50 protein-coding genes (2 of these 50 only partly in view) are annotated in these 56,835 nt (G+C 65.5%); 23 read left to right on the top strand and 27 right to left on the bottom strand.

The features are described from left to right. On the bottom strand, window positions 1-604 hold the 5' end (the start) of the coding sequence (locus tag NLM25_RS09475; protein WP_254136740.1) for a lipopolysaccharide biosynthesis protein. Its footprint begins 833 nt before the window's first position; the window shows 604 of its 1,437 coding nt (coding positions 1-604); the start codon lies at window positions 602-604; its stop codon lies beyond the left edge, outside the window. Window positions 605-939: 335 nt separating this feature from the next. Here NLM25_RS09475 and NLM25_RS09470 point away from each other — a divergent pair, with 335 nt between their 5' ends. Continuing rightward, the gene (locus tag NLM25_RS09470; protein WP_254136739.1) at window positions 940-2,007 is read left to right on the top strand and encodes an endo-1,4-beta-xylanase; all 1,068 of its coding nucleotides are present in this window, start codon (window positions 940-942) and stop codon (window positions 2,005-2,007) included. A gap of 12 nt (window positions 2,008-2,019) precedes the next feature. Here NLM25_RS09470 and NLM25_RS09465 read toward each other — a convergent pair whose 3' ends face one another. From NLM25_RS09465 to NLM25_RS09455, 3 genes are all read right to left on the bottom strand, one after another. Next, window positions 2,020-2,970: a DUF6492 family protein gene (locus NLM25_RS09465; protein ID WP_254136738.1), complete on the bottom strand. Its 951-nt coding sequence runs from the start codon at window positions 2,968-2,970 to the stop codon at window positions 2,020-2,022. Between the two features lie 95 nt (window positions 2,971-3,065). After that, window positions 3,066-3,860 (bottom strand): protein-L-isoaspartate O-methyltransferase, encoded by a 795-nt coding sequence (locus NLM25_RS09460; RefSeq protein ID WP_254136737.1) that lies wholly within the window; start codon window positions 3,858-3,860, stop codon window positions 3,066-3,068. Next, window positions 3,860-7,327: an AAA family ATPase gene (locus NLM25_RS09455; RefSeq protein ID WP_254136736.1), complete on the bottom strand. Its 3,468-nt coding sequence runs from the start codon at window positions 7,325-7,327 to the stop codon at window positions 3,860-3,862. Before NLM25_RS09455 ends, NLM25_RS09460 begins: the two co-directional genes overlap by 1 nt. A gap of 135 nt (window positions 7,328-7,462) precedes the next feature. Here NLM25_RS09455 and NLM25_RS09450 point away from each other — a divergent pair, with 135 nt between their 5' ends. The 4 genes from NLM25_RS09450 to NLM25_RS09435 all read left to right on the top strand — a co-directional run bounded on the left by NLM25_RS09450 (window position 7,463) and on the right by NLM25_RS09435 (window position 16,155). Beyond that, entirely contained in the window at window positions 7,463-13,906 is a 6,444-nt protein-coding gene (locus NLM25_RS09450; RefSeq protein WP_254136735.1) for a non-ribosomal peptide synthetase, read from the top strand. Window positions 13,907-14,048: 142 nt separating this feature from the next. After that, a complete protein-coding gene (locus NLM25_RS09445) occupies window positions 14,049-14,216 on the top strand; it encodes a hypothetical protein (protein WP_254116590.1) in 168 nt (55 codons plus the stop codon). Between the two features lie 230 nt (window positions 14,217-14,446). Continuing rightward, window positions 14,447-15,178: a 4'-phosphopantetheinyl transferase superfamily protein gene (locus NLM25_RS09440; protein ID WP_254136734.1), complete on the top strand. Its 732-nt coding sequence runs from the start codon at window positions 14,447-14,449 to the stop codon at window positions 15,176-15,178. Beyond that, window positions 15,175-16,155, top strand: coding sequence for an LLM class flavin-dependent oxidoreductase (locus tag NLM25_RS09435; protein ID WP_254136733.1), 981 nt, complete (start codon window positions 15,175-15,177; stop codon window positions 16,153-16,155). The genes NLM25_RS09440 and NLM25_RS09435 overlap by 4 nt, the downstream gene beginning before the upstream one ends. Here the strand turns inward: NLM25_RS09435 and NLM25_RS09430 are convergent. The 3 genes from NLM25_RS09430 to NLM25_RS09420 are packed head-to-tail and all read right to left on the bottom strand — an operon-like array spanning window position 16,152 to window position 19,174. Further along, window positions 16,152-16,991, bottom strand: a complete 840-nt coding sequence (locus NLM25_RS09430) for an ABC transporter ATP-binding protein (protein WP_254136732.1) — start codon at window positions 16,989-16,991, stop codon at window positions 16,152-16,154. The two genes, NLM25_RS09435 and NLM25_RS09430, sit on opposite strands and share 4 nt — an antisense overlap. 13 nt (window positions 16,992-17,004) lie before the next feature. Next, window positions 17,005-17,805 (bottom strand): ABC transporter permease, encoded by an 801-nt coding sequence (locus NLM25_RS09425; protein ID WP_254136731.1) that lies wholly within the window; start codon window positions 17,803-17,805, stop codon window positions 17,005-17,007. Window positions 17,806-17,809: 4 nt separating this feature from the next. Beyond that, the gene (locus NLM25_RS09420; protein ID WP_254141143.1) at window positions 17,810-19,174 is read right to left on the bottom strand and encodes an ABC transporter substrate-binding protein; all 1,365 of its coding nucleotides are present in this window, start codon (window positions 19,172-19,174) and stop codon (window positions 17,810-17,812) included. Window positions 19,175-19,522: 348 nt separating this feature from the next. On the opposite strand from NLM25_RS09420, the gene NLM25_RS09415 reads away from it, so the two are divergent. Next, window positions 19,523-20,362, top strand: coding sequence for a Crp/Fnr family transcriptional regulator (locus NLM25_RS09415; protein WP_375167824.1), 840 nt, complete (start codon window positions 19,523-19,525; stop codon window positions 20,360-20,362). Between the two features lie 188 nt (window positions 20,363-20,550). Here NLM25_RS09415 and NLM25_RS09410 read toward each other — a convergent pair whose 3' ends face one another. From NLM25_RS09410 to NLM25_RS09400, 3 genes are all read right to left on the bottom strand, one after another. After that, on the bottom strand, window positions 20,551-21,576 hold the full coding sequence (locus NLM25_RS09410; protein WP_254136730.1) for a histone deacetylase family protein: 1,026 nt from the start codon (window positions 21,574-21,576) through the stop codon (window positions 20,551-20,553). 131 nt (window positions 21,577-21,707) lie between these two features. Beyond that, complete coding sequence (locus NLM25_RS09405; RefSeq protein WP_254136729.1) at window positions 21,708-22,646, bottom strand: SMP-30/gluconolactonase/LRE family protein; 939 nt, start codon at window positions 22,644-22,646, stop codon at window positions 21,708-21,710. Further along, the gene (locus NLM25_RS09400; protein ID WP_254136728.1) at window positions 22,603-24,678 is read right to left on the bottom strand and encodes a PQQ-dependent sugar dehydrogenase; all 2,076 of its coding nucleotides are present in this window, start codon (window positions 24,676-24,678) and stop codon (window positions 22,603-22,605) included. Before NLM25_RS09400 ends, NLM25_RS09405 begins: the two co-directional genes overlap by 44 nt. A gap of 206 nt (window positions 24,679-24,884) precedes the next feature. Here NLM25_RS09400 and NLM25_RS09395 point away from each other — a divergent pair, with 206 nt between their 5' ends. Next, complete coding sequence (locus NLM25_RS09395; protein ID WP_254116582.1) at window positions 24,885-25,118, top strand: DUF6894 family protein; 234 nt, start codon at window positions 24,885-24,887, stop codon at window positions 25,116-25,118. Window positions 25,119-25,127: 9 nt separating this feature from the next. Next, entirely contained in the window at window positions 25,128-25,304 is a 177-nt protein-coding gene (locus tag NLM25_RS09390) for a hypothetical protein (protein ID WP_254116581.1), read from the top strand. A gap of 125 nt (window positions 25,305-25,429) precedes the next feature. On the opposite strand, the gene NLM25_RS09385 is transcribed toward NLM25_RS09390, so the two are convergent. Beyond that, complete coding sequence (locus NLM25_RS09385; RefSeq protein WP_254136727.1) at window positions 25,430-26,203, bottom strand: enoyl-CoA hydratase-related protein; 774 nt, start codon at window positions 26,201-26,203, stop codon at window positions 25,430-25,432. A 120-nt stretch (window positions 26,204-26,323) separates the two neighbouring features. Here NLM25_RS09385 and NLM25_RS09380 point away from each other — a divergent pair, with 120 nt between their 5' ends. Both NLM25_RS09380 and NLM25_RS09375 read left to right on the top strand, forming a co-directional pair. Next, on the top strand, window positions 26,324-27,913 hold the full coding sequence (locus NLM25_RS09380) for a gamma-glutamyltransferase family protein (protein WP_254136726.1): 1,590 nt from the start codon (window positions 26,324-26,326) through the stop codon (window positions 27,911-27,913). A gap of 91 nt (window positions 27,914-28,004) precedes the next feature. Beyond that, complete coding sequence (locus NLM25_RS09375) at window positions 28,005-28,235, top strand: hypothetical protein (protein WP_254136725.1); 231 nt, start codon at window positions 28,005-28,007, stop codon at window positions 28,233-28,235. Window positions 28,236-28,286: 51 nt separating this feature from the next. On the opposite strand, the gene NLM25_RS09370 is transcribed toward NLM25_RS09375, so the two are convergent. Genes NLM25_RS09370 through NLM25_RS09355 form a run of 4 tightly spaced genes read right to left on the bottom strand, consistent with a single transcriptional unit; the run spans window position 28,287 to window position 31,746 of the window. Further along, window positions 28,287-29,570: an FAD-binding oxidoreductase gene (locus tag NLM25_RS09370; protein ID WP_254136724.1), complete on the bottom strand. Its 1,284-nt coding sequence runs from the start codon at window positions 29,568-29,570 to the stop codon at window positions 28,287-28,289. A gap of 13 nt (window positions 29,571-29,583) precedes the next feature. Then, complete coding sequence (locus NLM25_RS09365) at window positions 29,584-30,315, bottom strand: amino acid ABC transporter ATP-binding protein (protein ID WP_254116576.1); 732 nt, start codon at window positions 30,313-30,315, stop codon at window positions 29,584-29,586. Continuing rightward, window positions 30,312-30,965: an amino acid ABC transporter permease gene (locus tag NLM25_RS09360; protein WP_254116575.1), complete on the bottom strand. Its 654-nt coding sequence runs from the start codon at window positions 30,963-30,965 to the stop codon at window positions 30,312-30,314. Before NLM25_RS09360 ends, NLM25_RS09365 begins: the two co-directional genes overlap by 4 nt. Before the next feature lie 22 nt (window positions 30,966-30,987). Continuing rightward, on the bottom strand, window positions 30,988-31,746 hold the full coding sequence (locus NLM25_RS09355) for an ABC transporter substrate-binding protein (protein ID WP_254116574.1): 759 nt from the start codon (window positions 31,744-31,746) through the stop codon (window positions 30,988-30,990). A 179-nt stretch (window positions 31,747-31,925) separates the two neighbouring features. Here NLM25_RS09355 and NLM25_RS09350 point away from each other — a divergent pair, with 179 nt between their 5' ends. Next, on the top strand, window positions 31,926-32,567 hold the full coding sequence (locus NLM25_RS09350) for a helix-turn-helix domain-containing protein (RefSeq protein ID WP_254136723.1): 642 nt from the start codon (window positions 31,926-31,928) through the stop codon (window positions 32,565-32,567). Between the two features lie 146 nt (window positions 32,568-32,713). On the opposite strand, the gene NLM25_RS09345 is transcribed toward NLM25_RS09350, so the two are convergent. Together NLM25_RS09345 and NLM25_RS09340 are read right to left on the bottom strand one after the other, a co-directional pair. Beyond that, entirely contained in the window at window positions 32,714-33,979 is a 1,266-nt protein-coding gene (locus NLM25_RS09345) for a D-amino acid dehydrogenase (RefSeq protein ID WP_254136722.1), read from the bottom strand. Window positions 33,980-34,048: 69 nt separating this feature from the next. Beyond that, window positions 34,049-35,377, bottom strand: a complete 1,329-nt coding sequence (locus NLM25_RS09340; RefSeq protein ID WP_254136721.1) for an aspartate aminotransferase family protein — start codon at window positions 35,375-35,377, stop codon at window positions 34,049-34,051. A 149-nt stretch (window positions 35,378-35,526) separates the two neighbouring features. Between NLM25_RS09340 and NLM25_RS09335 the strand changes: the two genes are divergently transcribed. Then, complete coding sequence (locus NLM25_RS09335) at window positions 35,527-36,075, top strand: cupin domain-containing protein (protein ID WP_038972074.1); 549 nt, start codon at window positions 35,527-35,529, stop codon at window positions 36,073-36,075. A gap of 151 nt (window positions 36,076-36,226) precedes the next feature. Continuing rightward, on the top strand, window positions 36,227-36,379 hold the full coding sequence (locus NLM25_RS09330; protein ID WP_254116570.1) for a hypothetical protein: 153 nt from the start codon (window positions 36,227-36,229) through the stop codon (window positions 36,377-36,379). A gap of 40 nt (window positions 36,380-36,419) precedes the next feature. On the opposite strand, the gene NLM25_RS09325 is transcribed toward NLM25_RS09330, so the two are convergent. The 3 genes from NLM25_RS09325 to NLM25_RS09315 are packed head-to-tail and all read right to left on the bottom strand — an operon-like array spanning window position 36,420 to window position 40,223. Further along, window positions 36,420-38,681, bottom strand: a complete 2,262-nt coding sequence (locus tag NLM25_RS09325; RefSeq protein WP_254136720.1) for a xanthine dehydrogenase family protein molybdopterin-binding subunit — start codon at window positions 38,679-38,681, stop codon at window positions 36,420-36,422. Continuing rightward, window positions 38,674-39,729, bottom strand: a complete 1,056-nt coding sequence (locus tag NLM25_RS09320; protein WP_254136719.1) for a xanthine dehydrogenase family protein subunit M — start codon at window positions 39,727-39,729, stop codon at window positions 38,674-38,676. The genes NLM25_RS09325 and NLM25_RS09320 overlap by 8 nt, the downstream gene beginning before the upstream one ends. Further along, window positions 39,726-40,223 carry a (2Fe-2S)-binding protein gene (locus NLM25_RS09315; protein ID WP_254136718.1) on the bottom strand — a complete coding sequence of 166 codons (498 nt, stop codon included), beginning with the start codon at window positions 40,221-40,223 and terminating at the stop codon, window positions 39,726-39,728. The genes NLM25_RS09320 and NLM25_RS09315 overlap by 4 nt, the downstream gene beginning before the upstream one ends. Before the next feature lie 253 nt (window positions 40,224-40,476). Between NLM25_RS09315 and NLM25_RS09310 the strand changes: the two genes are divergently transcribed. Both NLM25_RS09310 and NLM25_RS09305 read left to right on the top strand, forming a co-directional pair. After that, the gene (locus NLM25_RS09310; protein WP_254141141.1) at window positions 40,477-41,115 is read left to right on the top strand and encodes a TetR/AcrR family transcriptional regulator; all 639 of its coding nucleotides are present in this window, start codon (window positions 40,477-40,479) and stop codon (window positions 41,113-41,115) included. 69 nt (window positions 41,116-41,184) lie between these two features. Beyond that, a complete protein-coding gene (locus NLM25_RS09305; protein WP_254116566.1) occupies window positions 41,185-41,592 on the top strand; it encodes a DUF4864 domain-containing protein in 408 nt (135 codons plus the stop codon). On the opposite strand, the gene NLM25_RS09300 is transcribed toward NLM25_RS09305, so the two are convergent. Then, entirely contained in the window at window positions 41,589-42,854 is a 1,266-nt protein-coding gene (locus NLM25_RS09300; protein WP_254136717.1) for an MFS transporter, read from the bottom strand. The genes NLM25_RS09305 and NLM25_RS09300 overlap by 4 nt on opposite strands. A 173-nt stretch (window positions 42,855-43,027) precedes the next feature. Between NLM25_RS09300 and NLM25_RS09295 the strand changes: the two genes are divergently transcribed. The 8 genes from NLM25_RS09295 to NLM25_RS09260 all read left to right on the top strand — a co-directional run bounded on the left by NLM25_RS09295 (window position 43,028) and on the right by NLM25_RS09260 (window position 50,336). After that, window positions 43,028-43,447 carry a hypothetical protein gene (locus NLM25_RS09295; protein ID WP_254136716.1) on the top strand — a complete coding sequence of 140 codons (420 nt, stop codon included), beginning with the start codon at window positions 43,028-43,030 and terminating at the stop codon, window positions 43,445-43,447. 78 nt (window positions 43,448-43,525) lie between these two features. Then, entirely contained in the window at window positions 43,526-43,810 is a 285-nt protein-coding gene (locus tag NLM25_RS09290) for a hypothetical protein (RefSeq protein ID WP_254136715.1), read from the top strand. 9 nt (window positions 43,811-43,819) lie between these two features. Next, complete coding sequence (locus NLM25_RS09285; protein ID WP_254136714.1) at window positions 43,820-45,244, top strand: TolC family protein; 1,425 nt, start codon at window positions 43,820-43,822, stop codon at window positions 45,242-45,244. A gap of 13 nt (window positions 45,245-45,257) precedes the next feature. After that, window positions 45,258-46,595, top strand: coding sequence for a copper oxidase (locus tag NLM25_RS09280; protein WP_254136713.1), 1,338 nt, complete (start codon window positions 45,258-45,260; stop codon window positions 46,593-46,595). A gap of 32 nt (window positions 46,596-46,627) precedes the next feature. After that, a complete protein-coding gene (locus NLM25_RS09275; protein WP_254136712.1) occupies window positions 46,628-47,083 on the top strand; it encodes a cupredoxin domain-containing protein in 456 nt (151 codons plus the stop codon). A 19-nt stretch (window positions 47,084-47,102) separates the two neighbouring features. Next, on the top strand, window positions 47,103-47,405 hold the full coding sequence (locus NLM25_RS09270) for a copper-binding protein (protein ID WP_254136711.1): 303 nt from the start codon (window positions 47,103-47,105) through the stop codon (window positions 47,403-47,405). 292 nt (window positions 47,406-47,697) lie between these two features. After that, window positions 47,698-49,839, top strand: coding sequence for a flagellar biosynthesis protein FlhA (flhA, locus tag NLM25_RS09265; protein ID WP_254136710.1), 2,142 nt, complete (start codon window positions 47,698-47,700; stop codon window positions 49,837-49,839). A gap of 296 nt (window positions 49,840-50,135) precedes the next feature. Then, a complete protein-coding gene (locus tag NLM25_RS09260; protein ID WP_254116558.1) occupies window positions 50,136-50,336 on the top strand; it encodes a hypothetical protein in 201 nt (66 codons plus the stop codon). Window positions 50,337-50,657: 321 nt separating this feature from the next. Here NLM25_RS09260 and NLM25_RS09255 read toward each other — a convergent pair whose 3' ends face one another. The 6 genes from NLM25_RS09255 to fliI form a co-directional block, all read right to left on the bottom strand. Further along, window positions 50,658-51,878: an NAD(P)/FAD-dependent oxidoreductase gene (locus NLM25_RS09255; protein WP_254136709.1), complete on the bottom strand. Its 1,221-nt coding sequence runs from the start codon at window positions 51,876-51,878 to the stop codon at window positions 50,658-50,660. Window positions 51,879-51,993: 115 nt separating this feature from the next. After that, window positions 51,994-52,953, bottom strand: coding sequence for an AraC family transcriptional regulator (locus NLM25_RS09250; RefSeq protein ID WP_254116556.1), 960 nt, complete (start codon window positions 52,951-52,953; stop codon window positions 51,994-51,996). Between the two features lie 274 nt (window positions 52,954-53,227). After that, a complete protein-coding gene (locus tag NLM25_RS09245; protein ID WP_254136708.1) occupies window positions 53,228-54,283 on the bottom strand; it encodes an anti-sigma factor domain-containing protein in 1,056 nt (351 codons plus the stop codon). Between the two features lie 37 nt (window positions 54,284-54,320). Beyond that, window positions 54,321-54,866 carry a sigma-70 family RNA polymerase sigma factor gene (locus tag NLM25_RS09240; protein ID WP_254136707.1) on the bottom strand — a complete coding sequence of 182 codons (546 nt, stop codon included), beginning with the start codon at window positions 54,864-54,866 and terminating at the stop codon, window positions 54,321-54,323. Window positions 54,867-55,048: 182 nt separating this feature from the next. Further along, on the bottom strand, window positions 55,049-55,468 hold the full coding sequence (fliJ, locus tag NLM25_RS09235) for a flagellar export protein FliJ (protein WP_254116553.1): 420 nt from the start codon (window positions 55,466-55,468) through the stop codon (window positions 55,049-55,051). 121 nt (window positions 55,469-55,589) lie between these two features. Next, on the bottom strand, window positions 55,590-56,835 hold the 3' portion of the coding sequence (gene fliI, locus NLM25_RS09230; protein WP_254116552.1) for a flagellar protein export ATPase FliI. 80 nt of this gene lie beyond the right edge of the window; the window shows 1,246 of its 1,326 coding nt (coding positions 81-1,326); its start codon lies off the right edge, out of view — the gene reads right to left on this strand; it ends in the stop codon at window positions 55,590-55,592.

Raw genomic sequence — 56,835 nt, 5'->3', positions numbered from 1 at the left:
CGTAGCGCGCCAGTTGCATGAACTGGCTGCGCTGGAAGCGCGCGATCTTCGTGCGGTCGCCGACAAGATTGAGAATGATGCCGGTGAGCGAGCCCAGGCCGAACGCGGCCAGCAGCCCCAGCCCACCCCAGCCGAGCCAGATGCCGAGCAGGCCGAAGCCGACGCTCGACACGCTGCGCACGATCGAGATCGCCGCAAACCGGTAGGGGCGCAATTTGGCGCGCTCGAATTCCTGGCCGACGTCGACCGCATTGGCCATGATCGCGACGAACATGCTGGCGAGCAGCAGCTCGACACTGAGGTCGCTGCGGAACAGGAAGACCAGTGGCGTGGTGGCGCAGAGCACCGCGACCGTCAGCCCGAAGGCGACCATCGCCGTGCCGCGAAAATCCACCTCCGCCGACATCGCCTGATAGCGGGATACCGACAGCTTGATCCAGGCGAAGAAGATCGCGCCCAGGATTCCAGCAAGGCTGATGCCGACGACATAGACGCCGTACTCAGCCGGCGTCAGCAGCCGCGTGTAGGCCGTGACCGCGAAGAATCCCACCGCCGCGGGCAGGATGTAGGCGACGAGATAGATCGAGAAATGGCGGTTCAGCATACGGGACCGTTGCGATGGTGACGGCCGTTAATCAATGGGCCTTGGCGGGGCGAACTGCGCCGCAGCATCTCTCAAGAGTGTCACATAAGTCTGGAGATCGGGCGGCGAATGAGGGTCTGACGCCGCTTTCGCCCGTTAGCGTTAAATTTGCCCTTTCGTTGAAGCGGTTTCCGCGATCACGAACGAAACCGTGGTCCAGACTGGAACAGCGATACGGCGTCATGCGCGCTGGCCCGCAGACGCCCGGCAAAGGTTAACCCAACAACGGGAAACCCCGGCGTCGCGAGGCGCGGCTTGGTACGATGGCGCGTTGGTTCCAAAAGGAACGTTCCGACGTGACCAGGCTCGACAGACGCGAATTTCTCCTCGGCGGCGCCGCAACGCTCGCGGCCGGCGCAACGGCGTCCGCGGCGCCGGCATCGAAACTCGCGCAGCGCCGTCCGGGCTTTGGCGCAGCGGCGACGCTGTGGGACCTGCAAGCCGATCCCAGGCTCGGCGAAGCCATCAGCACCTATTGCACGCAAGTGGTGCCCGTGCTCGAGCTGAAATGGCCGATGCTGCGGCCGAACGCGCACACGTTCAATTTCGAGCGCGCCGATGCGATCCTGGATTTTGCCCGGGAGAACGATCTGACGATGCGCGGCCACACGCTCGCCTGGTATCACGACATTCCGGACTGGACCAAGCAGATCAAGGACACCAGGGGCGTCGAGCGCGCCTACGTCGATCACATCGGCACCGTCGTGTCCTACTACAAGGACAAGCTGACCTCCTGGGACGTCGTCAACGAACCGATCCCCGACAACCCGAAGAAGGTCACCGACCGGCGCGATACGTTCTGGACGCAGCATCTCGGTAACGGCTGGATTCCGCTGGCCTTCCGCACGGCGGCTGCGGCCGATCCCTTCGTCAAGCTCGCGATCAACGAATACGACATCGAGTCGGCGAAGGACACGTTCATTGCCAAGCGTGCGGCCTATCGCAATCTGATCATGGACCTGCTCGATCAGGGCGTGCCGCTGCATGCCGTGGGACTGCAATCGCACCTGCACGCCGAGCTCGAAATCGACACGCATGGCCTCGCCGAATTCGTCACCGAGCTGCGCTCGTGGGGGCTTGAGGTATATGTCACCGAGCTCGACGTCGACGATCAGAAGCTGACGGGCAATCCGGCGGAGCGCGACGCCATCGTCGCCAAGCGCGTTGGTGATCTGCTGACGGCGGTCTCGACCAGCGGGCCGGTGCGCTCGATCCTGACCTGGGGCCTTTCGGATCGCTACAGCTGGATCAACGGCACCTTCACCCGCGCGGACAGGCAGCCGAACCGCCCATTGCCACTCGACGGCGAGTTCAAGCCGAAGCCGTTCATGGACGTGATCAGCAAGTTTACCAAAGACGCGTGACGGCGCCGGATATCAGCGCGTCTTCGGCATCTCGAGCTGGACCTCGTCCCCGATGTCTTCGGGCGCGAGGCTCGGGCTGCGGCGATCGCGCGAGCTGAGGCGGAACACGTCGCGGATGTCCTCGACCGAGGTCGATGAATAGGACTGGATGCAGAGCGCCACCTGCTCGGGCGAAGCGGCGCGCATCATCGCCTCGATGGCCGGACGGTCGAGCGGCGTGTCGTCCCAGTGCGAGACCGCGATGCTGTCTTCCGTCACCCGATGCCCCGCCAGATGCTTCGGGGAATTGGCGACGAAGTGGCCATACATCAGGTATTCCGAGAACTTCTTCTTCCGGCACAGCGCCAGAACCCAGTTCAGTCCCGTCGCCGACTTGATGGCGTCGGTCATCGCGCGCGCGGTGTCCTTGTCCCAGACCAGCGCGTTGCCGACATAGTCGTCTGCCGGGAACGACCGGTCCTTGATGCCGAGAAGCTGATCGACGGTGCGCAGCCACAGCCCATGCAGCGGGTGGTCAGCGCCGATGTCCTTCGGGGTGACGAACAGCGGCGTCTTCTCGGCGCCGGCATATTGACCGACGTCGAATTCGCGGAAGAACAGATTGTCCGAATCCAGGATGCAGACCCGCTGCTCCGGCGCGTCGAGGACGCCGGCGATCTTGAGGATCTGCTGGATGTGCCAGCCGTGCACCGGCGACGACAGCAGCGACACCCACACGCGCCGCTTGCTGATGAACTGGAGGGCCGGCGGCAGCGCCCAGAGCCATTTCGGCAAATAGCGCGAGGCCGGAACGATGACGCGCTTGTCGGACGCGAACCGCGCGAACAGCGGCACGTCCTCATCGTTAACGAGAACATAATGCCGCGTGTAGCCGGTCAACCACGTGTCGATGCTCTCGCTGAGCAGCGAAAACCGCTCGATATCCTTGGCGTAGCTGGCGGTCAGCAGGGCAACGGAATGCATGGAACGTGCTCAAATGGCGATCAGACCGCACTCATAGCCACACTGCGAGATGCTGCAAACTCACAAACGGAATCAAGGTAAAACGAAACGAATCATTAGCCATCCGACGGCAGGCCCTGCTCGATGCCGCGAAAGCGCAGCGGCGCCAGGGCGGAGGCGCGCTGCCACCAGTCGGCGACGCGGTCGTCGAGCGCGGTCGTCCCGCGGCCGTGGCCGGGGAAGATCCGGATCTGCTGCACCGCCTTGGCCTCGAAGCCTTTGCCTTTGCGCGTGATCTTGAGGGCGGCGCCTTCGCGGTCGCGCTGAGTCAACGGCACCAGCAGGCGACCGCGCGGACGGAGCGACTGAAGCCAGAGCGGGTGCGGATGCGAGAAGCCGGCATGGACGATGATCACGTCGGCGGGTTCGCCGATGTCCTCACATCCATCGCCATCCACGACCTCGACATTGCGATAGGGCCGAAGGTAGGTCGCGGCACGCGCCGCAAGCCGGCCGTCGCATTCGATTGCATGCACCCTGCCCTTGGGGCCAACGATCTTCGACAACACCGCCGAAAAATAGCCGAGCCCGCAGCCGATCTGGACCACGCGATCCTTCTCCCCGACGTCGAGCAGGTCGATGAAATGCGCCCACAGGCTCGGCAGACCGGTATCGAGCCTGCGGCGCGCGTCGATCGCGACGAGGACATTGTCATAGAGATGAACCGGATCGGCGTCGGGTGTCAGCCGATAACTGCGCGCCGCCTCACCCTTGATGCGCCAGCGCCCCCTCGGCAGAAAGTCTTCGCGCGGGACGGCGGCGAGCGCTTCGAGCAGGCGCGGCGAGGAGATCCGCTCGCGCTTGGCTATCATCTCGACGTAACGCGCGCGCGCGGCGGCCAGATCGCTCATCACACGGGATCGGCCTGTTCACGGGTACGCACGTCCCCTCCGAGCTCGCTGACGAGCTGCATCGCCCGCTTCAGGTCCGGGGTATAAAAACCCTCGCTGAACTTGCCGACGATCGGCACCAGCAGAAGACTCGCATGCTCGCGCTTGCCGGTGTCGTGCGAGAGGCGCGCGAGGCTGACGGCGGTGCGAAGCTCCCATGACAGCGCGCCCTGCTTGCGCGCGGTCTCCAGCGACAGGGCGAACAGGTCCTCGGCCTCCTGCAGCGATGCTGGATCACCGTCCGACATCGTGATCTCGCCTTGCAGGCGATAGACCTCGGCGAGATAGGAGTGATCGCCGGTCCGCCTTGCGGTCGCGAGCGCACCGTCCAGCGCGCGCAAGGCGGCATCGCGCATCCCGACCTTGGCGTAGGCTTCCGCAAGCAGGCAGCGGAACCAGCAGCCTGCGAGCCAGGAATCCATCGCCTCGTATTCATCGAGGCCGAAGCGCATCTGGCTGAGACCTTCGTCGGCCTCACCGAGCTGCGACAGCGCCCAGCCGCGCAGGATCGTCGCCTGCTGCTTCCAGTGCAGGAAATTGTGCTCGGTGGCGATGATCATGGCGCGGTTGGCGTGGTCGCGCGTGCCCTCGACGTCGCGCAAATGCTGGCAGAGATAGGCGCCGAACACGAGCGCGAAGGCGAGCGTGAAGGGATGGCGGATCTTCTCGGCATTCGCGATCGCCTGCTCGCTGTGCTGGCGCGCCGCGTCGGGCCGGCCGAGGAACCAGAGGAGATAGCCGAGATAGGACAACGAGACGACGCCGGGATCGGTGCCGTGCCGCTCCATCAGATCGGAGTGCAGATCGGGGCTGTAGAGGTTGATGCAGCGATGCAGATGGTGCTGGGAGGCCGCAAAACGGCCACGATAGAGCATGGTCATCGCGATCGAGCGGTGCGCCTCGATCAGATAGCCGGTCTGCTGCGCCGGCTGCGTCCGCTCCTTCAGCCGTTCGCGCTTGGCGAACTTCAACAGCTCGACGCTGAGATCGTGCGCGCGGGTGAGATCGGCGCGGATGAAATGGCAGACCCAAAGCCCGCGCGTCGCGGCAAAGGTCTTCTCGTCGTCGTCGAGCTGCTGGCCGAGCTCGAGCGCGCGGATATAATTCTCCTCGACCTCCTGCACGGCATAGCCCTTGGCGGCAATCAACGCGTTGCCGAGCGCGATGCGCAGCTCGAGCTCCATCTCGTCGGCGCCCTGCATGCGTGCATTGGCCTGCACGACGCTCAAGCCCCGGCGCAGATGGCCGATCGCCTCGAGATTGGCGCCGCTCTTGGCCGCCTGCTTGCCGGCCTTGAGCCAGAAGCTCGCGGCGCCCTCGCTCTGCCCGGACTCGGTGAGATGACGGGCAAGCAGCTCCGGCTCGCGCTCGGTCTTCTCCGGATACATCTCGGCGAGCACCTGGGCGATCCGGGAATGCAGCTTGCGCCGCTCGCTGTGCAAGAGGCTCGCATGCGCGGCGTTCTGGATCATCACGTGCTTGAAGGAATAGAGCGCGTCCGGCGGATGGCCGCGGCGCGTGATCAGCCCCGCCTCCTCCAGATGATTGAGCGCGGCCTCGATCTGCTCCGCCGGCGTGTTGGCGACCGCATGCAGCGTCTCATAGGAGAACTCGCGGCCGATGGTGGCGCCGATCTGCGCGATTCGCTTGAACGGCCCCATCCGGTCCAGCCGCGCCATCAGCGAGTCGGTCAGGGTTGCCGGGATCGCGAGCTGCCGCCACGGGCCCGACAGCACGTAGCGCCCGTGCCGCTCGGTCAGGAGGTTGGATTCCAGAACGGTCTTGGTGAGCTCTTCCAGGAACAGCGGAACGCCATCGGTCTTGACGATGATCTCCTCGACGACCTCCTTGGGAAGCTCGCGGCCCGCAACGCGCTCGACCAGCGTTGCGCGCAGCTGCCGGCTCAGGCGGTTCAGCACCAGCGTCGTGATGTGCGAATGCGCCTCCCAGCTCGGCTGGAATTCGGAGCGCGCAGTGATGATGACCAGGATCGGCCGGTTCTGCGCCCGGTCGACCAGGAGGTCGATCACCTCGCGGGAGGTCGGATCAATCCAGTGCAAGTCCTCGAATGCGATCACCAACGGCATTTCGCGCGCAAGGCCGAGGAAGTGATTGACCAACGCCGCGACGGTCGCATCCTTCTGCTGCTGCGGCGACAGGTCGAGCGGCGGATAGCGATCTCCGGTCGGTATCGACAGCAGCGCCGCAAACAGCGGCGTGACCTGCTCGACGTCACCATGGGCGGTGGCGATCGCGTGCTCCAGGCTCGCCAGCGACAGCGCCGACGGATCCTCGCGGTCGAGGCCGAGCGAGAATTTGAGCTGCTCCGAAAATGGATAGAACGCCGTGGAGGTGTAATAGGGCGAGCACTGGAACGAGACCTGTCCGTGACGGTCGCCCGAGATCCGCTCGAAAATCTCCTGGATGATGCGCGACTTGCCAATGCCGGGCTCGCCGAACTTGACCACGACCTGGCCGTCGCCCTCCTTGGCCTGCTGCCAGCGCCCCATCAGCAGCGCGATCTCCTCCTCGCGGTTGACAAGCGGCGTCAGCCGCGTGCCCATCGCGGCGGCGAAGCGGGTCTCCACCCGCGAGGCGCGCACCACGTGCCAGGCTTGCGTCTTTTCCGAGATGCCCTTCAGCGCATGGACGCCGAGATTGCGGTAGTCGAACTTTCCCTTCAGCAGCGACTGGGTCGACGCCGAAATCACCACGCCGTTGGATGGCGCCAGGCCCTGCAAGCGCGCGGCGAGATTGACGGTCTCGCCGACCGCGGAATCGCGCTCCTCGGTGCCCTGGCCGACGAGGTCGCCGACCACGACGAGACCGGTCGCGATCCCGATGCGGACGGCGGGAGCGTGGCTCAGCGCACCGCGCGGCTCGATCGCGCGCGCGGTCGACAGCACCCGCACGATCTCGAGCCCGGCCCGCACCGCGCGCTCGGCATCGTCCTCATGCGCGGTCGGATAGCCGAAATAGACCAGAATGCCATCGCCGACGTAGCGCGCGGCAAAACCCTCGTAATGCTTCACCACGCGGACGCAGGTTTCGCGGAAGCTCGCGATCATGTCGCGCACGTCTTCCGGATCGAACTGCACCGAGAGCGAGGTGGAATCCACCATGTCGCAGAACATGGTGGTGAGCTGACGCCGCTCGGCACCGACCTCCGTTCGGGCCTGCGGACGGGCCGCCGCCTCGGGCTTCTCCGCGGTCTCGGCCTGGAATAGCGCCGACATCGCGCGCTGAAGCCGCTTGCGATCGCCGAGCGGCAATCCGAGCCCGATCAGGTCGGATTCGGTCAGGTCCCCCATGACATCGAGGTCGACGCGGTGCTGCGCGAAGAGATCGGTGTAATGACCAAGACCGACGCCTTCGAGCCAGCGCTTCAGCCCGTCTTCCGTCCCCGTGTCCGGCTCATTCTCCAGCATGGTGATTCTGCCCGACCATTACTCCGTCGAAGGGCTTTAGGCCCCTCAACCACAGATTTTGGGGCCCGAACTTCACCTCAGACTGGACGCGTTCCCTAAGTCTTGGGAAGAATAGCTCAATCGGATCAAAAGGGAATGGCATTGTCGCACACTGCATCCGGAGCGGGAGAGGGATCGGACAACGCAGGCGCCGAAACCAGGACCTTTGCCGACATCGGCGGCCTTCTCGACTTCTATGCGCGGAAGACGCCGGCTGCGCCGGCTCTCCTCGCCCCTGGCCGGCCGGCCCTCACCTACGGCAAGCTCGGTGACTTGATCCAGCAACTGGTCCGGACCCTGCGGGGACTCGGCATTGCCCCTGCCGACCGGATTGCTGTTGCGCTGCCGCGCGGCGCCGACAGCGCGCTCGCGCTGATCGCGGTCGCCTCCACCGGCGCATGCGTGCCCGTCAATCCCGATCTGACGGCCGATGAGCTGCAACGCTATTTCAGCGAATTGCAGCTGACCGCGCTCGTTACCCGGGCCGACATGAACTCACCAAGTCGTGACGTCGCCAAGGCGCTCGATATCGCGGTGATCGATTTCGTGCCGGGGCCGGACGACAATCTCGGCGGCTGCGCGTTCGTCGGCCCGGTTGTCGGCCCTGCGAGCGCCAGCGGCGCCTCGCGCGGCGACGACGATGCGTTCATCCTGTTGACGTCAGGCACGGCGGCGCGGCCGAAAATGGTGCCGCTGACACAGCGCAACGTATGCCTGTCCGCATACAATGCCGGCCGCGTGCTGTCGCTCCGGCCCCACGATCGGCTGCTCAACGCCCTGCCGCTGTTTCACGCCCACGGCCTGATCTCCGGCCTGCTGACGGCGCTCGCCGCGGGCTCCAGCGTGATCTGCACCAACGGTTTCGACGCATCGTCCTTCTTCGGCTCGCTGCGGGAGCTGCAACCGACCTGGTACACGGCGGTGCCGACCATCCATCGCGCGCTGCTGACGGCGGCGGAAACCGACCCGGACCGCGCCCGCTCTTCGTCGCTGCGGGTGATTCGCTCGGCCTCGTCGTCGCTCGCACCCGCGATTTTGAACGGGCTGGAGGCGATGTTCGGCGTTCCCGTGCTCGAGACCTACGGCATGACGGAAGCGGCCTCGCAGATCGCGGCCAATCCGTTCGAGCTGCGCAAGGTCGGATCGGTCGGCCGCGCCGCGGGCCCCGAGATCGCGATCATGGACGAGGCGGGCCGCATGCTTGCGAGTGGCGAGCATGGCGAGATCATGCTGCGCGGGCCGAACATGAGTCGCGGCTATTATAATGACGAGGCGGCGACACGAGCCGCATTCCGCAACGGCTGGTTCAGGACCGGCGACCTCGGCTATCTCGACGCCGACGGCTATCTCTTCATCGTCGGCCGCATCAAAGACGTCATCAACCGCGGCGGGCAGAAGATCTCACCGCTGGAGGTCGAGGAGATCCTGCTGAGCCATCCGGCGGTGCTGGAGGCCGGCGTGTTCGCCGTCCCGCACCAGAAGCTTGGCGAAAACGTCGCCGCCGTCGTGGTGCTGCGCCCGAATTCCGAAGCAACATCGGACCAGCTGCGGCAGTTCGCCCGCAAACGTCTTGCGGCCTACAAGGTGCCGAGCCTGATCCGCAGCGTGGCCGCACTGCCGAAGGGCGCGAGCGGCAAGGTCAAGCGCAACGCGCTGGCCGATCTGATCACAGCCGTGGAGCATGGCGACGAAGCGCAATTGCCGCGCAACGCGCTGGAGACCCAGCTCGCGGGGATCTGGGCCGGCCTGCTGGAGCTGCCGCAGGTGGGCATCGACCAGGACGTCTTTGCGCTCGGCGCGGACTCGCTTGCGGCGACGCAGATGCGCTCGCGCCTGCGCGAACGCTTCAACGTCGACTTCTCGTTCGAGGACATCTTCGATTGCGCCACGGTCTCAGCTCTTGCGGCCTGGGTCGAGACCGCCACGACCCATCGCGAGACGATGCTGCCCGCATGGCGCCCGGCGGTAGCGGCAGAGGCGCCGCTGTCGTTCCAGCAGCAGCGGATGTATGTGCTCTCGCGGCTCGATCCGACCCGCTACAATTATAATGTCGTCGAAGTCGCTTTGCTCAAGGGCCTGGTCGACGTCGCCGCGCTTTCTGCGAGCCTCGCCGCGATCTGCGCGCGCCACGAGGCGCTGCGCTCGGTCTTCGTCGAACGGCAGGGCGAGCCGGCGCAGCGCGTGCTGCAATCGCCGCCGCGGTTCGAGCGGATCAAGCTCAAGCCTTGTCCTGCGGACAAGCGGGCCACGATTGTCAGGCGCGAGGCGCTCAAGCTCGCGCAATATCCGTTCGATCTGGCGCATGAGCCGCCGCTGAAGGTCACGCTGCTGTCGTTCGACAAATCCAGCCACGCGCTGGTGGTCAACGTCCATCACCTCGTCACCGACGGCTGGTCGCAACGGCTGTTCTGGGAGGAGCTTGCCATCCATTATGCCGCCGCGCGCAAGACGAGCGCGGCGACGCAGCCCTCGCCCGCCTTCCAGTACCGCGACTTCGCGCTGTGGCAGCAGTCCTGGGCGCAGACGCCGGCGGCAAAGGAACAGCTCGATTATTGGCGGACGCAGCTCGACGGCCTCACCACGCTGCCGCTGCGGACCGACCGGCCAAGGCCGGAGATCTGGAGCGGCCACGGCGCCCGTCACTATCTCGAATTCTCCAAGACGCTGTCGGCCGATTTGCGCGCGCTGAGCCAGGATCAGGGCGTCACGCCTTTCATGACGCTGCTCGCAGCGTTCCAGTGCCTGCTGTTCCGGCACACCGGACACGAGGATGTCGCGACCGGATCGCTGATCGCCAACCGCAACCAGATCGAGAGCGAGCGGCTGATCGGGCTCTTCGCCAACACCCTGATCCTGCGCAACGATTTTGGCGGCGATCCGAGCTTTGGCGAATTCTTGCGGCGGGTGCGGCAGGTCACGCTGGACGCCTACCGCAATCAGGACCTCCCGATCGAGGAGGTGCTGCGTGCGCTCCAGGTCGCGCGAAGGACGGACGGCAATCCGCTGTTCCGTATCATGTTCATTCTCCAGAACGCCTCGATCGAGGCGGCACGTTTCCCCGGTCTGTCGACGCGGCGGCTGGAGGTCGACCCGAAGGTCGCGCGCTTCGACATCACGCTCGAACTGGTCGAGGCCGACGGCCGCTTCACCGGCTTCTTCGAATACGCCACCGATCTGTTAGATGCGGCGACGATCGAAGACATGGCCGCGCAGTTCAAGACTCTGCTCAAGGCCGTCATTGCCAATCCCGAGCAGCGCATCTCGCGCCTGCCGCTCCTGACCGAGGCCGAACGCCGCCAGTTGCTGGCGAAAGGCCATGGCATGGCGGCCAATTTCACCATGCGTGGCAATTTCAGCGAACGCTTCGATCGCCAGGCGAGGAAGACGCCGAATGCGGTTGCGGTGTCGGACGGACGTGCCAGCCTGACCTATCGCGAGCTGGCCCGCCGCAGCGAGGCTGCCGCGCGCTGGCTGGCGCGCGAAGGCATCGGTGCCGAGAGCGTGGTCGCCTTGCTTGCGGATCGCGGCCCCGACCTGCTCGCCGCGATGATCGCCGTGCAGCGCGCAGGCGCGGCCTTCCTCAATCTCGATCCCGACCAGCCGCCGGCGCGGCTCGCGACCATCCTCGGATCGAGCTGCGCCCGCATGCTGCTGACCGGGCGTGCCCAGTCGGCCATGGTCGAGGCGCTGCTCGAACCGCTGGTCGAGCGCATCCATGTCGCCGAGCTCGAGGACGCGATCACGCCAGGGGCGACCAGGCCGGCCCGCGCCGCGCGGCGCGCTGCCTCGAGCCTCGCCTATCTCATCTATACGTCCGGCTCGTCCGGCGCGCCGAAGGGGGTCATGATCGAGCAGCGCGGGCTGTCGAACCATCTGGCGTCGCTCATTTCCGAGCTTGGGCTGTCGGCGAGGGACGTGATCGCGCAGACCGCGCCGCAGAGCTTCGTCATCTCGGTGTGGCAGTTCCTCGCCGGGCCGATGGTCGGCGCGCGTGTCCATGTCTGTGCCAACGCGATCGTGCAGGACCCGATCCTGCTCGCGCGGGAAATCGAGCGCGAGGGCATCACGGTGCTCGAGATCGTGCCTTCGCTGCTGCGCGTGATCCTCGATCGCATGAATGAGCCGCCGATCCGGCGCGCCTTCGCAAGGCTGCGTCTCCTGATCTCGACCGGAGAACCGCTGCCCGTGGATCTCTGCAATGCCTGGTTCGCGCGCTGCCCTAAAGTGCCGCTGATCAACGCCTACGGCGCGTCGGAATGTTCCGACGACGTCTCGCTGCATCGCCTGACCAAAGCGCCGGCGGCGGCGACGAGCAGCGTTCCGGTCGGCGCGGCGCTGCCCAACACCCAGCTCTATGTGCTCGATCCGAACCTCCAGCCGCTGCCGGTCGGCGTGACCGGCGAGCTCTGCATCGGCGGCGCCGGTGTCGGCCGCGGCTACATCAACGATCCCGCGCAGAACCGGCGGCGCTTCCTGCCCGATCCGTTCTCGCGCCAGGCAGACAGGCGGCTGTACCGGACCGGCGACCTCGCCCGCCGCCGCGCTGATGGCACCATCGAATGCCTCGGCCGCGCCGACCATCAGGTCAAGGTCCGCGGCTACCGTATCGAGCTCAAGGAGGTCGAGAACGCGCTCGCCGACCATCCCGCCGTGAGCGCCGGCATCGTCGAGCCGCGCCGCGAGGCGAGCGGCGATGTCAGGTTGATCGCCCATATCGTCGCAAGGGCCAGCAGCCAGAGCAGCGCCAGCGAGCTGCGCGAGTTCCTGAAGAGCCGGCTGCCGGGCCATGCCATCCCGTCCGCATTCCTGTTCCTGGACCAGGTGCCGCTCAATGCCCATGGCAAGATCGACCGGTCGGCGCTGCTGGCGCCGGCGCAGCAGGAAGCGTCCGGTCCGGATGCCGCCGTGCCGGCGCGGCACTTCGCCGAAAAAGTGCTCTCGGACATCTGGATCGACCTGCTGAAGGTCGAGAGCCTCGGCGTGACGGATAATTTCTTCGATCTCGGCGGCCATTCGCTGCTGGCGGGCCAGGCGATGGCGCGCGTCGCCCGTGCGCTCGGCGTGTCGCTGCCGATCAAGACCATCTTCGAGGCGCCGACGATCGAAGAGCTCGCCCAGCGGGTCGACGCGGCCGTGGCGGCGAAGCCGCGCAAGTCGGCCGCAGGCAAGCCGCGGCTCGCTGAAAGCGGGCCTCCGACAGTCTCGATCGCACAGGACCAGATGATGCGGATCGAGCAGAACCTGCCGGGCTTGCCGGTATTCAACCTGCCCTTTGCCTTCCGCCTCCAGGGCCCGCTCGATCCGGCCACCCTCGCGCAAGCGTTCGGCGACATCGTGCGCCGCCACGAATCGCTGCGGACCGGATTCGGCTGGAGCGGCGAGGAGCCCGTCAGCCGCATCGCCACACCCAGCGAACTCGGACCCGTCCTCACCATCGAAATCATCGGCGACGGACGTCCGCACAACAATAAGCGGCGCAAAGCCCTCGAACTCAGGAAGATCGATCTCCTGATCGAGCAGGAGACCTACGCCCCGTTCGACACCGCGCGGCCGCCGCTGTTGCGGGCGCGGCTATTGCGGCTCCATGCCGACGATCATGTGCTGCTGCTGACGCTGCATCATGCCGTTGCCGACGGCTGGTCGATCGGCGTGCTGTTCGAGGAACTGTCCAACCGCTATGCGGCGCTGGCCGGTCGTCCGTCCGTGCCGCTGCCGAAACTGCCGCTCGCCTTTTCGGACGTCGCCCGCTGGCAGCGCTGGTGGTGCGGCACCGACGCCGCCCGCCGCCAGGCCACCGACTGGACGGAGAATCTGCGCGGCGCCGCTCCGGTCTTCGACGGTGAAGCAAGCCCGGGCGCGTCGACCGGGCATTACCCCGTCAGCCTCGAGCGAGAGCTGATCGGCCGGCTCACGGCGTTCGCCGGTCGGCATAACAGCACGCTGTTCATGTGCCTTCTCACCGGCCTCAAAGCCCTGCTGCTGGCGCAGACCGACCGTAACGACATTTCGGTCGCCACCGCGATGGCCAATCGCGCCCAGCCGGACACCGACCGGGTCGTCGGCCCGTTCGAGAACACGGTGATCATTCGCACCCGAATCACGCCGGAGCTGTCGTTCTCGCAAGCGCTGGCCCGGGTGCGGCAGAGCGTACTCGACGCGCATGCGCGCCAGGAGCTGCCGTTCAACATCCTGGCCGACCATCTGGAGCAGGAGGGGATCGATCCGGCCTCGCTGGTTCAGGTCTATTTCACTCTGCAAAATCCGCTGCGCCAGCCGCTCGATCTGCCTGACATCACGATGGAATCGATTGGCCACATCGCGCGCGAAGGCCAGCCGGTGCTGCCGATCGACCAGACCTGGCTATCGCTGATGCTCAAGGAGCGCCCGACCGGAATCACCGGCTCATGCAATTACAAGGGCGAGCTGCTCGATGGTCGCAGGGTCGGCGAGTGGATGGCGGATCTCGTCGCGCTGCTGGAGGCGGCCGTTGCCCAACCCAACACGCCGCTCGGCCGATTGCTCGCTCGCAGGGCGGCGTGACCGGCCGTACAGCACGGGCGAATACGGGTTCACTCGCCAAAGCTGTGAATGACAAAGTTGCAGCTTGATTATTTGGCGCCAGCGCGCAAGATTATTCTGCCGTTTTGATTTGGACGATTATTTTCAACCGGGGGAGTTTGTTATGGGTTTCATCAAATTTACCAAGGGCACTTCGTTGAGCGACAAGGACCGCAAGGCCCTGCAAAAGCTGCTGGGCGCCGAGAAGAAGAAGCTCCAGTCCGCGCTCAAGGATGTCGACGCCAGCCTTTCGATGCTCAGCGGCTCGAAGAAAGCCAAGAAGAAGAAGTAAGGCTCGTCGGCCGGGACGCCGCACGAACCTCGAGCTTCACTTTCGGATATGGGCCGCTCGCTCGTCGAGTTGGGGTCTCGCACAAGCTTGCGCCTGTAAACCGGCCTGCAAATCGACAAGAAATTGCCCGGGTGGACCGTTAGAAGCGGTCCGCTCAGTTGATTCTTGCTCAGTTGATTCTTCCGTCAGGTCGGAGATTTGGCCTCCGCCTGACGCCATGGGCCCAATTAATGGCAGACGACAGAATTGAACTGTTTGTCGGACTGATCGAGACCATTGACGCGCCGGGCGCGGTCGATGCGTGCCGCCGCCTGCTCTCGGTCGACGAACGGATCCGCGCCGACCGCTTCATGTTCGAGCGGCATCGGCGGCAATATATCTTCGCGCACGCGATGCTGCGCATGGCGCTGTCGCAGGTCGTCTCCAACGTCGCACCCTCCGACTGGTCGTTCGGGGCCGGCCGCTACGGGCGGCCGTTTGTTGCAGCGCCCGCGACCTCGACCGCGCTGCATTTCAGCCTGTCCCATGCCGACGGCTGCGTTGCCTGCGTCGTGTCGAGGCATGAGGCCGTCGGGGTCGACGTCGAAACCGTGTCGCGGCGTGTCGCGCCGCTGTCCACCGCGCTTCGCTTCTTTGCGCCGGAGGAGGTCGAAACCCTGCGCGGACTGCCGGAGCCCGCCGCGATCGAGCGCTTCTTCGACTACTGGACGCTCAAGGAGGCCTATTTGAAGGCGCGGGGGTTTGGGCTCAATCTGCCGCTCGACGCTTTCGCAATGCAAGTGTCGCGGGAGGCCATTGAGATCAGCTTCAAGCCCGACATCGCCGACGATCCGCACGCGTGGCGCTTCTCGCTGTGCTCGCCATCGCCCTCGCATCGTCTCGCGATCGCCGACGGCTCCCGTGCGACCGGCGGCCTTCCCATCGCGCGCAATGCCTGGCCGCTCCAGGAAGCGGCTGAATGACGCCGGCGCGGCTGCGCGTCTTTCCCGCGATCTCGCGCAACCGCGATCCCAAAAAATATGTCGGCGAGCTGATGCGGGTGGCTGGGTTCGCCGACCGCAACGGCTTCGAAGGCATTTTGCTGTTCGAAGGCAACGACGTATTCGTCGAGCCATGGGCGATGGCCCAGCACATCATGGCTGCGACGGCGCGATCTTCGCCGCTGATCGCGGTCAATCCCGTCTACATGCACCCGTTCACGGCTGCAAAATTCGTCTCATCCTTTGCGCAGCTCCACGGCCGCAAGGTCTATCTCAACATGATCACGGGGACCGCGGTCAGCGATCTGCAGGGGCTGGGCGACGACCAGTCGCACGCCGACCGCTATGTCAGGCTCGGCGAATTCGTCGCGCTGATGCGCCAATTGCTGGAAAGCCCACGCCCGGTGAATTTCGAGGGACGGTTCTACCGCGCGAGCAACCTGCAACTTCGCCCGCGCTTGCCGGCGGAGCTGATGCCGGAATTCCTGGTCGCGGGCCAGTCTGAAGCGGCGCAGCGCGTGGCGAAGGAGACCGGATGCATCAAGATGCAGATGCTGCCGCCCGATCTCGATCGCGGCCTCGAAGCGCCCGGAATGAACTTTGGCATTTTCGCCCGCGAGGGACGCGACGAGGCGCGGCGCGCGGCAAAGGCGCGCTTCCGCGACAATTCCGATGATCGCGAGCTGCTCGCGCTCACCGTGGAGAACAGCGACTCCGTGTGGAAGCGGCGCCTCTATGACGGCCAGAGCGGCGAGCTCGCCGACAACGGCTACTGGCTGCTGCCGTTCCTGACCTTCCAGGCCGACTGTCCCTATCTCGTCGGCAGCTATGCCGAGATCGGCGCGAAGCTGAAGGAGTTCGCGGCGAAGGGCCTGACCACTGTCATGCTCGACATGGTCGCGGACGAGGCCGAGATGCAGCACGTCTGCAAGGCCCTCGCGGCGAGCGGGATGTTCTAGGGTGTAACACCGAGCGGACTGAGCCGTGCCAGCGGCTCGCTGCCTTCCGGCTGTCGCAGAAGCTGCATGACATGCCGCTTCAGGCGCACGAACTCGGGTTCGGTGACGAGATCGTGGCTGCGTGGCCGCGCGAAAGGCAGCACCACATCCTCGATCACCCGGCCGGGTCTTGCGCTCATCACGACGATGCGATCGGCGAGGAACAATGCCTCGTCGATGTCGTGGGTGACGAAGACCGTGGTGGTCGGGATCTTGCTCCAGATGTCGAGCAGGACCTCCTGCATCATGCCGCGCGTCTGCGCGTCCAGCGCACTGAAAGGTTCGTCCATCAGCAGCACTCGCGGCTGGTTGATCAGGACCCGCGCGATCTCGACACGCTGCTGCATACCGCCTGACAGCTGCGCCGGATAAAACGCCTCGAACCCGGATAACCCGACCAGCCTCAGGATGGCGTCGGCGGCGCGGTCACGTTCCCTTCTCGCAAGTCCCCGCATCTTCGGGCCGAAGGCGACATTGTCGCGCACCCGTTTCCAGGGGAACAGCGTATGTTGCTGAAACACCATTCCCCGATCGGGGCTCGGCCCCTGGACCTTCTGCCCGTCGACCGTGAGCCGGCCGGCTGTAATTGGCAGATGTCCGGCCAGCGCGCCGAGCAGCGTGGACTTGCCGCAGCCGGAGGGACCGAGAATGCAGACGAGCTCGCCCGGCGCGATGGCAAAGTCGAGACCGCTCACCGCCTCGAACGCATCACTGCCTTCGCCAAGCGAGATCGAGACATCGGCGATGTCGATGCGACCGACGCTCTTCGCGTCGATATCCGCGACCCGAATGTTCATCACGCCACGCCTTTCATCGTGCAACTCGCGAGCTGCGCCAAGGCATCAGAAGCCGCCCGGCGGTCGTCAGCAGCCAGCTGGAGCCCATGCCGAGCAGGCCGATGATCAGCATGCCGACGATGATGTCGGCATAATTCTGCAACGTGTAGGCCTCCCAGGTGTAGTAGCCGATGCCGAACTGGCCTGAGATCATCTCCGCGGTGACGAGGCAGAACCACGACGTGCCCATGCCGATCGCGAGCCCGGTGACGATGCTGGCCGCAGCGTCCGGCAGGACCACTTCCCAGAGGATCGCCGGTCCGCGCGCGCCCAAGCTGCGGGCGGAGGCGACCAGCCGACGGTCGACATTCGCAACACCGTGCACGGTGTTCAGCACGATCGGAAACAGGGCTCCGATGAAGGTAATGTAGATCATCGACAGTTCGGACGACGGGAACATCAGGATCGACAGCGGTATCCACGCCACCGCCGGAATCGGCCGCAGCAATTCGAGCGGCGGCAGCAAGAGGTCGCTCGCCGCGCGCGACCGGCCGATCGCAAATCCCAGGATCACGCCGATGACGACCGCCGCCCCGTAGCCCGCGAACACGCGCCAGAGGCTGCTGGTGATATGCGCAGCCAGTTTCGGCGAACGAAACAGGGCGATAGCGGATTGGACGACCTCGACCGGCGGCGGCACATTGCGGAAGGTCACGATCCCCAGATTGAGATGCGTCGTCGAAGCGACCTGCCACAGGGTGATGCAGGCCAGGATCGAAAGGCCGCGGACCACCCATCGGATGCCAGCAGGCCGTGCCTGGATAGCGGCGGCCATCGCCTTACCGGCTCGCGACGAGGGACTCGCGCGCGGCCGCAAAGTCGAGCACCGCGCCGCCATGCTGCTTCGACCAGCGTTCCGCCGCGTCTTTGAGCAGGAACGCGCTCAGCTCGCCCCTCGACGATCGCACGAACCAGGCCTGGTTTGCGAACAGCTTGATGCCGGTCTCGCGATCCTGAGCGTAGACGACGCGGATGGTCTTGCCGTCCTTTTCAAGGCCGGCGAGCGCTTTCAAGGCGTTCTCGGGCGACGCGTAGTGGCGGACATGAGCCTCGTCCTTGATCCAGATCTGCGCAACACGGCTGAAGTCGCCGATCTCGGCGCCCGTCGCGGCGTCCTTGGCTCGAAGCGGAAGCTGCGCATAGTTCTTCAGCTCGGAGTCGTAGTTCCGCCCGGCCTGCGCGGCCGCCACGCGGATGAATTTGTCCGTGACGAACTGGTTGATATCGAGATCGCTATCCGCCCGCTTGAGCAACTTCAGCGTCTTGATCGAGGTTGCGACTGCCTGGCGGTATTCCGGCTTCCAGGTCACGTCACGGGTCTGAAGACCGAGCGGGCCATGGAAGAGATATTCGACCTCGGCCTCGATGCCGGTCACCTTTGCGATCAGCTCGCTGTACTTTTCCGGTTCCTCGGCAATCAGGCGGTCCGCCTCGATCGCGGCACGCAAATAGGCGACGACGATCTCGGGATATTTTTCGGCGTACTCGGCATCGACCAGCCCGCCGTGGAATGTCGGTGCGTTCGCCTGCGCGCCGTCAAAGATCTTGCGCGCAAAACCCCGCCACGGAAACAGTTCGGCGAACGGAACGAAGTCGGCATGCGCCTCGATCTTGTTGGCCTGCAAGGCCGGCCCAGCAACCTCGGGCGCCTGCGTAATGATGTTGACGTCGGTCTCGGGATTCCAGCCCTTGGCCTCGATGGCGCGGAGCAGCATGCCGTGCGAGGTCGATGCAAAGGGCACGGAGATGGTCTTGCCCTTGAGCTCGTCGAGGGACTGTACCGGCGAACCCGACGGCACCACGATGCCATTGCCACTGCCCTTGGTGCTGCCGGACAACACGCTGATGAAGAGGCTGCGGCGTCCCGCCTTCTGGAACGCCACGCCGTTCAACGAGCCCGGAAAATCCGCCATCGCACCGAAATCGAGCTTGCCCGCGACCATCTCATTGGTGAGCGGCGCGCCGCTGGTGAAGTTCTTCCACTGAATGTCGTAGGTGACATCCTTGTACTTGCCGTCATGGGGCAGGAACTTCTCCAGCAGCTTGAGCTCGCGAATGAGCAGCCCGCCGGTCGCGCAGTTGATGGTCGTATCCTGCGTTCCGACCGCCACACGTATCGTCTCCGCCTGCGATGGACCGAACATGGCGACTGTGATGGCCACGACGGCCGCACTCGTTCTGACAGAGCTGAAATCGATCATCGAATTGTCCTCGGAGGCCGGGCCATTCCGGCAGCGACGCGAACCGGCAGTATCGAAGGAGCGGCTCGCTGCTTGAAGCAATTACTTGCATCGCGCTCGCGTCATGATTCCGTCGCGCATCGGCGCAAAGGATTTTCTCGGGATGAAGCGATCAACAGAGGAATCGTTTCGCCGCCGGTCGGCGCGCGTATCAAGCTTTGCTAAGTGATTTGGAACGATCGCAAAGAGATGGACATCGCACCATCGTCGCTCTTACCTATTCGCAAGACATCTAAGAGCTGACGGATTGCGATGACCATACTCAAGGAAGCTGCCGCGACCGAGCCTGCCGCTTTCGCCAACCGGCATCACCCGGGCGTTCAGTTCGACTGGACCGACCGCGAGAAGACGCGGCGAGTGCGCAGCACGCGCACGAAGACCGCAAGCTCGGCGTTGTTCATGAGCGAGACGATCGACGGGCTGAACGCCGGGGCGCATTTCCTCGATCGGCTGTCGGTGCCCGAACAATCGCGCGTGCACGCGGCCGGCCGCACGATCACGGTGCCGCAGGGCGAGATGGTGTTCAGCCAGGGCGACGGCCACGACGGCATCTTCATCATCCGCCGCGGGCAGGTGCGGGTCTACTACACCGCGCCGTCGGGACGCGAGATCACGCTCGCCTATTGGACGCCCGGACATTTCATCGGAGGCCCGGAGATATCGGGCGGCGGCATTCACATGTGGTCCGGCATCGCCATCGAGGCCTGCGAGATCACGGCCCTCTCCGGCCCCGCGCTCGAGAAATTACTGACCGGCATGCCGAGCTTCGCGCTGGCGCTGATTGACGGTCTCATCGCCAAGGGCAAATGCTATTCTTCGATGGCGCAGATCCTCGGCACACGCTCGGTGATCGAACGGCTGGCCCAGTTCCTGCTCACTTTGTCGGAGCTTCATGGCGTTGCCGAAGGCGATACCGTCGTCATCAACCGCAAGATCACCCATGACCAGATCGCGGCCATGGTCGGGTCGACACGGCAATGGGTCACGATGATGCTGAAGCGTTTCCAGGACCGCCGCATCATCGTCATCGACGGCAGCAGCATCCGGATCAGCCGGATCGATCTGCTGGAGCAGATTTTGTTCAAGGATTAGGGCGGGGCGCGTCTAGTCCCTCTCCCCGTTCTTACGGGGCCGCGACGAGCTTCGCTCGCGCTGAGAGGGTTGGGGTGAGGGGCTGTCACCGCGAGAAAGGTGAAGATTGGACTCGCGGAGACTCCCCCTCACCCGGAATTTGCTATCGCAAATTCCGGCCTCTCCCCGCACGCGGGGAGAGGCGAAGATCAGCGCGCCTCTTCGAACCCTGCCAGCACCGAGGTCAGGTTCGCGCCCAGAATATCCGAGAGATAGCCGCCCTCCTGCACGAACACGGTCGGCAGGCCCATCCTGGCGATGGCCTGGCCGATGCGGCGGAAGCCGGGTGTGGTGACCGCGAGGCCGCGCAGCGGATCGTGCTCGGAGGCGTCGAGGCCGAGTGCGATGACGAGGGCGCCGGGCGCGAAGGATTCGATCGCCTTGCGCGCGACATCCATGGCCTGCATGTAGCCGTCATCACCGGTGCCGATGGCCAGGGGGATGTTGAGATTGGCGCCGAGGCCCGGACCTTCGCCGCGCTCGTGCGCATAGCCCCACACATAGGGATAATACGCGATGGGATCGGCGTGGATCGACACGGTGTACACGTCCGGCCGCGCGTAAAATATGCCTTGCGTGCCGTTGCCGTGATGGACGTCGACGTCAAGGATCACGACGCGCTCGTGCTTCAGCCGCAGATGCGCCGCCGCGATCGCGCTGTTGTTGAGGAAGCAGAAGCCGCCGGCCATGTCGCGATAGGCGTGATGCCCGGGTGGACGGCAGAGCGCATAGGTCGCGTCCTCGCCGTCCACCACCATCTGCGCTGCCGTGACCGCGACGTCCGTCGCGGCGCAAGCCGCGGCCCAGGTACCGGGGCCGATCGGCGCCGCGGTATCGGCGGTGTGCCAGCCGAGCTTGCCGACGATGTGGGTCGGATAGGTCGCGGCATGGCGCACGGGATGGATGTTGCCGATCATCTCCGGGCCGGAATCGCCAAGCGCGGTCCAGGCCTCCCAGGCCTCGCTCAGGAACGACAGATATTCCGGACTGTGGATGCGCGCGCGGGGCCCCTGCCCGAATGTCGTCGGCTCCACCAATTGATGCTTGCCATCCTTCAACCCGTTGAGCAGGCGGTCGGCGCGCTCGGGCTGTTCGGTGGTGCGCTTGACGACGCCGCGAACCAGGAAGAATTGCGGATCGTGGCTGCGATGCAGTTCGGTATGGACGGCTTTCACTCAAACACTCCGTGGTGTCTACGCTCTGACGATGCCACAGATGTCTTGGTCCCTGCGACGGCGAGATGCAAGCAAGAAGAATGCCGCGCATGCCGCACTGCCCCGCGCCGGAAGCAGATCGCCCCTGAAGATCAGCAGCGTCCGCGCTGGAGGCAGTGCTCGCGGCCCTGCTGGTCGGTGCGGAAGGACTCGACGAAACCGCCCTGACGCTGGGTGACGAAGACGGTCTTGCCATCGCTGCCGCCGAAGGCGAGGTTGGTCGGCTCCTTGCCCTTCAGCACGATCTCCCGCTCGACCGCGCCATTGGGCTTCATCAGCGCGACCGTGCCCTTGAGAATGCGCGCGACATAGAGGCGGCCGGCGACGTCGGTGCGCAGGCCGTCGACGGTGTCGGGCTGGAATGCCTTCACCATCTTTGCGCCGGTGAGCTCGTTGCCATTGATCGCATAGGACCAGATCTGGCCGCTGCTGGATTCCCCGACATAGAGGGTCTTGCCATCGGGGCTGAGATCGATGCCGTTGGTGGTGCCCATCGCGCGCGATGCCGACATCACCTGCCCCTGCACCGACCCGTCGGCGGCTTTCGCAATCCGCCAGATGTGGCCTTCCCTGCCCTTCCAGTTCGGATCGCTCGCGTAGATCGTGCCGTCGCGCGCGATCGTGATGTCGTTGGGCTGGCTCATCTCGTCGGAATGAAACCAGACGACGGGCTCGCTCGCGCCCTTCGCGATCGCGAAGATGTTGTGCTTCTTGTAATCGGCAATGAACATGGTGCCGTCACGCGCGAAGCGGATGGCGTTGCCGACGCTGCCCTCGGGCAGTGCCGTGAATGGCTCCGAAGCCGCGCCGCCCGCAGGCAGCTTACCGATCGCACCGGCCTTGCCAAGATTGACCACGAAGAGGTTGCCGTCGAGATCGGCAGCCGGCCCTTCGATGCCGAACGTGTATTCGCCTGACGGCGTCACCTGCACACTTTCGAACAGCTTCGTTTCCGCCTGGGCGGACGTCGCGATCACGAGAAGAACGCTACTGCACAGGCACCAGAAATTCCTGCCGGATGTAATAGCCATCGTCGTCGCTGCACTCGCCATTCAAATAGGGATCGGCCGGCCGGAAGAACCGGCTGATGCCGGGTTTGTCTACAGCGCTCCTTTGTGTCACGACAACGACCTTGGCGGCCGGTATTTCGCCGCATTCCTTGTTGGTCTTGCCAAAGAACTTGCGCTGCGGCGGGCCGGACTTGATCCGCATCCGCGTGCCCGGGACCATTTTCGCAACCAGCAGGTCCGCGGTGTCGAGCAGACGCGTGTAACCGGGCTCGGTCTTGGGCAGGCCTTCGCCGCCCGGCGGCATCAGCTTCTCGGCGCCGATACCGCGCAGCCGCGTGCGCAGCTTGCCGGACTCGGGATCGCCCGGATAGATCCAGCCGTCCTGCGACAGCATGAAGCGCAGCACCGTCGTGTCCTTTTCCGCGTCCGATTGCCCTGCCTTCAGGCCGAAATCCGAATGGCAACCGACGCAATGCTTCTCGACGAGGCCCTTGCGCAGCGTGGTGAGCCGGACGCTGTTCTGCGCATCCCCGGCGACGAAGGCCGCAAGCTGGTCGATCATCGCCTGGCTGCGCATGTCGCAGGGAAGCGGCGGAGGCGCCTCGCCCGCGGCGCGGTCGATGCGGATCACGGTCTTGTTCTTGTCCTCGACCAGCCAGATCGCGCCGTCTTCTGCGACAGTCATGCCGACTGGGGCGCCTTGCGGCCGCGCACCGTTGACGCGGTGCCAGCCGGCGATCAGCTCCTCGAACGGTGCAGCGGCGACGTCGCCGGCCTCGGTCTGAAAACTGTGAGTCGGATCGGCCGCGCAACTGACGTGATAGCGCACCGGCGCCGGAGCGGGCTTCGGGAAGCCATGGTCGTCGACGTCATAGGCGAGGAGGCGGCTGCCGGTCGGACGATAGCCGTGCAGGCCGACCAGCAGCTTGCCTTCCAGCTCCGGGAATTTCGCGCCGTGGTAATACAGCATCGCGAGCGGCGCGCCGTGCGGCGGCATCAGCGAGAACGGCGCCTTGTAGAGTGCGTTGGCCGTGCAGAGCGACTTGTAGACCCCGGATTGCAGCACGAGCTTGAATTCGGGGCTCGGCGTCGAGAGGTCATAGCAATAGGGCCAGCCATAATGCCTGCCCTGCTCGATCGCGTTGATCTCCTCGTTCGGTTTGAAGATGTCGGGCAGGTCACGGCCATTCTCGCCTTGCAGGAAGGCGTAGCCGGCATCGGGAAAATTCGGGTGCAGCGCCAGCGCCATCGAGTTGCGCAGGCCGCGCGCATAGACGGTGTGCGGCGGGTCCGGGTCTTTCGGCCCCAATGCCGGGAAGACGCCGCCTGACGGCGGCGTGAACAGCCAGATCGATGCCATCGCGGAAGCACCCTCGGCCGCCGCGCAGGGCTTTGTGATCGGCGCCGGCGTGATGCAATCGTCGCTGTGCGAGCCGATATTGACGAACAGCCGACCGTTCCTGTCAAAGGCAAACTGCTTGAGCGGATGCGCGCTCTCGTCGAGCCTTGTGCCGTCGGGCAATGTGATCCGCCGGCCCGGCATGTGCCGGATGATGGTCTCGACCGTGCTCCGCGGATTGTCGGCGAGCGGATCGAAGCGGAAGATCGTCTCCGCGGTCGAGGCATAGAGCTTCTTGTCCGGACCGATCACGAGGCCGAACGGATATTCGATTGCCGTCAGCAACTCCTTGAACCGCTGCCCCTGGGGCGCGCGCGGATCGAGCAGCAACAGCCGTCCGTCGGTGTGGCCCCAGCCGCCCATGTCGGCGACGACGAACAGATCACGGCCCGGCACCTGGATGATCGAACGCGGAAATTTGAGATGATCCTCTTCGCTGGCGACCAGGCCGGCGCAGAATCCCGCCTTCATGTCGATCTGGATCTTGGGAAAGGCGAGATCGCCGCTGCCGCAGGTTTCCGTGCCGATCGCGTAGCCGCTTTTCCTCACCGGCTCGGATGAGGCTTCCTGGGCGAGACCGAGCAACACTCCGGCGACGATCGCCGCAGACAGGCACAGGCGCCTTCGGCCCCGCGAAAATGTGAAGTGGTTCACGGCGCCCCCCGGACTTTCCGTCCAAAGTTGTTTCATGTCACGGGAACGCCGTCCAGTTGATCATCACCCCCCTGTGATCAAACCCGAATGAGCCTTGGTGCCGACCAATCTCCGTAGATTCCCTTACCGGGCTCGCCCCGAATGTTTCGCGAAGGCCTCGGGTGGTATCTGTTTGCCATCCCAATCGCTCCCAATAGGAGACGCATATGGTCCAGGTCTATTTTCACTGCTCCAACACCGACGGCACGCTGATCGATCGCAGCGGCATCGCAGTGGCGAGCCTGACCGAGGCGCGTGACCGTGCCGCCCAGATCATGCACTCGATGATCCAGACCCCGGGTGCCGAAGACTGGCGCGACTGGGTGATCCATGTCAGCGGGTCCGACGGCGAGGAGATTTTCGACCTCCCCTTCACCGCCATGCTTGGCAAGCCGCATTGAGGTGATGCCATGCTGTTCGCTTCATTGACCCTGCTCTGCCAGCCCATCACCTTCGTCGCCACCAAATGGCAGAAGCTGGTGCGGATCGCGGGCAACCCGTACCGCCCCGAGCTGCACTACATGCGCGGACCTGGCCCGAAATGGCACGCCAAGTATCGGGCCAGCCGGCTGGACCGCAGGCTCTGAGCGCTGCGGCTTCGCCGTTTTCCCACTGATCTCCCTCGTCATGGCCGGGCTTGTCCCGGCCATCCTCGTTCTTGGACCACCGCCGAAGACGTCGATGCCGGGGTCAAGCCCGGACATGGCGAGCCTCACCGTCCCGTAAACCTTGCCTTGCGCTTCTCGACGAAGGCGGTCCGGCCTTCGATGGCGTCGGCGCTCTTGCGGATCGTGGCCTGAACCTCGATCTCGCGGCGGAACTGCGCCTCGTAGGTCGTGTGCTCGCTGTCCTCAACCAGCGCTCGGGTTGCGACCAAAGCGCGCGTCGGGCCGTCGGCGAGGCGCCGCGCCAGGACCAGCGCCTCGTCCATCAGCTTGGCATCGTCGACGACCTCTCGCACCAGGCCGATCTCCCGGGCGCGTTCGGCCGTCAGCGGCTCGTTCAGCAGCATCAGCTCGAGCGCACGCTGACGACCGACCAGGCGTGGCAGCAGCCAGGTCGAACCGAGATCCGGCACCAGGGCGATGCGGCTGAACACCTGGATGAAGCTCGCCGACCGCGCCGCAACAATGATGTCGCCGGCCATCGCGAGACTGAAGCCGCCACCGGCCGCGACGCCGTTGACGGCTACGACAACAGGCACACGGCATTCGCGCAGCGCTTTGAACGCGGGCCAATAGAAGCGCATCACGCCGGCGGCGATGTCCTCGCCGAGCGCCTCCGACGCCTTCAAATTCTGTCCTGAGCAAAAACCGCGCCCTGCGCCGGTGAGAACCAGTGCGCGAACGTTCGCATCCCCAGTCATCTCGGCGACGGCGGCAGCGAGTGCGCCGAGCAGATCCGGCGTCATCGCGTTCAGGCTCGCCGGCTCGTCGAGGGTCAGAATCCCGACGGCGCCATCCCGCGCCTGTTTCACACCTGCCATGCCGCGCCTCCCTTTGGATGTTTTCGTTGGCCGCAATGTGCCATCCTCACCGTGCCCCGCCAATGCTGACCTTCCGCGTTAGCGCAAAAAGCCCAAAACAACAGAGATCAAGACGACATCATGCCTCACCAGTTCAGCCTCAACCAAACCGTCCGCAAACCCGCCGTCAAATCCAAGGGCGGCATCGTCGCCTCGCAATCGCGGCGGGCGGCCGAAGTCGGGGCACAGGTGCTGGCGGCGGGCGGCGACTGCGTGGACGCGATCGTCGCGACCACCTTCGCGCTGAACGTGCTGGAGCCCTGGAACAGCGGCATCGGCGGCGGCGGCGCCATGGTGCTCTACCGCGCCAAGGAAAATCGCACCGAGGTGATCGACTACGGCATGTGCGCGCCGCAGAGCCTGCGCGCTGCCGACTATCCGCTCAGCGGCGAAGGCGCAGCTTCCGATCTGTTTCCCTGGCCGCGCGTGAAGGACGATCGCAACATCCACGGCCCCGGCTCGATCGCCGTGCCCGGCGTCGTCGCCGGCATGGAGGAGGCGCATCGCCGCTACGCCAAAATGCCGTGGAAAGATCTGGTCGCGCCGGCCGCCGCGCTCGCCGGCGAAGGCCTGCTGGTCGATTGGTGGACCACGGTGACGATCTCGGGCTCGGCCGCCGATCTCAGGCGCTACCCCGCAAGCGCGGCAGCATTCCTGAAGGACGGCCTGCCGCCGAGCGCGCCGTGGGGCATCAAGTCCGAGACGCGGATGCCGCAGGACACGCTGAAGGCGACGCTGTCGCATCTCGCCGAAGCTGGCCCCCGCGATTTCTACCAGGGCGATCTCGCCAGGAGCATCGCCTCCGACATCAAGGCCGACGGCGGCTCGCTGTCGGTGGAAGATCTCGCCGCGTTCCGCGCGCATCTGCGCGAGCCGCTGGCAATCCCCTATCGCAACGGCAAGGTGTTTGCGACGCCGGAGCTCACGGCCGGACCGACCATGGCGCATGCGCTACGCCTGTTGCAGCAGAGTCTGAAGCCGGCGAGCGCGCCGGATGCGGCCGCCTACGCCGAATATGCGCTCGCCTTGCAAGCGGCTTTCCGCGAGCGGCTCAAGGACATGGGCGATGCCGCCGGCAAGCGCTCGCTCGGCGCCGAATATCTGGCGCCCGCCTGCACCACGCATTTCTCTGTGGTCGACCGCCACGGCAACATCGCAGCGGTGACGCAGACGCTGCTCTCGTCCTTCGGCTCGAAATATGTGACACCGCACAGCGGCATCGCCATGAACAACGGCATCATGTGGTTCGATCCGACGCCGGGTACCACCAACTCGCTCGCGCCCGGCAAGCGCTGCCTCTGCAACTACACCCCGGTCATCGCCGAGACCAAGGACGGCAAGCGTCTCGCGGTCGGCGCCTCCGGCGGCCGCCGCATCCTGCCGTCCGTGATGCAGCTCGTGTCCTTTGCGATGGATTTCGGCATGGATCTCGATAGCGCCATCCACCAGCCGCGCATCGACGCCAGCGAAGGCGAGGTCGTGATCGGCGACGCCAGACTTCCTGCGGAAGTCCGCAAGACCCTTGCCGCGCGCTTCGACTATGAGGAGAGCCGGGTGCAGTCCTTGCCGCAGAAGTTCGCCTGCCCGAGCGTGGTCATGCGCGACGGCGACACGAATTTTGGCGCGGTCGAGATCTTCCAGCCCTGGGCGGATGCTGTCGCGGAAAGCTGAGCGTCACGACTCCTCCATATTTGCACGCGACACCGCGATCGATGTTCGTTCGCCGAACGGACAGATGCGTGCCTTACAGGAGAGATTTCGGATGAAGAAACTTGCGCTCGCCGCAACATTGATCATCGCGGCCGGCTTCACCATGCCCGGCGCAGCGTTCGCCAAGGGCGGCCACGGTCATGGTCATGGCCACGGTCATGGCCACCACGGCGGATACCATGCACATCGCTACGCCGTAGCTCCCGGATGGCATCATGGGCGCAAGGTCGGCTGGCGCGGCAGAGGATGCCCGCCCGGCCTGTGGAAGCAGGGCCGCTGCTGACGCGGTTAGCAATTCACGCGAGGCGCCGTCCCTGACCGGGCGGCGCCTTCTTCAAATACCGAGCCTGTCCCGCACGCGGCCTGCGATCACAGCGGTCGTCACACCCACCGGCCAGAACGCATGCATCGGGATCGGATTGATGCCGGTGACGGGCATGTCGATCTCGGCCTTGGAGCCGCCGGTCAGGCGACGCGCAAGCTGCGCGCCCATCGCGGTCGAGAGTGCGACGCCGCGCCCGTTGCAGCCAAGCGAGATCAGGATGTTGTCCGCCGGCTCGTGCACATGCGGATAATGATCCTTGGTGATGGCGAGCCGGCTGTTCCAGCCATGGGTCCAGGCCACGCCCTTGAGCTGTGGCCAGAGCCGTTCTGCATAACGCATGAGATAGGCGACGTCGTTCGGCGAGTTGATCCAGCGCATCGGGCCGCGGCCCCCCATCAACAGGCGGTTCTGCTGGTCGATGCGGTAGTACACGGTGATGTGGCCGCTCTCGTAGAGCACGGGCCGCGTCGGCATGATCGAACTTGCGACCGCGTCGGAGAGCGGCGCGGTGGCGGCGATCGACGAAAACACCGGGACGATGGTACGGCGGAGCGCCGGCCAGAGATCGTCGGTGAAGCCGTTGGTGGCGAGCAATACCTTGTCCGCGTGCACCACCGCGCGCGGCGTCTCGATGCGCCAGCGCGTGCCCTCACGGCGGAGCGATAGCGCCGGCGTCTCTCCGTGGACTTTCGCGCCGGCCGAGATCGCGGCACGCGCCAGACCGCGGGCGTAGCTGAGGGGATGCAGATCGCCGCCGCGCGCGTCCAGCATGGCGCCAATGTAGCGGTCCGTGCCGGTCATCGCGCGCAACTGCTCGCGGTTCAGATATTTCACCGGCATGCCGCGGCGGATGCATTGCTGCGCCGTTTTCTCGATCGCGGCGGCGCTGGCCTCGTTATAGGCCGCGCGCAGCGTGCCGTTCTGCCGGGCCTCGCACGGGATCTGGTAACGGCGGATCAAATCGTGCGTGAAATTCGTGGTGCCGTAGGAGAACGCGATCATGCGGCGGCCGAGTTCGGTGCCGAAATCGGCCTCGATCTGATCGGGATCGTGCTTCAGGCCGGGATTGGTGTGCCCGCCATTGTTGCCCGACGCGCCCCAGCCCGGCTCCTGCGCCTCCAGCACCAATGCTTCAACACCCTGCTCCGCCAGATGCAGCGCGGTGGAAAGCCCTGTGTAGCCACCGCCGACGATCGCGACCGACACGTTCTTGTCCGCGTCGAGCGGCGGTGTGGCGACCCGCGCAACGGCGGTGTCGGCATAGAGCGAGGGCGGCAGAGGCAGGCGCGTCATTACAAAGGTCCGGTCAGAGCGGATGTAGCACGCGGCGCAAGAAGTCCTGCGTCCGCGGATGCTGGGGTTGATTGAGCAGCGCCTTGGCCGGCCCCTGCTCGACGATGACCCCGCCGTCGATGAACAGCACGCGGTCGGCGACGTCGCGGGCAAAACCCATCTCGTGGGTGACGACGACCATGGTCATGCCCTCATCGGCGAGCTTGCGCATCACGCCGAGGACGTCGCCGACGAGCTCGGGATCGAGCGCCGAGGTCGGCTCGTCGAACAGGATGGCCTTGGGCTGCATCGCCAGCGCCCGCGCGATCGCGACGCGCTGCTGCTGGCCGCCGGAGAGCTGCGGCGGATGCACGTCGGCTTTCTCGGCGAGCCCGACGCGGGCGAGCAGCGCGCGGCCCCGCTCGAACGCCTGCGCGCGCGGCTCCTTCTTCACGAACAGCGGCCCCTCGACGACGTTTTCGAGCACTGTCCGATGCGGGAACAGGTTGAAGCGCTGAAACACCATCGAGACCTGGGTGCGGATCGACACGATCGACGGCGCGTCGCGGTCCACCTTGAGGCCCTCGACGCTGATCTCGCCGCGGTCATAGCTTTCGAGACCGTTGATACAGCGCAGGATAGTGGACTTGCCGGAGCCCGAGGGGCCGATGATGCAGACCACCTCGCCCTTCTGGACGGAGGCCGTGATGCCCTTGAGCACCTCGACCTTGCCAAAGCTCTTGTGGACGTCGCTGAGCTCGATCATCGCTTGCCGGCCCGTTTCTCGAAATGACGGACCAGCAGGATCAGCGGGATGCTCATGGTGAGATACATCAGCGCCACCAGCGTGAACACGTTGGTGTTCTTGAAGGTCGAGGAGGCGATCAGCTTGCCTTGCAACGCGAGCTCGGCGACCGTGATGGTGGAGGCTTGCGAAGAGTCCTTCAGCATCATGATCATGACATTGCCGTAGGGCGGCAGCACGATGCGCACTGCCTGCGGCAGCACCACGCGGCGCATGGTGAGCCACCAGCCCATGCCGATCGATTGCGCGGCCTCGATCTGACCCTTGTCGATCGCCTCGATGCCGGCGCGGAAGTTTTCAGCCTGGTAGGCCGAATAGGCGATGCCGAGCCCGAGGATCGAGGCCTGCAGAGCCGACAGCGTGACGCCAAGATCCGGCATCACGAAGTAGAGGTAGAACAGCAGCACGATGATCGGGATGCCGCGGATTACGTTGATCAGGCTGGCGCTGAGCATCGACAGGACACGGATGCCCGAGACCCGCATCATCGCCCAGATCAGGCCCAGCACCGTCGAGAGCAACAGCGAGCCGATGGTGACGACGATCGTCAACGCGACGCCGTTCATCAGGATCGGGAAGAACTCGACAGCGTCGTGCCAGAAGCCTTTCATCGTAAAGCTCGATCAGCCTCTGTCAGCCCTGGGCCTTGAGGCCCCATTTGTCGAGGATCTTGTCGATGGTGCCGTTGGCCTTCAGCTTCGCGAGCGAGGCGTTGATCTTGCCGAGCAGCGCGGCCTCGCCCTTGCGGACGCCGATGCCGACCGAGCCGACGGTGACGGGCTTGTAGCCGTCGACGAGACGCACCTCGGGGAAACCGCCCTGCTTCAGATTGTAGGCGAGGATCGGATAATCGGCGTAGCCGGCCTTGAGGCGGCCCGTGTTCACGTCGCGCAGGATATCCGGGATGGTGTCGTAAGCCTTGACGTCGGCGAACAGGCCGGACTTCTTCAGCGCATCGACGAAGGCGGTGCCGACCTGGGCACCGACCGTCTCGCCCTTCAGATCATCCTGCGTGACATAGGCCTTGGTGTCGCTCTTCGGCACCACGAGGCCCTCGCCATAGGTATAGATCGGGTCGGAGAAGTCGACGACCTCTTTCCGCGGCGCGGTGATGAACATCGCCGCCGCGATGATGTCGATCTTGCTCGAGGTCAGCGACGGGATCAGCGCCGAGAACTGCATCGGCTCGATCTGCACGTTGAAGCCGGCATCCTTGCCCACTTCAGTCACGAGATCGACCATGATGCCCTGGATGGTGTTGGTCTTGGTATCGAGGAAGGTGAAGGGAATGCCGGTCGGCGTCGAGCCGACCTTCAGCACCTGCTGCGCCGAGGCCGGAGCCATCGCTGCCAGTGCGAGCGCCGCGACCGCGGCCAGACCAAAACGCTTCATCGCATCCCCCTTTGGGTCCGGCCGATGACGGCGCTCGCGCATGTCGTGATCAGACGTTGCGGGCCAAGCCGTTTCGGCCTATTTTCACCAATATGAAAATTTGGTCACACTTTCGCGGACGATGCAAGCGGTTTTCATGCACATGAAGGAAGCGGTTTGACGTGAGCGGTGGCAAAAGAATGCGCAAACCGGCCGCCGCAAAGCCGGTCAGGAAGGTCAAGAAGGCTGCCGCGAAGCCGACGGAGCCTGCAATGGACGTCGCGGTCGGCCGTCGCATCCGCGATCTCAGGCGTGTCAGGCAATTCTCGCTCGAGACCGTCGCAGCGCGCACGGATCTTTCGATCGGCTTTCTCAGCCAGATCGAGCGTGGCCTGTCGTCACCCTCCCTGCGCGTGCTGGCAACCCTGGCCGACGTGCTCGGCGTCGGCATCGCCGCGCTATTCGGCGCGAGCCCGAGTGCCGACGGCGCATCAGATCAGGTCGTCACGCGCGGGCTGCAACGGCCCGAGCTGAAGCTCTGGCGCACCGGCGTGTCCAAGCAATTGCTGAGCCCGGCCAGCGCCGACAACCGGCTCAATTTGTTCCTGGTGCATCTGGAGCCCGGCGGCTCCACCGGCGACGAGCTCTACACCCATGACGGCGAAGAGGCCGGACTCGTCCTCGAAGGCGAGATGATGCTGACGGTGGACAGCGAGACGTGGTCGCTGAAGACCGGCGACAGCTTTAGATTTGCAAGCCGAAGGCCGCACCGGTTTTCCAACCCGGCGCAGGATGCGAAGGCCGTGGTGCTTTGGGTGAATTGCGTGACGGGGGCCGGGTAGTTCTTCTCCCCTCGTTCTTACGAAAGAGAACGACGATGCTTCCACATCGTCATTGCGAGCGCAGCGAAGCAATCCAGACTGTCTCCGCGGAAAGAGTCTGGATTGCTTCGTCGCTTCGCTTCTCGCAATGACGAGCGGATAGAGTCTTAGCCAAACCGGTGATTATACCGGTCCACCGTCAGGGCGCTCACATCGACCTCCGGCTTCCTGCCCGACAGCATGTCCGCGAGCACGCGGCCGGAGCCGCAGGACATGGTCCAGCCGAGCGTGCCGTGGCCGGTGTTGAGGTGGAGATTGGCGTATTGCGTCGGACCGATCACGGGCGGACCGTCCGGCGTCATCGGCCGCAGACCGCTCCAGAACGTCGCCTTGGACAAATCGCCGCCGCGCGGGAACAGATCGGTCAAGGAGTGATCGAGCGTGGCGCGGCGCGCGTCGTAGAGCTTGGTCGAAAAGCCGGAGATTTCGGCGGTGCCGCCGACGCGGATGCGATTGCCGAGACGGGTGATCGCGACCTTGTAGCTCTCGTCCATCACGGTCGATTCCGGCGCACCGGAAGCGTCCTTGATCGGCACCGTGATCGAGTAGCCTTTCACCGGGTAGACCGGCAAGGAGATGCCGAGCGGCGCGACGAGCCGCGACGACCAGCTTCCGAGCGCGAGCACGTAGGCGTCCGCCTGCAACATCCCTGCGCTGGTCGCGACACCGCTGACGCGCGCGCCGTCGGTGACGATGCGGTCGATGCCGGTGTTGAACATGAAGCGCACGCCGAGCGCCTCGGCATGCTTGGCCAGCGCCTGCGTGAACATGTGGCAGTCGCCGGTCTCGTCCTGCGGCAGGCGAAGTCCGCCGGCGAACTTCTCCTTCACGCCGGCAAGCGCCGGCTCGGCCGCGATACAGCCCTCGCGGCTCAGCACTTCAAATGGCACGCCATATTGCTTGAGCACGGCGATATCCTCGGCCGTGCCGTCGAGCTGCTGTTGGTAGCGGAACAGCTGGAGCGTGCCCTGCGCGCGCTCGTCATATTGAATGCCGATGTCGCGGCGCAGATCGCGCAGACAATCGCGGCTGTACTCCGCGATCGGGATCATCCGGCTCTTGTTGACCGCGTAACGCGCGCTGGTGCAGTTGCGCAGCATCTTGAGCAGCCAGACCCACATCACGGGATCCAGATTGGGCCGGATCACCAGCGGGCCGTACTTCATCAGAAGCCACTTGACCGCCTTCACCGGCACACCGGGGCCCGCCCAGGGCGAGGAATAGCCGGGCGATACCTCGCCCGCATTGGCAAAGGAGGTTTCCAGCGCCGGCTCCGGTTGACGGTCGACAACCGTCACTTCGTGGCCGGCACGTGCGAGGTAGTAGGCAGAGGTGACACCGATGACACCGCTGCCGAGGATCAGAACTTTCACGCTTCGTCAAACTCCCGCGGCATCACGCTCGCCGCTGCAAAAGAAACTCCGCAACGGCGAGAGCAATTATCAGGCCACCTTCTTGATGGCGTCGCCGAGGATCGAGACCATCTGGTCGATGTCGCTCTTCTCGACGATGAGCGGAGGCGACATCGCGAAGCTATCGCCGCTCATGCGCAGATAGAGGCCGGTGTTGAAGCAGTCGACCATGACGTCATAGCCGCGCGCGCCGGCCACGCCGTCGCGCGGCGCCAATTCGACTGCGCCCATCAGGCCGCAATTGCGGATGTCGACGACGTTCGGCAGGCCCTTGAGCGAATGCAGCGCATCGCGCCAGTATTCGGCGATCGACGCACCGCGCGTGAGCAGGCCTTCATCCTTGTAGATGTCGAGCGTCGCGATGCCGGCGGCGCAGGCGGTCGGATGCGCCGAATAGGTGTAGCCGTGGAACAGCTCCATCTGGTTCTCGGGGCCGACCATCATCCCGTCATGCACCTTGCGGCTCGCGAACACCGCGCCGCAGGGAATGGTGCCGTTGGTGATGCCCTTGGCCGTCGTCATCATATCAGGCGTCACGCCGAAGAACTGGGCGGCGAACGGTGTGCCAAGGCGGCCGAAGCCGGTGATGACCTCGTCGAAGATCAGCAGGATACCGTGCTTGTCGCAGATCTCGCGCAGGCGCTTGAGATAGCCCTTCGGCGGCGGCAGCACCGCGGTCGAGCCCGGCACCGGCTCGACGATGACGGCGGCGATGGTCTCCGCACCGTGCAAGGCCACCAAACGCTCGAGATCGTCGGCGAGCTCGGCACCATGCTCGGGCTGATCCTTGGCGAAGGCGTTGCGGGTGAGATCATGGGTGTGGCGGATGTGGTCGACGCCCGGCAGCAGGGTCGCAAAGGCGCGGCGGTTGGCGACCATGCCGCCGACCGAGGTGCCGCCGAAGCCGACGCCGTGATAGCCGCGCTCGCGGCCGATCAGGCGGGTACGGCTCGCCTGTCCATTGGCGCGGTGATAGGCGAGTGCGATCTTCAGCGCGGTATCGACCGACTCGGAGCCGGAATTGGTGAAGAAGATGCGGTCGAGGCCCTTCGGCGCGATCTCGGCGAGGCGCTCGGCGAAGTCGAATGCCAGCGGATGGCCCATCTGGAACGACGGCGCGAAGTCCAGCGTCATGAGCTGGCGCTCCACCGCAGCGGCGATCTGCTTGCGGCCATGGCCGGCATTGACGCACCAGAGGCCGGCGGAGCCGTCGATCACCTTGCGGCCGTCGACGGTGGTGTAATGCATGCCCTCGGCCGAGGAGAACAGGCGCGGCGCCTTCTTGAACTGGCGGTTGGCCGTGAACGGCATCCAGAACGAGTCGGTCTTGATAGTGTTCGGAATCTGATGAACGGTCACGGGCCACGCTCCTTTGCTGACGGGATAGCAGAGCCACGGCTGCCGGAGGGCAACAAGTCCTTTTCTGGTGACCTGCAAGCCATTGATTTCACAGGGGCAGCCGGTCCATATTTGCGCGATCCGCAACACCTGCAACACAGGACAAGGGCATGAGCGTCGACATCGGTGGACGGCTGCGATTCATCCGGGCGCGCCACAAGCTGTCGCAGCGCGAGCTCGCCAAGCGCGCCGGCGTCACCAATTCGACGATTTCGCTGATCGAATCCAACCAGATGAACCCGTCGGTCGGCGCGCTCAAGCGCATCCTCGACGGCATCCCGATGGGACTCGCCGAGTTCTTCGCGCTGGAGCCGGAGTCACGGCGCAAGATCTTCTACCGTGCGGAGGAGCTGACCGAGGTCGGCAAGAAGCCGATCTCCTATCAGCAAGTCGGCGACAATCTGTTCGGCCGCAGCCTCCAGATCCTGAAAGAGCGTTACGAGCCCGGCAGCGACACAGGGCGCGTCCATCTCGTCCATGACGGCGAGGAAGGCGGCATCGTGATCTCAGGCAAGCTCGAAGTCACCGTCGAGGACGAGCGCCGCATTCTCAATCCCGGCGATGCCTATTATTTCGAGAGCCGCCGCCCGCATCGCTTCCGCTGTGTCGGCGGCAAGCCGTGCGAAGTGATCTCGGCCTGCACGCCGCCGACATTCTGAAACACAGCGGCGCTATCCGGGATCTTACGGAGCCACCGGTTTCTTACGGAGATTGAGCCATCTCAATTTTCGCGGGCCAAGCCGCTATATGTTGCGGGCCGTAGCCCCGGACTGCTCGCGTTCCGGGGACGCTTCGTAACAGGGTTCGCGGATGACGATCACGCTCGCCAATGCAGAAGCCGCGCTCGACGAAGTGCAGCGCGATGCCGACAAGCTCCGTTCGCGCGAGCTGCGCAAAGCCATCGCCGAATACATCGAGACGCAGCGCGAGGCGATCAAGGCCGTGCGCAGGAAGATGAACTGACGTCCCGGCGGAGCGAGAAGATCTCGCCCCGCCTGCTGCGTCAGATCTGCGTCAGCAGTTCCTCGATCCTGATCGGGAAACGGCGGACGCGCACGCCGGTCGCATGCCAGACGGCGTTGGCGACCGCACCGGCGCTGCCAGTGATGCCGATCTCGCCGACACCCTTGATGCCAAGCGCATTCACATGCGGATCGTGCTCCTCGACCGTGATCACGTCGAGCGGCGGCACGTCGGCATTCACGGGGATGTGGTACTCGCCGAGATTGGCATTCATGATCCGGCCGCTGCGACGATCGGTGATGGCTTCCTCGTGCAGCGCGAAGGACAGGCCCCAGATCATGCCGCCGAACAGCTGGCTCTTCACCAGATGCGGATTGACGATGCGCCCCGCCGCGAAGGCGCCGACCATCCGGCTGACGCGGATCTGTCCGAGCTCGGGATCGACCTTCACCTCCGCGAACACCGCACCGTGGGCGTGCATCGCATATTCCTCCATCGCGGCCGGGTTCGGCGCGCCGGTGCCGCGCGCCTCGATTTCGGCGACGCCGGCGCGCGCGAGGATCTCGGCATAGCTCTCGCCGCGGCTCTCGTCGTCACGCCGGATCAATCGGCCATCGCGCGCGATCACGCCGGCATTGCCGGCGCCGAACAACGGCGAGCGCTCGTCACCGGTCGCGAGATCGGCGAGTTTTGCAATCACGGCCGCGCCGGCGCTGTGGATCGCGGCGCCCGCGGTTGCCGTGTGCGCCGAGCCGCCGGCGATGCCTGCGTCGGGCAAGTCGGACGTACCGGCCTTGAACTCGACGCGGTCGATGTCGAGCCCGAGTTCGTCGGCCGCGATCTGGGCCAGCGCCGTCCAGGCACCCTGCCCCATATCGTGCGCGCCGATCTCCATCGCACCGGAGCCGTCACGGCGCAGCACCGCACGCGCCTCGGCCTGGAACATCAGCGCCGGGAAGGTCGCGGTGCCCATGCCCCAGCCGACCAGATGGCCGGCATCGTCGCGCATCTGCCGCGGCTGGAGCGGACGCTTCGACCAGCCGAAGCGCGCCGCGCCCTGCTCGTAGCAGGCCCGCAGCGCCTTGGACGAGAACGGCTTTCCCGTGATCGGCTCGACCTCGGCATAGTTCTTCAGACGGAAGGCAAGCGGATCGATGCCGCTCGCCCAGGCGATCTCGTCGATCGCACTTTCGAGCGCAATCGATCCGGTTGCCTCGCCGGGCGCGCGCATGAACAGCGGCGTGCCGGTGTTGACGCGTACGGCATCATGCGAGGTGCGGATGGCAGGCGCCGCGTAGAGCGTATGCGAGGCGTCGGCCGCGGGCTCGTAGAAGTCGTCGAACGTGCTCGATACGGTCCGGGCGTGATGATCGAGCGCGGTCAGGCGCCCGTCACCGTCCGCGCCGATGCGCAGCCGCTGACGGGTCGGCGCGCGATGGCCGACGGGGCCATACATCTGCTCACGGCGCAGCACGAGCTTGACCGGCTTGCCGACCAGCTTGGCTGCCATGATGCCGAGGGTCTGCGGCCCCGCCATCAGCCCCTTGGAGCCGAAGCCGCCGCCGAGGAACGGACTGCGGATGTGGATCTTGTCGTGCGCGATGCCGAACAGCTCCGCAATGCGCGCCAGCGACAGCATGAGACCCTGCGTCGGCATGTCGACCGACAGCCTGTCGCCGTCCCAGTGAGCCACGATCGCATGCGGCTCCATGGCGTTGTGATATTGCGGCGGCGTCTCGTAGATCGTATCGATCTGCTTCTCGGCCGAGGCAAGGCCAGCCTCGACATCGCCGCGGTGATTTTCCGTGGGATTGCCGACGCCGACCACCGGCGGCACGAAGCTTTCGCCGGCATCGAGGCCGACAAGCGCGGGCAGCGTCTCGTAACGCGGCGCCAGCAGCACCGCACCTTCCGTTGCCGCCTCCAGCGTTTCCGCTATCACGACGGCGATCGGCTGGTTGGCGTAGCGGACCTCGTTGCTTTGCAACACTTCCATCCGGAACACGAAGGGATTGGTCTTGATCTCGGGATCGACCGCGAGCTGCGGCTTGTGGTCCGGCGTCATGACGTCGACGACCCCAGGATGGCGCTTTGCAGCGGCGACATCGAGCGAGGCGACCCGGCCACGCGCGATGCTGGAGACCGCCATCACGGCAAACAGCATGCCGGGCGGATGATTGTCGGCGGCGTAGGTCGCCTGCCCCTTCACCTTGAGGACGCCGTCACGGCGGGTCAGCGGCTGGCCGATATTCGAGCCGTGGCGCAGATGGGCGGGCGCGCTGGTCAGGTTGAGCTCAGGCATGGATGGCTCCGGACGTCGAGGCAAAGGGAGAGGCCGGCAGCGCGGGGATACGCGCAGGCGTCCCGGCCGCGGCAAGGGTCAGCGCGCGCACGACGATGCGGCGCGCGAGTTCGATCTTGAAGGCGTTGTCGCCGGACGGTTTTGCATCGGCGAGCGCGCGCCAGGCCGCTTCCTGGAACGCGTCGGCCGTCGGTGCGACGCCCCTGAGCACGTCCTCCGCGGCGCGGGCGCGCCAGGGCTTTGCGGCGACGCCGCCGAGCGCAAGCCGCGCTTCCGCGATCTTGCCGTTCTCGATCCGCAACGCAGCCGCAGCCGACACGACGGCGAAAGCGTAGGACGTGCGCTCACGAACCTTGAGGTAGCGCGCATGCGTGGCGAAGCCGCGCGCCGCGGCCGGCAGGCGCACCGCGACGACGAGGTCGCCGGGTTCGAGCGCCGATTCGCGCTCGGGCGTATTGCCCGGCAGGCGATGCAGTGCGTCGAGCGCGATCTCGCGACGGCCGTTGCCGCCCTCGATCTCGACGATGGCGTCGAGCGCAATCAGCGGCACGCAGAAGTCGGACGGATGCGTGGCGGTGCAGCTTTCGCTCCACCCGAGCACGGCGTGCGAGCGGTTCTCACCCTCGCGCGCATCGCAGCCAGTACCGGCCTCGCGCTTGTTGCAGCGGCTGGCGGTGTCGTAGAAATACGCGCAGCGCGTCCGCTGCAGCAGATTGCCGCCGACCGTGGCGGCATTGCGCAGTTGCGCGGACGCGCCGGAGAGCAGCGCTTCAGCGACGGCCGGATAGGACTTTGCGAAGCCCGCGTCATGCGCGAGATCGGCGTTGCTCACCAGCGCGCCGATCCGCAACGACCCGTCGGCGAGATGCTCGATCTGGTCGAGCCCGTCGAGATGGGTGACGTCGACCAGGCGATCCGGTCGACTGACGCCGCCCTTCATCAGGTCGAGCAGATTGGTGCCGGCGGCAAGATACGCCGCACCCGGCTGGGCGGCGGCAGCGATGGCCTCGGCGACCGTGGCAGGCCTGACATAATCGAACGGCTTCATGCGGAGCGCCTCTGATTGGATTCATCCATGCGGTCTTGCGCCTCGCGCACGGCATCGACGATGCCGGCATAGGCGCCGCAGCGGCAGAGATTGCCGCTCATGCATTCGCGGATGCGCTCGGGATCGTTGCCGGCCTGCGCCTCCTGCATCATGCCGATTGCGCTCATGATCTGACCTGGCGTGCAGAAGCCGCACTGAAAGCCGTCATGGGCGATGAAGGCGGCCTGCACCGGATGAAGCTGGTCGCCACGCGCGACGCCCTCAATGGTGAGGATGTCGGCGCCGTCATGGCTGATGGCGAGCGCGAGGCAGGAGTTGATGCGCTTGCCGTCGACGAGAATGGTGCAGGCGCCGCACTGGCCGCGATCGCATCCCTTCTTGGTTCCGGTGAGATGGAGGCGCTCACGCAGGAGATCGAGCAGCGTGACGCGCGGATCGTCGAGGACGAAGTCGCGCCGCGCACCGTTCACGGTGAGGCTGATGGAGTGGTTCATACAAGGCTCCGATCAGATATGGACATGGCTCATCGTTCGGCGCGCCACCGCCGTGGCCGCCGTCGATACCGCGCCGCCCGAACACAATCCGGGTCGGCACATGATCGAAGATACGGAGGCACCCTCCGCTTAACAAGGGCCGCCGAAAAATATTTGGAATTCGTCAAAAGGCCGTTGGCGTACAACGCGATGAAGCCCTGCAAAGGTTCTTGCGAGGGTTCAATCTAACCAATTCGTGATCTACATTGCCGGCATGGACGACCACACCGACCAGATTCGGAAGCCCCGTGCCGACGCCGTGCGCAATCGCGAGCGCGTGCTCGAGGCTGCGAAGGTGGTTTTCAACGCCGGCGGCCCGGAAGCGAGCCTGGAAGCGGTGGCAAAACGTGCGGGCGTCGGCATCGGCACGCTGTATCGGCATTTCCCGACGCGCGAGGATCTGTTCGAGGCGGTTTACCGGCGCGAGGTCGAGCAACTCAGCGAGCTTGCCGAGCAATTGAAGAATGCCAAGGACCCGGTCGATGCGTTGCGGCGCTGGTTGGGCTCCACCGTCGAATTCGTTGCCACGAAAAAGGGCATGTCGGCTGCGCTGGCGCTGACGTTCCAGAGTTCGTCGGACCTTGCGGCGTTCTCGATGGACCGGCTGACCAAGGCAGTCGGCTCGCTGCTCGATCGCGCTGTCGCGACCGGCCAGATGCGCGCCGATATCAGCCCGGAGGACCTGTTCAGGGCACTGATCGGCATGTGCTACATGCACGACCAGCCCGGCTGGCAATCCTCGGTGCTGCGGATGCTCGACGTGTTCGTCGACGGGCTGCGGGTGCAGCCCGGCAAGGTCAAGGCACGTACCGCATCCAAGCAGGCGAAGCCGACGGTGAAACGAAAGCGATAGCGCACCCGTATCTCCCCAAAGTCATGCTAGGATCGGCATGGCCGGGATGATCTCAATGCGGAGCTTGTCATGCGCATCGCCGCCTTGCTCGTCGCTCTCACGATCGCCCTCCGCAGCGTCCCGGCGCTGGCCGGCGATGTCTCGGCAGCACAGGGCGTCATCCGCGCCCAGGAACAGGCCTTTGCGCGAGACGATGCGGCCGCGGCCTATTCCCATGCGGCACCGGCGATCAGAGAGATCTTTCCCGCGCCCGACATCTTCATGTCCATGGTGCAGAAAGGCTACGCACCGGTCTACCGGCACAAGAGTTTTGAATTCGGCGACAGCAAGAGCGAAGGCAGCTGGGTTGCCCAGCACGTTCACATCATCGACGCCAACGGCGAAGCCTGGGAAGCGCTGTACACGCTCGAGCAGCAGCCGGACGGCAGCTACAAGATCACCGGCTGCTCGCTGCTCAAGCCAGGGCGCGAGGTTTAGGTCGCAAAACCGGGGCCGGTTTTGACCGCATTCATCCGCGACCGGATCAGCAGCGTTACCACGATGCCGATATTCAAGGCATTCCACGCCACGCCGTTCGCGAACGCTGCGGCGTAGGAGCCCGTCGCGTCGAAGATGACGCCCGACACCCAGCCGCCGAACGACATCCCGAACACGGATGCGAAGATCACGATGCCGACGCGGGTTGCGGCTTCGCGCGCCGGCATCGCCTCGCGCACGATGATGGCGTAGCTCGGCACGATGCCGCCCTGGAACAGGCCGAACATCGCGGAGATCAGATAGAGTGAGGCAAGGCTGTCGAAGAACAGGTAGAACACCAGCGCAAAGCCCTGCGCCAGCGATCCGACCAGCAGCGTGCGAATGCCGCCGATCTTGTCGGCCAGGAAGCCCGAGCCGATGCGGCTGACGATACCGCAGGCCATCATCAGGGACAGCATCTCCGCGCCGCGCGCCACGCCGTAGCCGAGATCGCCGCAATAGGCGACGATATGCACCTGCGGCATCGCCATGGCGACGCAGCAGGAGATGCTGGCGATCGAGAGCAGCACCGTCAGGGTGTTGGTCGAGAGCTTGAGATCGACCCGCGGCGGCGGCGCATTGGCATGATCGTGGACCTTGTCGTCGCCCATCTGCGCGCGCAGGACCAACACCAGAATCGTCATCAGGCTCACGCAGACAAGGCCGATGCCGATATGGGTCATGCGCCAGCCGATCGTCTGCAGGCCCCAGTTCACGAGCGGTGGCCACATGGTTCCGGCGAAATAATTGCCGCTGGCGACGATGGTCACGGCAAGGCCGCGATAGCGCTCGAACCAGTGCGAGGCCTCCGCCATCAGCGGTGCGAAGGTCGCCGAAGTGCCGAGGCCGATCAGGAAGTACGCCGCCACGAATTGCCAGAGCTGAGTCGACAGACCCGCGAGCACATTGGCGATGCCGAGGAAGACAATGCTGATCGCCATTGCGGGCACGATGCCGAACCGGTCCGTGATCTTGCCGGCGATCACGCCGCCGAGCCCGAAGCCGAACATCATGAGCGTGAAAGCCAGCGACACCGCGCCGCGCGTGGCGGCGAATTCGGCCTGCACCGCGGGAATCATGACCACGATGGCCCACATGCCGACGCCGCCAATCGAGCCGATCAGCAGCGCAATGACGAGGCGAACCCAAGCCTGACGCGAATCAGGCGTGAATGAGGCCGGTATCTGTCCTGGATGAGTTGGCGCGTGCACGGCGCGGACCATGTTCGCTGATCGCCTTGCGGTCAAGCATCCTGCCGCGATATTGGGCATGCGCGGTGCGCTGCGGTAAGAAGAGCTTGGCGAAATCGCACTTTGCCATTAGTTTGCAATCTGCGTGTGCAACATTGCCGCGCGAAGGGCATGTCGACGGTATGTTGCTGCAATTGACGCGATCGATGCGGATCAGGGTGGGGCGCCTCGTTGCCCTCGCCTATCTGTTCTGCGTGCTCGCGCCGGCAGCGGCACTTGCCTGGGGCAACGGCGCTGCGCCGTGCCTCGACGATTCGCGCCTTGCGGACCTCGTGCCGGCGCATCATCAGATGCAGGACGGCCACATGCATGGCGACGTGTCGCATGACCACGCGGGAATGCACGCGCATCACCAGGCTGCCGCGCAGGACGAGCCCGCCCCGCATCAGCATGACGGCAAGGGCCACGCCGGCCCCTGCTGCGCGATGATGTGCGTGAGCGCCCTGCCGGCCGATCTGCCCAGCGTCGCCAAGCCGCTTCAGCCCGTCTCCGCCTGTGCGCCCGAGATCACGGCCAGCCTGCACAGCGCGGCGCCGCCCCTGCACTACCGTCCTCCCATCGCCTGATCTGACGCGACGACGTCAGGCCGAGCGCGCGTCTGCGCGCGCGAACCTGTGGTCTCCAGGACAGATCAGGGATGACAGATGCTTACGCTTTCCGGGGCGAAGTCCGCCGCCGCATCCGCGGCGCGTGGAGGACACTTTCTATTCAATTGGCCGCTGCTGGCCTTGGTTGCGCTGGGGCTGTCCGGCTGCATGACGGCAACGACACACGTCGCCGGCGCGGATCCTGCCGATCCCGCGGCAAAAGTGGCACGTGCCGGATACCGGTCGACTGTCGCGCCTTATGACAGCCTGCGGCCCGCAACGCCGGCACCCTGGCGCGACCGCAACGACAGCGTCGCGCCGCAGCCGAAGCAAGACCGGTAGGAGCGCGCCATGGCACATCATCTCGCGCGCAGCCTGCTGATCCTCGCCGCGTTCGGCCTCTCGGGCTGTGCTGCGTTCTCGCCCGACGGCGGCATGAACGCGGTCTCGGAGCTGACCAGCCAGACCATCAACAAGGACGTCGCCTTCGTGCGGACGGCCGAGGGAGCCGGCGCGGTGGACACGCGTGTCCGCCAGTTGCTGTCGCGGACGCTGGGCACGGAGGCCGCCGTGCAGGTTGCGCTGCTCAACAACAAGGGTCTGCAAGCCGCCTATAACGAGCTGGCACTGGCCGAGACCGATCTCGTCGAGCAGAGCCTGCCGCCCAATCCCGTGTTCTCGATCTCGCGGATCTCGGGCAATGGCGCCAGCGAGATCGAGCGCCAGGTGGTCGGCGACATCCTCGCGCTGGCGACGTTGCCGTTCCGCTCCGACATCGCCCGCGAGCGTTTTCGTCAGGCGCAATTGCGCGCGGCGCTGGTGACGCTGCGGCTGGCCGCCGATGTCCGGCGCGCCCATGTCCGTGCCGTCGCCGGCAACGAAATGGTGGCGCTGCTCACCGACGCGAAGGCGACAGCGGAATCGACTGCGCAGCTTGCGGTCAAGCTCGGCGAGACCGGCTCGCTCAACAAGCTCGACCAGGCCCGCGAGCAGGTGTTTTACGCCGAGACCACGGCCGACCTCGCTACCGCGCGGCAGGCGGCAACGAGCGCGCGCGAAAGGCTGGCGCGCCTGATGGGCCTGTGGGACGGCGGGCTCGACTTCCGTCTGCCCAATCAACTGCCGCCGCTGCCGCGACGGCCCCATGCATTGCCCTCGATCGAAGCCGACGCGGTCGCCCATCGCATCGATCTGCAGATCGCGCGGCTGGAGCTGACGGCGCTGGCGAAATCCCTCAACCTCACCGAGGCGACGCGCTTCGTCACCCTGCTCGATCTCGCCGGCATCTCCCGCCGCACCCAGGATCCGGAGGGCCCGCCGTTCCGCGAGCGGGGCTTCGACGTGCAATTCCAGATCCCGATCTTCGACGGCGGCGAGGTGCGGGTGCGGCAGGCGGCCGAAACCTACAACTTCGCCTTCAATCGGCTGACCGAGCGTGCCGTCAATGTGCGCTCCGAGGCGCGCGATGTTTATCATGTCTATCGCTCCAGCTACGACATCGCCGGCCACTACCAGCGCGAGATCCTGCCGCTGCGCAAGATCATCACGGAGGAGATGCAGCTTCGCTTCTCCAGCATGCAGGTCGATATTTTCGCGCTGCTCACAGAAGCGCGGCAGCGCCTGGCGTCGCTGCGCGGCGCGATCGATGCCAGGCAAAAATTCTTCCTCGCCCAATCCGACCTGCAGACCGCCGTCAATGGCGGCGGCGTGCCTGCGGCCGGCGGCGACAATGCAACCACGATCGCCGCGGCAGCGCCTGCCGATGGCGGCCACTGACATGGAGGCCAACATGTTTTCACGCCGGGGATTTCTGGGCACTGCCGCGCTAGCCAGCGCGTCCGTCGTCAGCGGCCGGGCGCAGGCGGCCTCGATCCCGGAGGCGCCTCACATGGACAAGGTGGTGATGCAGCCGCCGCTGCACCCCATTAGTGGCCCGGACTACCGCCCCGTGGTCACGCTCAACGGCTGGTCGCTGCCGTTCCGCATGAACGGCGACTGGAAGGAATTCCATCTCGTCGCCGAGCCCGTGGTGCGCGAGTTCGCCGAGGGCATGAAGGTGAATCTGTGGGGCTATAACGGCCAGTCGCCGGGCCCGACGATCGAGGCCGTCGAAGGCGACAAGGTCCGCATCTTCGTCACCAACAAATTGCCCGAATACACCACCGTGCACTGGCACGGCATGATCATTCCCAGCGGCATGGACGGCGTCGGCGGGCTGACCCAGCCGCACATCCAGCCGGGAAAGACCTTCGTCTACGAGTTCGAGATGAAGAAGAGCGGGACTTTCATGTACCACCCGCATTCCGACGAGATGGTGCAGATGGCGATGGGCATGATGGGCATGGTCGTCGTGCACCCGCGCGATCCGGGCTTCCGTCCCGTCGACCGCGACTTCGTCTTCGTGATGAGCACCTACCGCGTCGATCCCGGCACATACCTGCCGCAGGTCAACGAGATGACCGATTTCAACATGTGGACCTGGAATGCGCGGGTATTTCCCGGCATCGATCCGCTGCCAGTGCGGCTCGGCGACAAGGTGCGCGTGCGCATCGGCAATCTCAGCATGACCAACCATCCGATCCATCTGCACGGCCACAGTTTTGCGGTGACCTGCACCGACGGCGGCTGGATTCCGGAGAGCGCGCAATATCCGGAGACGACCACCGATGTGCCCGTCGGCGCGGTGCGCGTGTTCGACGTGCTCGCGGACAATCCCGGCGACTGGGCGTTCCACTGCCACAAATCGCATCACACCATGAATGCGATGGGGCACGACATGCGCAACCTGATCGGGGTGTCGCGCAAGGATCTCGCCAAGGCCGTCGGCAAGCTCGCGCCTGACAGCATGGCCATGGGCTCGACCGGCATGGCGATGGGCAACATGGAGATGCCGGCACCCGACAACACGCTGCCGATGATGACCGGCACCGGCCAGTTCGGCCCGATCGAGATGGGCGGCATGTTCACGGTGATGAAGATCCGCGAGGACCTCGCCCGCGACGATTACCGCGATCCCGGCCCCTACCAATTCCCGCAAGGCACCGTCGCCTACGAGGTCACGCCGCCGGCATCAGAGCCGGCGCGACAGAAGCCAGGCAGTCCACCGATGAAGAACATGAAGATGTGAGCGTTTCGATGAACCACCAACTGGAGAACAAAATGAAGAAGACGATCAGGCTCAGCCTCGCACTGGCCGCACTGTCGACCGCGCCGGCCTATGCCCACGACCAGCACGCGCACGGCACCTTTTCGGCCGGCGAGCCCGGCGATCCCAAAAAGCCCGCGCGCACGATCGAGATCCTGCTGAACGAGATGGACTACGCACCCTCCAGGATCGAGGTCAAACGCGGCGAGCAGATCCGTTTCGTGCTGCGCAATGTCGGCAAGGAGGACCACGAATTCCTGCTCGCCACCACGAAGGAGAATCTCGCGCATGCGGTGGAGATGAAGAAGCATCCGCACATGGAGCACGACGATCCCAACGGTGTCAGGCTCGCACCGAGCAAGACGGCCGAGATCCTCTGGAAGTTCAGCAAGGCCGGCACGTTCGAATTTTCCTGCCTGATTCCCGACCACCGCGACTACGGCATGGTCGGCCACGTCACCGTGAAGTGAAGTAACGAGGGAGACTCCTATGAACCGCATCATCCGAATCACTGCTGCGCTCGCGCTGACCGTGGGCCTTTCCACTGGCACCCTCGCGGCCCAGGGCGCCGCGATCAGCGGCGAGGTCAAGAAGATCGACGAGGGCGCCGGCAAGATCACGCTCAAGCACGGACCGGCGAAAAGCCTCGGCATGGATGAACCCATGACCATGGTCTACCGCGTCAAGGACCCCGCTCTGCTCAAGCAGGTGAAGGTCGGCGACAAGGTGACCTTTGACGCCGAGGAGGCGGCAACGGGGTACACGGTGACGAAGATGGAGAAGGCGAAGTAGGGACGGCTTGCCCTTCCGTCATTCCGGGGCGGCTCGAAGAGCCGAACCCGGAATGACATCTGGAGGCCCCCGAAACACCCTTCCCCGCACTCTTGCCGCACCCGCTGTTAACCCTTTGCTAACCATAGACCGGGCAAAAATTGCCGGGTGAAGTCGAGTGTCGTCGGCCGCGTAGAACGGGGGATCCCCTGTGGACGCCAGTGCGGTGCCTCACTTTCGGAACGGCGGCCCATCGGCCGCCGCGCAGACGTTTGGGGCGCGCGGACGGCAGTCGCGCGGGGAGGCAGCTACCATGGTCGACGTCACCGCGGGACAGGGCGTAAGCGCAGCCAGGCCCGGCATCCCCTCCCTCAACGACATCGTCACAATTCTCAAGCGCGGCGACATCGCGCTGGCGCTCGGCGTCCTCACCATCCTTGTGGTGCTGATCCTGCCCCTGCCCGCGATCGTGCTGGACCTGTTCCTGGCGATCTCGATCACGCTCTCGATCCTGATCCTGATGACGTCGCTGTTTATCCAGACGCCGCTGGAATTCTCGGCCTTCCCGACCGTCCTCTTGATCTCGACCATGCTGCGCCTCTCGCTCAACATGGCCTCGACCCGTTTGATCCTGTCGCACGGGCACGAGGGTACAGCTGCCGCCGGTCATGTCATCGAAGCCTTCGGCAGCTTCGTGATGGGCGGCAATTTCGTCATCGGCATCATCGTCTTCGCCATCCTGATCATCGTCAATTTCGTCGTCATCACCAAGGGTTCGGGCCGCATCGCCGAAGTCGCCGCGCGCTTTCACCTCGACGCCATGCCCGGCAAGCAGATGGCGATCGACGCCGACCTCGGCGCCGGCCTGATCGACGAGACGGTCGCCAAGCACCGGCGCAAGGAGCTGGAGGACGAAAGCGGCTTCTTCGGCGCCATGGACGGTGCCTCCAAATTCGTCCGCGGCGACGCCATCGCCGGCCTTCTGATCGTCTTCATCAACATCGTCGGCGGCATGATCATCGGCGTGGCGCAACAGGGCCTCTCCTTCGCCGACGCCGGCCGCAGCTACACGCTGCTGACCGTCGGTGACGGCCTCGTCACCCAGGTCCCGGCGCTGATCGTTTCGACCGCGGCCGGCCTGCTCGTCTCCAAGGCCGGCGTCTCCGGCGCCGCCGACAAGGCGCTGATGAAGCAGTTCTCCGGCTATCCGCAGGCGCTCGCGATGTCATCGGCGGTCATGCTGGTCCTGGCCGCCCTGCCAGGCATTCCGACCCTCCCCTTCCTGGCGCTCGGCGCCGGCGCCGGCGCGCTCGCCTGGAACGCCCGCAACCGCAACCGCGTGACGGCCAAGGCCGAGGAAGCCGCCAAGGCCGCGCCCGCGGCCGGTGCCCCCGGCGCGCCGGGTGCCGCCGCAGCCGAGGAGCCGATCTCGGCCGCGCTCAAGATCGACGACCTCAAGATCGAGCTCGGTTACGCGCTGCTGCCGCTGGTCAACGGGCCCGACGGCACCGACCGCCTCACCGAGCAGATCAAGGCGCTGCGCCGTTCGCTCGCCATCGAGATGGGCTTCGTGATGCCCGCCGTGCGCATCCTCGACAACGTCCAGCTCGAAGCCAACACCTACATCATCAAGATCAAGGAGGTCGACGCCGGCACCGGCAAGATCTGGCCGAACCAGTTCATGGTCATGGACCCCGGCGGCAGCCAGGTGCAGGTGCCCGGCATCCACACCACGGAGCCGACCTTCGGCCTGCCCGCGACCTGGGTCGATGCCAGCCTCAAGGAAGAAGCCTCGCTCAAAGGCTACACCGTCGTCGACGCCGCGACCGTGCTCTCGACCCATCTCACCGAGCTGCTCAAGGCCAACATGTCGGACCTGCTCTCCTATGGCGAGGTGCAGAAGCTGCTCAAGGAGCTGCCGAAAGAGCAGAGCGAGCTGGTCAAGGACATCGTGCCGGGACAGGTCACGGTTTCCGGCATCCAGCGCGTGCTGCAGCTGCTGCTCGCCGAGCGCATCTCGATCCGCGATCTCTCGACCATCCTCGAAGGCATCGCCGACTCGCTCGCCTTCTCGCGCAATCCCGCGACCATGGTCGAGCATGTCCGCGCCCGCCTCGCCCGCCAGATCTGCGCGCAGAACACCTCCTACGCCGGCTATTTGCCGCTCATCGCGCTGTCGGCGCGGTGGGAGCAGGCCTTCGCCGAATCCATCATCGGCCAGGGCGAGGAGCGCAGCCTCGCCATGCAGCCTTCCAAGCTGTCGGAATTCATGACCGCCGTGCGCGAGGCCTTCGAGCGGGCCGCCCGCGAGGGCGAGGCCCCGGTGCTGGTCACCTCCGCGGCAATTCGTCCCTTCGTGCGTTCCCTGGTCGAGCGGTTCCGGGCCCAGACGACGGTTTTGTCGCAGGCCGAGATCCACCCCAGGGCGAGATTGAAAACGGTCGGAAGCGTCTGATTTGCCTTAAGAACCCGTGTGTTTTTCAGCCACAGGCAAATGGTTTTTGAGTTCCTGGCCTCTTGTCGAGCCAGATCTCGGCAAGAGGCCTAGCAAGCACATTACAGCTTTGAAATAATTACGAAATCGCACGAACAAGGGGTCGCTTTTGATCGCGGCCTTTCACGTCCTTTCACGCTCTTGTGATCGCCCCTTGGGAACGAATCCCCCCAATACTAGGTTGTTGGGCACCGGAAGCATGAACCTGCCTGAACAGGCTGGCGACTACTTCGGGTAGGTGGCGGCAGGAGGCTTCCATGAACCATTCGATCTACAGCGCGGATCGCTCGACCCACTTGAAAATTGTGGTCGTGGCGCTCGTCGCAGGGATCGTGGTTGCTGGCTTCGGCATCACGGCACGTACGGGTTCGGATGAAGGCCTGACCCAGACCGCCCGCGTGATCAAGGCCGGCAAGCCGGTCGCTATCACCAGTTCGAACGCGTCCCTCGTTCGCTAAGGAGATTTACGAGTTTCAGGAATTCACGCGGCTCTTTACCAGCCCCCCAAAGTCGCCACGTGGATATGTAGACGACCCCAACCCCAAGTCGACTACAGAAAGCGCCCGCCCCCCACGGGCGCTTTCTCATGTCTGGGGTATGTTTATGCTGGTGTAGCGCGGACATTCCTCCACAAGCTCCACTCTCATTCCCCGCGAAGCCGGGGAATCCAGTACGCTGCGGCTTCGCCGTATTTCACTGCCGTCTCTGGAATACTGGATCGTCCGCCCCAGTGCGCAATGGCGCACAAGGCGGACGATGACACCGAATATTTGCTTGGGCTACCGCGCCCCATAAGTCGGCGGCGGCGCCTGCACGGTTGGCGCGGCCGCGGCGAACAATTCTTCCTTACTGCCGGTCAGCGGCGGATAGATGCGCTTGCAGTTGATGGTCTGCTTGGTCGCCTTTGCGGCCGCGCCGGTGGTGCGAACCTCGCGATCCCACCCTTCCGTATAGAGCGCGCCCCAGCCGCCGAGATCGAGCACGGTCACGTACCAGTCGATCCGCAACGGCAGCATCGGCTGGCCGGCGAGATCGGCCACCACATTGTGGCCGGCGAAGCGGCCCATGGGACGGGCGAACTGGCAGGACATCACGGTCGGATGCAGTCCGTCGACCACGCTCGAGGCAACGTCGCCGGCCGCGAACACGCCCTCGATATCCGCAACCCGCATGAAAGGATCGACCAGCAGGCGTCCGAGCCGATCGCGCGCGCCCGCGAAACTCTCGGCCAGCCGGCTCGCGCGCATCCCGGCGCACCAGATCACCGTCTGCGCCGGAATGAACTCGTCCGAGCTCAGGCGCATGCCGGCGGCCTCGACCGACACGACGCGCACGCCAAGCCGTGTCTCGACTTCCAATGACGACAACGCCGTCTCGATGACGGGACGCGCATGCGCGCCGATGGTGGCGCCGACCGCAGGATTGGGATCGACCAGGACGATGCGGCGGCTGCCGGTGATGCCGGCGCGCGCCAGCCTGTCGGGCATCTCGGCAGCGACCTCGATGCCGGTGAATCCGGCGCCGACCACCACGACGGTCGAGCGTCCCGGCGAGGGCGCGCTGCGTCCGAGCGAGACGAGATGATCTTCGAGGCGGAGCGCGGCGGCATAGGTATCGACATCGAAGGCATGCTCGGCAAGGCCGGGGATGGCGGGACGCATCACCTCGCTGCCGAGCGCCAGCACGAGGCGGTCGTAGCTCAGCACCTCCTCGCCGCTGCTCGTGACGAGTGAAATCTCGCGCCTCGCCGGATCGATGGCTTCGACCTCGCCAATGCCATGAGTGACGCCGATCGGATCGAGCAGTTGCGGCAACGGCAGAGCGACCTCGCTGAGGTCGGCCTCGTAATTGCGCACCCGGATGTTGTGATAGGGATTGCGGTCGACGACGCGGATCTCGATGTCACGGCCGGCCGCGCCGATCTCGTCGCGCTTGCGCGCAGCGCCGATGGCCGCCCACAGACCTGCAAACCCGGCGCCGAGCACGACGATACGCGCCATGTCCGTTTACTGCGTTGTCTCGAGAATTTCAGCGGCCTGCCCGCACGGGCAGATATAGCTCATTCGCCCGGATTGACCAACTGCGGCCGCCCGCGCCGCTGCACAAAATCGCGGCTCAGGCGTCGCGCAGTTCCGATGGCGTCGCACCAAAACGCTTGCGGAAGGCGCGGTTGAAATAGGACAAATCGGAGAAGCCCGAGGAATGCGCGATGTCGCTGATCTTGCGCGCCCTCGCGCGAGGATCGGCGAGCAGCTTGCGGGCCAGCACCAGGCGCTGCTCCAGCACGAATTCGGTGAAGGTCGTGCCGGCCTGCTCGAACAGGCGTTGCGCCTGGCGCGGGCTGAGCCCCGAGCGCGTCGCGATCTCGGACAGACAGAGATCGTTGCGGCCGAGCGCGGCCATCACGTCGGCACGCATGAGATCGAGACGGGCCGCCGCATGTCCGCGTCCGCGCGCAAGGCTCGCATGCTCCGCATCGGTGCCGAGCAGCAGGCCGACGAGGTCGACCATGTGCTGAGCGGTCAGGCGCTGGCCGACGGCGTCCAGATGCGGCGCGTGATGGGCGGCAAGTGCGTGGTAGCGGAAGATCGTCTCGGCGACCGCGCCATCCGAGAGCACTTGCGACAGCTTGTCCTCGGCGCGCGGATTGATGTCGAGCAGCGCGCGGCGCGGCATGCGGATGGTGGTGAAGCGATCCTCGTCGGTGTGGCCGACGGTGCCGGTGACGCCCATGTCGACGAGCACCATCTGCGCGGGCGCAAGCTCGACGGTATGGCCGTTCTGCCCGACGCGGACGAGACCCGCATGCGCGGCGATTAGGACGAGATCGTCGCTGCCGTCGGCGAGATGGCTCTGCCTGCGCGAATATTGCGCGGAGGCACCTTCGGGAATCGCCAACGCGATATTGTCGACCACGCTGATCTGGAGCCGGCAATCGATGCTGTCGCCATGGCTCGGCCCGATATCGAGGCCGCAGGAGCCGAACGCCCGTTCGCGCCAATGTTCGAAGGCCGGACCGTGCGGCAGACCCGCATATTGGTGGACGAAGATGCCCGGCGTCCTTGCTGCATCCATCTGACTTCTAGCCCCTCTCCGGCACCATGTTCGGCGGCGCCGACTGCAAAATCCGGGCATTTGACGCCGCGAAATGGATGGAGGTTCAAATCAGGGGCGGATTCAGCGGGATTTGTCGGATTGCGACGACGGGGTGGACCGCGGCGACAGGTTTGCGCCTTGCAGCGCGAAATCCGGGGTTCTCGCCTGATGGCACGAAGGTCCCGGATTGCGCGGAGCCTGTCATCGGGCGGCGCTTTGCGCCGACCCGTTGGCTCCATCCGGGCTACGGCCCCTATTTCTTCGCCGGAACCTGCGGTTGTGAAGGCGGCACGGTCTCAATCAGCTTGCCGGTAAACACCGGCGCCGAGGTCGGTTGGCCGTTCGGTGAGCCGCCGGCCTGCTCGACGGTGACGGCGTAGGTCGCACCATTGACGACGTCGGCATCGAAGGAGCCGAGCACCGGGCGCGCGGTGAAATCGCCCGCGCCAATCACGCCGAGCGAGCGCGGACGCGGCAGCTTGTCGGAGATCAGCCAGAGCTCAAAACTCTTGCCGGCCTCCGGGGTCGCGCCGACCTTGCGCACGGTGAAATTCCGCGTCGCGCCGTCGATGGTGAGGATGAAGGCGGGGCCGCCGCCCTGGCCCTGCAACAGCGCGACATATTGCGACGACGCCGCGAGCGGCGCCGGTGTCTTCACTTCCACCGTCTGGATGCGCGGCGCCGGACGCAAGCTGCCCGGCAGAGCATCGGGCTGGAAGATCTGAAGCGACAGCGTCACCAGCAGCGCGGCCGCGAGTGCACCGACGGCGGATGCGATCGTGCGCCAGCGTTTCACCCGGCTCTCGAGCCGGATCACGTTGCTGTTGTCGGCGACCGGCGGCGGCGGCGCGCGCGCGACGTCTGGATCGGGCGCATGGACCTGCGGCATGAATATCGGCGCGACGTCGGGAAGCGCATCGGACGCCGGCCGCACCGTTTCAGGCTGCTCGGCTTCGGGAGGCTGCGCCTCGAGTGGTTTCACATCCTCGGACGGCAACTCCGGCGGCGCGGTGTCGAACGAAGAAAGCTCCGGCACAGGTGGCGGTGGCGAAGCTTCCGGCGCAGGCGTGTCCTGCGCAAAGTCCGTCCGCGCGAGCTCGGCCCTGATGTTCTCCCACACGATCGGACGCGGCTCGACCGAACCGACCATCTGGTTGAGGACGCCGAGCCGGTAGGCCCAGGCCTGCACGATTTCGGCGAACGCCTTGTCCACGGCCATCATGGTCTCGACCTGCGCGCGCTCGTCCGCGTCGAGCGTACCGAGCGCATATTCCGCGGCGAGCGCGATATGGTCCTCCGTGTAGGCCATCACTTGCAGTCCAGAACCACCCTCACAGTGCGAGCCCTCATAATCCGAGGCACTCGCGGATATCCAACATGCTGCGCCGCAGCCACGTCTTCACCGTGTTGACGGGCGCGGCGAATTTCTCCGCCAATTGCTCGCGGCTCCAGCCGTTGTAATAGGCGAGAAGCACGAGCCGCTGACGGTCCGGCTCGAGCCGACCGATGCATTCCAGGAGCCGCTTCAACTCCTCGGTCATCTCCCTCCGCGCCAGCGGATCGGGGCTGTCGCCAGCGACTTCCATCGCCTGCGGCTCCTCCTCGATGGAGACTTCCGTCTTCTTGCGTACGATGTCGATGGCGCGGTTGCGCGCGATCGATGCCATCCACGTGATCGGCGACGACAAGGCCGGGTTGAACTGGCCGGCGCTGTTCCAGATCTTGACGTAGGTCTCCTGAATGACCTCCTCTGCGAGATCCTGTCGGCGCAAGATACGGAGCACGACACCATAGAGTTTCGCGCGCGTGGCGGCGTAGAGGCGCTCGAAAGCGGCCTGATCGCCCTTGGCGACCTCCCCGATCAGCCCGACCAGCTCTGCTGGCGTCAGCATTCAGTCCCCCACACGCGGGCCTGTCGCGTTCCGCGCAGGCCCTGGCACCCAGCTACCATAGCGCGCGGCAAAGCCCATCACCAAGGGGCGGGGCGCCACACTGTGGATAGCAAATGCGAAAACCCGGACCTTGCGGGTCCGGGTTTTGCAAATTCTCGGCGGTCTGGCCGCTGTCTGCGTCTTCAGGCGACGGCGCCGATGCGGGCGCGCATCAGGCCGATGCTGTCGAGGTCGGCCTGCTCGCGGGCGTTTTCCTCGGCGCGTTCGCGGGCCTGGTCGCGCTCGTCGAGGAGCTCGACCTTCTTCAGCTCCTCGAAGGCCTCGGCCAAAGCCGCCTTGGCTTCGTCGAGCTGGCCCTTGAGCTCGTCGGCCGAGCGCGTCAGGTTCTCGCGGCGCTGGATCGCGGCCTTGGCATAGGTCGGATAGGCGAAATGCGAGGGATCGTTGATCCCGGCACGCTCCTGCTCGGTCGAGATCTCGCGCTCAAGATCGGTCGACATCCGCTGGAAGTCGGCGATCATGGTCTCGATCTGGGTGACCCGGCGGCGCTTCTCGTCGACCTGAAATTTCTTCAGGCGGATGAGGGTATCTCGTGACTTCATCGACTCATACTCCCCAGAAGTCCCCTGGCTGCGCGTGGGACGACACCGGTCTCCCCGAAGGCCCGTTGGGGGCCAAGACCGGCTCTGCTACTCTGTGGGGTCGGATGATGACGGGACAAAGTTAGCGTTCCGTTTCCAAATTGCCGAGGATTTGCGCCAACTGGCGGTAGCCGTCCGCCAGTGATGCATTTTCGTCCTTGCGCTGCTTCAGGAACGCTTCCAGCGGCTCGTGCAGCCGGATCGCCTCGTCGACCTCGGGGCTGGAACCGGCCCGGTAGGCGCCCAGCCGGATCAGTTCCTCCATGTCGGCATAGGTCGCCATCACCGCCCGCGCCTTCTGGATGGTCGGCCAGAACTGCGGGTCGGCCGATTTCGGCATGGTGCGGGAGACGGATTTGAGGATGTTGATGGCGGGGTAGCGGCCGCGCTCGGCGATCGAGCGCTGCATCACGATATGGCCGTCGAGGATGCCGCGGACGGCATCCGCGATCGGCTCGTTATGGTCGTCGCCGTCGACCAGCACCGTGAAGATCGCGGTGATGGCGCCCTCACCCAGGCCCGGCCCTGCGCGCTCCAGAAGCTTCGGCAGCTCGGTGAACACGGTCGGCGTATAGCCCTTGGCGGTCGGCGGCTCGCCGGCCGACAGGCCGATCTCGCGCTGGGCCATGGCAAAACGCGTCACCGAGTCCATCAGGCAGAGCACGTCCTTCTCTTCATCGCGAAAATATTCGGCGACCGCGAGCGTGAGATACGCCGCCTGGCGGCGCATCAGCGCCGGCTCGTCCGAGGTTGCGACCACGACGACGGAACGCGCCAGGCCCTCCTCGCCGAGGTCGTCCTGGAGGAATTCCTGCACCTCGCGGCCGCGTTCGCCGATCAGCCCGATGACGCTGACCGCGGCATCGACGTTGCGCGCGAGCATCGACAGCAGCACCGATTTGCCGACGCCGGACCCTGCGAAAATGCCCATGCGCTGGCCGCGGCAGCAGGTCAGGAACGTGTTCATCGCGCGCACGCCGAGATCGAGCGGGGCGCCGACGCGCTTGCGCGAATGCGCCGGCGGCGGCGAGTTGCGGTACGGCATCGGCGCCGGGCCCTGCGGCAACGGCCCCTTGCCGTCGATCGGCTCGCCGAGCGCGTTGACGACGCGGCCGAGCCAGGCTGATGACGGACGCACCTGATTGGCGGCATTGGCGATGACGGCCTTGCAGCCGCGACGCACGCCGTCGAGGCCGGCGAACGGCATCACGACAGCGTTGTTGCCGGAGAAGCCGATCACCTCGCAGGGAATGGAACGGTTCGCGCCGGTCTCGATCACGAGCCGCGCACCGACCGACATCGCGTGAATGGGTCCGGCCACTTCGACC

Source organism: Bradyrhizobium sp. CCGB01, from assembly GCF_024199795.1.
Taxonomy (GTDB): domain Bacteria; phylum Pseudomonadota; class Alphaproteobacteria; order Rhizobiales; family Xanthobacteraceae; genus Bradyrhizobium.
Note: the sequence above shows the minus strand (reverse complement) of the source record. Positions and strands in the feature narration are given on the sequence as shown.

Excerpts from the sequence above, each read along its gene's own strand:
- NLM25_RS09325 (WP_254136720.1), bottom strand. The coding sequence starts at position 38,681 with ATGCCTGAGCTCAACCTGACCAGCGCGCCCGCCCATCTGCGCCACGGC.
- NLM25_RS09350 (WP_254136723.1), top strand. The coding sequence starts at position 31,926 with ATGCGCAAACCGGCCGCCGCAAAGCCGGTCAGGAAGGTCAAGAAGGCT.
- NLM25_RS09360 (WP_254116575.1), bottom strand. The coding sequence starts at position 30,965 with ATGAAAGGCTTCTGGCACGACGCTGTCGAGTTCTTCCCGATCCTGATG.
- NLM25_RS09300 (WP_254136717.1), bottom strand. The coding sequence starts at position 42,854 with ATGGTCCGCGCCGTGCACGCGCCAACTCATCCAGGACAGATACCGGCC.
- NLM25_RS09290 (WP_254136715.1), top strand. The coding sequence starts at position 43,526 with ATGCTTACGCTTTCCGGGGCGAAGTCCGCCGCCGCATCCGCGGCGCGT.
- NLM25_RS09335 (WP_038972074.1), top strand. The coding sequence starts at position 35,527 with ATGAGCGTCGACATCGGTGGACGGCTGCGATTCATCCGGGCGCGCCAC.
- NLM25_RS09240 (WP_254136707.1), bottom strand. The coding sequence starts at position 54,866 with ATGCTGACGCCAGCAGAGCTGGTCGGGCTGATCGGGGAGGTCGCCAAG.
- NLM25_RS09460 (WP_254136737.1), bottom strand. The coding sequence starts at position 3,860 with ATGAGCGATCTGGCCGCCGCGCGCGCGCGTTACGTCGAGATGATAGCC.
- NLM25_RS09440 (WP_254136734.1), top strand. The coding sequence starts at position 14,447 with ATGGCAGACGACAGAATTGAACTGTTTGTCGGACTGATCGAGACCATT.
- NLM25_RS09375 (WP_254136725.1), top strand. The coding sequence starts at position 28,005 with ATGAAGAAACTTGCGCTCGCCGCAACATTGATCATCGCGGCCGGCTTC.
- NLM25_RS09390 (WP_254116581.1), top strand. The coding sequence starts at position 25,128 with ATGCTGTTCGCTTCATTGACCCTGCTCTGCCAGCCCATCACCTTCGTC.
- NLM25_RS09380 (WP_254136726.1), top strand. The coding sequence starts at position 26,324 with ATGCCTCACCAGTTCAGCCTCAACCAAACCGTCCGCAAACCCGCCGTC.
- NLM25_RS09245 (WP_254136708.1), bottom strand. The coding sequence starts at position 54,283 with ATGGCCTACACGGAGGACCATATCGCGCTCGCCGCGGAATATGCGCTC.
- NLM25_RS09465 (WP_254136738.1), bottom strand. The coding sequence starts at position 2,970 with ATGCATTCCGTTGCCCTGCTGACCGCCAGCTACGCCAAGGATATCGAG.
- NLM25_RS09370 (WP_254136724.1), bottom strand. The coding sequence starts at position 29,570 with ATGACGCGCCTGCCTCTGCCGCCCTCGCTCTATGCCGACACCGCCGTT.
- NLM25_RS09415 (WP_375167824.1), top strand. The coding sequence starts at position 19,523 with ATGACCATACTCAAGGAAGCTGCCGCGACCGAGCCTGCCGCTTTCGCC.
- NLM25_RS09445 (WP_254116590.1), top strand. The coding sequence starts at position 14,049 with ATGGGTTTCATCAAATTTACCAAGGGCACTTCGTTGAGCGACAAGGAC.
- NLM25_RS09320 (WP_254136719.1), bottom strand. The coding sequence starts at position 39,729 with ATGAAGCCGTTCGATTATGTCAGGCCTGCCACGGTCGCCGAGGCCATC.
- NLM25_RS09285 (WP_254136714.1), top strand. The coding sequence starts at position 43,820 with ATGGCACATCATCTCGCGCGCAGCCTGCTGATCCTCGCCGCGTTCGGC.
- NLM25_RS09295 (WP_254136716.1), top strand. The coding sequence starts at position 43,028 with ATGCGGATCAGGGTGGGGCGCCTCGTTGCCCTCGCCTATCTGTTCTGC.
- NLM25_RS09425 (WP_254136731.1), bottom strand. The coding sequence starts at position 17,805 with ATGGCCGCCGCTATCCAGGCACGGCCTGCTGGCATCCGATGGGTGGTC.
- NLM25_RS09395 (WP_254116582.1), top strand. The coding sequence starts at position 24,885 with ATGGTCCAGGTCTATTTTCACTGCTCCAACACCGACGGCACGCTGATC.
- NLM25_RS09430 (WP_254136732.1), bottom strand. The coding sequence starts at position 16,991 with ATGAACATTCGGGTCGCGGATATCGACGCGAAGAGCGTCGGTCGCATC.
- NLM25_RS09310 (WP_254141141.1), top strand. The coding sequence starts at position 40,477 with ATGGACGACCACACCGACCAGATTCGGAAGCCCCGTGCCGACGCCGTG.
- NLM25_RS09305 (WP_254116566.1), top strand. The coding sequence starts at position 41,185 with ATGCGCATCGCCGCCTTGCTCGTCGCTCTCACGATCGCCCTCCGCAGC.
- NLM25_RS09355 (WP_254116574.1), bottom strand. The coding sequence starts at position 31,746 with ATGAAGCGTTTTGGTCTGGCCGCGGTCGCGGCGCTCGCACTGGCAGCG.
- NLM25_RS09260 (WP_254116558.1), top strand. The coding sequence starts at position 50,136 with ATGAACCATTCGATCTACAGCGCGGATCGCTCGACCCACTTGAAAATT.
- NLM25_RS09330 (WP_254116570.1), top strand. The coding sequence starts at position 36,227 with ATGACGATCACGCTCGCCAATGCAGAAGCCGCGCTCGACGAAGTGCAG.
- NLM25_RS09450 (WP_254136735.1), top strand. The coding sequence starts at position 7,463 with ATGGCATTGTCGCACACTGCATCCGGAGCGGGAGAGGGATCGGACAAC.
- NLM25_RS09275 (WP_254136712.1), top strand. The coding sequence starts at position 46,628 with ATGAAGAAGACGATCAGGCTCAGCCTCGCACTGGCCGCACTGTCGACC.
- fliJ (WP_254116553.1), bottom strand. The coding sequence starts at position 55,468 with ATGAAGTCACGAGATACCCTCATCCGCCTGAAGAAATTTCAGGTCGAC.
- NLM25_RS09280 (WP_254136713.1), top strand. The coding sequence starts at position 45,258 with ATGTTTTCACGCCGGGGATTTCTGGGCACTGCCGCGCTAGCCAGCGCG.
- NLM25_RS09435 (WP_254136733.1), top strand. The coding sequence starts at position 15,175 with ATGACGCCGGCGCGGCTGCGCGTCTTTCCCGCGATCTCGCGCAACCGC.
- NLM25_RS09385 (WP_254136727.1), bottom strand. The coding sequence starts at position 26,203 with ATGGCAGGTGTGAAACAGGCGCGGGATGGCGCCGTCGGGATTCTGACC.
- NLM25_RS09250 (WP_254116556.1), bottom strand. The coding sequence starts at position 52,953 with ATGGATGCAGCAAGGACGCCGGGCATCTTCGTCCACCAATATGCGGGT.
- NLM25_RS09365 (WP_254116576.1), bottom strand. The coding sequence starts at position 30,315 with ATGATCGAGCTCAGCGACGTCCACAAGAGCTTTGGCAAGGTCGAGGTG.
- NLM25_RS09315 (WP_254136718.1), bottom strand. The coding sequence starts at position 40,223 with ATGAACCACTCCATCAGCCTCACCGTGAACGGTGCGCGGCGCGACTTC.
- NLM25_RS09255 (WP_254136709.1), bottom strand. The coding sequence starts at position 51,878 with ATGGCGCGTATCGTCGTGCTCGGCGCCGGGTTTGCAGGTCTGTGGGCG.
- NLM25_RS09270 (WP_254136711.1), top strand. The coding sequence starts at position 47,103 with ATGAACCGCATCATCCGAATCACTGCTGCGCTCGCGCTGACCGTGGGC.
- NLM25_RS09420 (WP_254141143.1), bottom strand. The coding sequence starts at position 19,174 with ATGTTCGGTCCATCGCAGGCGGAGACGATACGTGTGGCGGTCGGAACG.
- NLM25_RS09455 (WP_254136736.1), bottom strand. The coding sequence starts at position 7,327 with ATGCTGGAGAATGAGCCGGACACGGGGACGGAAGACGGGCTGAAGCGC.
- NLM25_RS09405 (WP_254136729.1), bottom strand. The coding sequence starts at position 22,646 with ATGGCTATTACATCCGGCAGGAATTTCTGGTGCCTGTGCAGTAGCGTT.
- flhA (WP_254136710.1), top strand. The coding sequence starts at position 47,698 with ATGGTCGACGTCACCGCGGGACAGGGCGTAAGCGCAGCCAGGCCCGGC.